This is a genomic window from Syntrophomonas curvata (assembly GCF_052976825.1).
The window spans coordinates 461,371-519,041 of record NZ_CM129641.1 but is presented as its reverse complement, the minus strand read 5'-3'; the positions used below and the strand labels follow the sequence as shown (position 1 = coordinate 519,041).

49 protein-coding genes and 1 riboswitch (2 of these 50 only partly in view) are annotated in these 57,671 nt (G+C 49.0%); of the genes, 14 read left to right on the top strand and 35 right to left on the bottom strand.

Features of this window, described 5'->3' with window-relative positions:
* Positions 1-530, top strand: partial view of a sigma-54 interaction domain-containing protein gene (locus ACU70B_RS02385; RefSeq protein WP_447185688.1) — the 3' end only. Its footprint begins 538 nt before the window's first position; 530 of the gene's 1,068 nt are visible here — the last part of the coding sequence; its start codon lies beyond the left edge, outside the window; the stop codon is at positions 528-530.
* An 86-nt stretch (positions 531-616) separates the two neighbouring features.
* Here the strand turns inward: ACU70B_RS02385 and ACU70B_RS02380 are convergent, their stop codons facing one another.
* The 11 genes from ACU70B_RS02380 to ACU70B_RS02330 form a co-directional block, all read right to left on the bottom strand.
* Positions 617-1,687, bottom strand: a complete 1,071-nt coding sequence (locus ACU70B_RS02380; protein WP_447184763.1) for a TRAP transporter substrate-binding protein — start codon at positions 1,685-1,687, stop codon at positions 617-619.
* Between the two features lie 456 nt (positions 1,688-2,143).
* A complete protein-coding gene (locus tag ACU70B_RS02375) occupies positions 2,144-3,439 on the bottom strand; it encodes an MFS transporter (RefSeq protein ID WP_447184762.1) in 1,296 nt (431 codons plus the stop codon).
* 72 nt (positions 3,440-3,511) lie between these two features.
* Entirely contained in the window at positions 3,512-4,405 is an 894-nt protein-coding gene (locus ACU70B_RS02370; RefSeq protein ID WP_447185687.1) for a DMT family transporter, read from the bottom strand.
* A 191-nt stretch (positions 4,406-4,596) separates the two neighbouring features.
* Positions 4,597-6,255 carry a carbon starvation CstA family protein gene (locus ACU70B_RS02365; protein ID WP_447184761.1) on the bottom strand — a complete coding sequence of 553 codons (1,659 nt, stop codon included), beginning with the start codon at positions 6,253-6,255 and terminating at the stop codon, positions 4,597-4,599.
* 113 nt (positions 6,256-6,368) lie between these two features.
* A complete protein-coding gene (locus ACU70B_RS02360; protein WP_447184760.1) occupies positions 6,369-6,713 on the bottom strand; it encodes a cupin domain-containing protein in 345 nt (114 codons plus the stop codon).
* Between the two features lie 51 nt (positions 6,714-6,764).
* Positions 6,765-9,047 (bottom strand): xanthine dehydrogenase family protein molybdopterin-binding subunit, encoded by a 2,283-nt coding sequence (locus ACU70B_RS02355; RefSeq protein WP_447184759.1) that lies wholly within the window; start codon positions 9,045-9,047, stop codon positions 6,765-6,767.
* 13 nt (positions 9,048-9,060) lie between these two features.
* Positions 9,061-9,528, bottom strand: a complete 468-nt coding sequence (locus ACU70B_RS02350) for a (2Fe-2S)-binding protein (protein ID WP_447184758.1) — start codon at positions 9,526-9,528, stop codon at positions 9,061-9,063.
* Positions 9,525-10,391, bottom strand: coding sequence for an FAD binding domain-containing protein (locus ACU70B_RS02345; protein ID WP_447184757.1), 867 nt, complete (start codon positions 10,389-10,391; stop codon positions 9,525-9,527). The genes ACU70B_RS02350 and ACU70B_RS02345 overlap by 4 nt, the downstream gene beginning before the upstream one ends.
* An 88-nt stretch (positions 10,392-10,479) precedes the next feature.
* Positions 10,480-11,691 (bottom strand): dihydroorotate dehydrogenase, encoded by a 1,212-nt coding sequence (locus ACU70B_RS02340; RefSeq protein ID WP_447184756.1) that lies wholly within the window; start codon positions 11,689-11,691, stop codon positions 10,480-10,482.
* Between the two features lie 502 nt (positions 11,692-12,193).
* The gene (locus tag ACU70B_RS02335; RefSeq protein ID WP_447184755.1) at positions 12,194-12,574 is read right to left on the bottom strand and encodes a DUF4363 family protein; all 381 of its coding nucleotides are present in this window, start codon (positions 12,572-12,574) and stop codon (positions 12,194-12,196) included.
* Positions 12,575-12,730: 156 nt separating this feature from the next.
* Positions 12,731-13,420, bottom strand: a complete 690-nt coding sequence (locus ACU70B_RS02330; RefSeq protein WP_447184754.1) for a DUF421 domain-containing protein — start codon at positions 13,418-13,420, stop codon at positions 12,731-12,733.
* Positions 13,421-13,636: 216 nt separating this feature from the next.
* Here ACU70B_RS02330 and ACU70B_RS02325 point away from each other — a divergent pair, with 216 nt between their 5' ends.
* Positions 13,637-13,987 (top strand): DUF2512 family protein, encoded by a 351-nt coding sequence (locus ACU70B_RS02325; protein WP_447184753.1) that lies wholly within the window; start codon positions 13,637-13,639, stop codon positions 13,985-13,987.
* Between the two features lie 71 nt (positions 13,988-14,058).
* Here the strand turns inward: ACU70B_RS02325 and ACU70B_RS02320 are convergent, their stop codons facing one another.
* From ACU70B_RS02320 to ACU70B_RS02295, 6 genes are all read right to left on the bottom strand, one after another.
* Complete coding sequence (locus ACU70B_RS02320; protein ID WP_447184752.1) at positions 14,059-15,006, bottom strand: 3-hydroxyacyl-CoA dehydrogenase family protein; 948 nt, start codon at positions 15,004-15,006, stop codon at positions 14,059-14,061.
* Positions 15,007-15,062: 56 nt separating this feature from the next.
* Positions 15,063-16,085, bottom strand: coding sequence for a ketopantoate reductase family protein (locus ACU70B_RS02315; RefSeq protein ID WP_447184751.1), 1,023 nt, complete (start codon positions 16,083-16,085; stop codon positions 15,063-15,065).
* 46 nt (positions 16,086-16,131) lie between these two features.
* The gene (locus tag ACU70B_RS02310) at positions 16,132-17,751 is read right to left on the bottom strand and encodes a class I adenylate-forming enzyme family protein (protein WP_447184750.1); all 1,620 of its coding nucleotides are present in this window, start codon (positions 17,749-17,751) and stop codon (positions 16,132-16,134) included.
* A 41-nt stretch (positions 17,752-17,792) separates the two neighbouring features.
* Complete coding sequence (locus ACU70B_RS02305) at positions 17,793-18,596, bottom strand: N-acyl homoserine lactonase family protein (protein WP_447184749.1); 804 nt, start codon at positions 18,594-18,596, stop codon at positions 17,793-17,795.
* 128 nt (positions 18,597-18,724) lie between these two features.
* A complete protein-coding gene (locus ACU70B_RS02300) occupies positions 18,725-20,164 on the bottom strand; it encodes a 4-hydroxyphenylacetate 3-hydroxylase family protein (protein ID WP_447184748.1) in 1,440 nt (479 codons plus the stop codon).
* A 461-nt stretch (positions 20,165-20,625) separates the two neighbouring features.
* Positions 20,626-21,270: an adenylate kinase gene (locus ACU70B_RS02295; RefSeq protein WP_447184747.1), complete on the bottom strand. Its 645-nt coding sequence runs from the start codon at positions 21,268-21,270 to the stop codon at positions 20,626-20,628.
* 401 nt (positions 21,271-21,671) lie between these two features.
* Between ACU70B_RS02295 and ACU70B_RS02290 the strand changes: the two genes are divergently transcribed.
* Positions 21,672-23,624 (top strand): sigma-54-dependent Fis family transcriptional regulator, encoded by a 1,953-nt coding sequence (locus tag ACU70B_RS02290; RefSeq protein WP_447184746.1) that lies wholly within the window; start codon positions 21,672-21,674, stop codon positions 23,622-23,624.
* A gap of 190 nt (positions 23,625-23,814) precedes the next feature.
* Here the strand turns inward: ACU70B_RS02290 and ACU70B_RS02285 are convergent, their stop codons facing one another.
* The 3 genes from ACU70B_RS02285 to ACU70B_RS02275 are packed head-to-tail and all read right to left on the bottom strand — an operon-like array spanning position 23,815 to position 27,860.
* On the bottom strand, positions 23,815-25,728 hold the full coding sequence (locus ACU70B_RS02285) for an acyl-CoA dehydrogenase family protein (RefSeq protein WP_447184745.1): 1,914 nt from the start codon (positions 25,726-25,728) through the stop codon (positions 23,815-23,817).
* The gene (locus ACU70B_RS02280) at positions 25,701-27,041 is read right to left on the bottom strand and encodes an acetyl-CoA hydrolase/transferase family protein (protein WP_447184744.1); all 1,341 of its coding nucleotides are present in this window, start codon (positions 27,039-27,041) and stop codon (positions 25,701-25,703) included. Before ACU70B_RS02280 ends, ACU70B_RS02285 begins: the two co-directional genes overlap by 28 nt.
* A gap of 39 nt (positions 27,042-27,080) precedes the next feature.
* Positions 27,081-27,860, bottom strand: coding sequence for an enoyl-CoA hydratase/isomerase family protein (locus ACU70B_RS02275; protein ID WP_447184743.1), 780 nt, complete (start codon positions 27,858-27,860; stop codon positions 27,081-27,083).
* A 634-nt stretch (positions 27,861-28,494) separates the two neighbouring features.
* Here ACU70B_RS02275 and ACU70B_RS02270 point away from each other — a divergent pair.
* A complete protein-coding gene (locus tag ACU70B_RS02270; RefSeq protein ID WP_447184742.1) occupies positions 28,495-29,025 on the top strand; it encodes a hypothetical protein in 531 nt (176 codons plus the stop codon).
* Between the two features lie 283 nt (positions 29,026-29,308).
* On the opposite strand, the gene ACU70B_RS02265 is transcribed toward ACU70B_RS02270, so the two are convergent.
* Entirely contained in the window at positions 29,309-30,625 is a 1,317-nt protein-coding gene (locus tag ACU70B_RS02265) for a GntP family permease (RefSeq protein WP_447184741.1), read from the bottom strand.
* A 659-nt stretch (positions 30,626-31,284) separates the two neighbouring features.
* Positions 31,285-31,383: riboswitch (TPP riboswitch) on the top strand.
* 97 nt (positions 31,384-31,480) lie between these two features.
* Here ACU70B_RS02265 and thiD point away from each other — a divergent pair.
* The 8 genes from thiD (at position 31,481) to ACU70B_RS02225 (ending at position 37,944) form a co-directional block, all read left to right on the top strand.
* A complete protein-coding gene (thiD, locus tag ACU70B_RS02260) occupies positions 31,481-32,290 on the top strand; it encodes a bifunctional hydroxymethylpyrimidine kinase/phosphomethylpyrimidine kinase (protein WP_447184740.1) in 810 nt (269 codons plus the stop codon).
* Between the two features lie 73 nt (positions 32,291-32,363).
* A complete protein-coding gene (gene thiM, locus ACU70B_RS02255; RefSeq protein WP_447184739.1) occupies positions 32,364-33,167 on the top strand; it encodes a hydroxyethylthiazole kinase in 804 nt (267 codons plus the stop codon).
* Positions 33,158-33,781: a thiamine phosphate synthase gene (gene thiE, locus ACU70B_RS02250; RefSeq protein ID WP_447184738.1), complete on the top strand. Its 624-nt coding sequence runs from the start codon at positions 33,158-33,160 to the stop codon at positions 33,779-33,781. Before thiM ends, thiE begins: the two co-directional genes overlap by 10 nt.
* A complete protein-coding gene (locus ACU70B_RS02245) occupies positions 33,781-34,413 on the top strand; it encodes an MtnX-like HAD-IB family phosphatase (RefSeq protein ID WP_447184737.1) in 633 nt (210 codons plus the stop codon). Before thiE ends, ACU70B_RS02245 begins: the two co-directional genes overlap by 1 nt.
* 130 nt (positions 34,414-34,543) lie before the next feature.
* Positions 34,544-35,098 (top strand): helix-turn-helix transcriptional regulator, encoded by a 555-nt coding sequence (locus ACU70B_RS02240; RefSeq protein WP_447184736.1) that lies wholly within the window; start codon positions 34,544-34,546, stop codon positions 35,096-35,098.
* Between the two features lie 15 nt (positions 35,099-35,113).
* Positions 35,114-35,920, top strand: coding sequence for an MBL fold metallo-hydrolase (locus ACU70B_RS02235; protein ID WP_447184735.1), 807 nt, complete (start codon positions 35,114-35,116; stop codon positions 35,918-35,920).
* A gap of 17 nt (positions 35,921-35,937) precedes the next feature.
* On the top strand, positions 35,938-36,792 hold the full coding sequence (locus tag ACU70B_RS02230; protein ID WP_447184734.1) for an AAA family ATPase: 855 nt from the start codon (positions 35,938-35,940) through the stop codon (positions 36,790-36,792).
* Positions 36,793-36,813: 21 nt separating this feature from the next.
* Positions 36,814-37,944 (top strand): VWA domain-containing protein, encoded by a 1,131-nt coding sequence (locus tag ACU70B_RS02225; protein ID WP_447184733.1) that lies wholly within the window; start codon positions 36,814-36,816, stop codon positions 37,942-37,944.
* Between the two features lie 66 nt (positions 37,945-38,010).
* Here the strand turns inward: ACU70B_RS02225 and ACU70B_RS02220 are convergent, their stop codons facing one another.
* The 9 genes from ACU70B_RS02220 to ACU70B_RS02180 all read right to left on the bottom strand — a co-directional run bounded on the left by ACU70B_RS02220 (position 38,011) and on the right by ACU70B_RS02180 (position 50,522).
* A complete protein-coding gene (locus ACU70B_RS02220; RefSeq protein WP_447184732.1) occupies positions 38,011-40,200 on the bottom strand; it encodes a YcdB/YcdC domain-containing protein in 2,190 nt (729 codons plus the stop codon).
* A 147-nt stretch (positions 40,201-40,347) separates the two neighbouring features.
* Positions 40,348-42,675 (bottom strand): ABC transporter permease, encoded by a 2,328-nt coding sequence (locus ACU70B_RS02215; protein WP_447184731.1) that lies wholly within the window; start codon positions 42,673-42,675, stop codon positions 40,348-40,350.
* Positions 42,672-43,355 (bottom strand): ABC transporter ATP-binding protein, encoded by a 684-nt coding sequence (locus ACU70B_RS02210; protein ID WP_447185686.1) that lies wholly within the window; start codon positions 43,353-43,355, stop codon positions 42,672-42,674. Before ACU70B_RS02210 ends, ACU70B_RS02215 begins: the two co-directional genes overlap by 4 nt.
* 69 nt (positions 43,356-43,424) lie before the next feature.
* Positions 43,425-44,669, bottom strand: coding sequence for a sensor histidine kinase (locus ACU70B_RS02205; RefSeq protein WP_447184730.1), 1,245 nt, complete (start codon positions 44,667-44,669; stop codon positions 43,425-43,427).
* Positions 44,670-44,679: 10 nt separating this feature from the next.
* On the bottom strand, positions 44,680-45,366 hold the full coding sequence (locus ACU70B_RS02200) for a response regulator transcription factor (RefSeq protein ID WP_447184729.1): 687 nt from the start codon (positions 45,364-45,366) through the stop codon (positions 44,680-44,682).
* 187 nt (positions 45,367-45,553) lie between these two features.
* Positions 45,554-46,735 carry an efflux RND transporter periplasmic adaptor subunit gene (locus tag ACU70B_RS02195; RefSeq protein ID WP_447184728.1) on the bottom strand — a complete coding sequence of 394 codons (1,182 nt, stop codon included), beginning with the start codon at positions 46,733-46,735 and terminating at the stop codon, positions 45,554-45,556.
* Positions 46,736-46,749: 14 nt separating this feature from the next.
* Complete coding sequence (locus ACU70B_RS02190) at positions 46,750-49,125, bottom strand: ABC transporter permease (protein ID WP_447184727.1); 2,376 nt, start codon at positions 49,123-49,125, stop codon at positions 46,750-46,752.
* Positions 49,125-49,835, bottom strand: a complete 711-nt coding sequence (locus tag ACU70B_RS02185) for an ABC transporter ATP-binding protein (protein WP_447184726.1) — start codon at positions 49,833-49,835, stop codon at positions 49,125-49,127. The genes ACU70B_RS02190 and ACU70B_RS02185 overlap by 1 nt, the downstream gene beginning before the upstream one ends.
* Before the next feature lie 75 nt (positions 49,836-49,910).
* On the bottom strand, positions 49,911-50,522 hold the full coding sequence (locus ACU70B_RS02180; RefSeq protein WP_447184725.1) for a TetR/AcrR family transcriptional regulator: 612 nt from the start codon (positions 50,520-50,522) through the stop codon (positions 49,911-49,913).
* Between the two features lie 227 nt (positions 50,523-50,749).
* On the opposite strand from ACU70B_RS02180, the gene ACU70B_RS02175 reads away from it, so the two are divergent.
* Positions 50,750-51,703: a glycoside hydrolase family 73 protein gene (locus tag ACU70B_RS02175; protein ID WP_447184724.1), complete on the top strand. Its 954-nt coding sequence runs from the start codon at positions 50,750-50,752 to the stop codon at positions 51,701-51,703.
* A gap of 209 nt (positions 51,704-51,912) precedes the next feature.
* Here the strand turns inward: ACU70B_RS02175 and ACU70B_RS02170 are convergent, their stop codons facing one another.
* The 4 genes from ACU70B_RS02170 to ACU70B_RS02155 all read right to left on the bottom strand — a co-directional run bounded on the left by ACU70B_RS02170 (position 51,913) and on the right by ACU70B_RS02155 (position 55,230).
* Positions 51,913-52,701, bottom strand: a complete 789-nt coding sequence (locus ACU70B_RS02170) for a crotonase/enoyl-CoA hydratase family protein (RefSeq protein WP_447184723.1) — start codon at positions 52,699-52,701, stop codon at positions 51,913-51,915.
* A 96-nt stretch (positions 52,702-52,797) separates the two neighbouring features.
* The gene (locus ACU70B_RS02165) at positions 52,798-53,538 is read right to left on the bottom strand and encodes an ABC transporter permease (RefSeq protein WP_447184722.1); all 741 of its coding nucleotides are present in this window, start codon (positions 53,536-53,538) and stop codon (positions 52,798-52,800) included.
* A gap of 4 nt (positions 53,539-53,542) precedes the next feature.
* Positions 53,543-54,283, bottom strand: a complete 741-nt coding sequence (locus ACU70B_RS02160) for an ABC transporter ATP-binding protein (protein ID WP_447184721.1) — start codon at positions 54,281-54,283, stop codon at positions 53,543-53,545.
* Positions 54,284-54,291: 8 nt separating this feature from the next.
* On the bottom strand, positions 54,292-55,230 hold the full coding sequence (locus tag ACU70B_RS02155; RefSeq protein WP_447184720.1) for an ABC transporter substrate-binding protein: 939 nt from the start codon (positions 55,228-55,230) through the stop codon (positions 54,292-54,294).
* Positions 55,231-55,425: 195 nt separating this feature from the next.
* Here ACU70B_RS02155 and trhA point away from each other — a divergent pair, with 195 nt between their 5' ends.
* Positions 55,426-56,100, top strand: coding sequence for a PAQR family membrane homeostasis protein TrhA (gene trhA, locus ACU70B_RS02150; protein ID WP_447184719.1), 675 nt, complete (start codon positions 55,426-55,428; stop codon positions 56,098-56,100).
* A 105-nt stretch (positions 56,101-56,205) separates the two neighbouring features.
* Here the strand turns inward: trhA and ACU70B_RS02145 are convergent, their stop codons facing one another.
* A protein-coding gene (locus tag ACU70B_RS02145; RefSeq protein ID WP_447184718.1) for a class I adenylate-forming enzyme family protein crosses the window boundary here: on the bottom strand, positions 56,206-57,671 show its 3' portion. Its footprint extends 133 nt past the window's final position; only the last 1,466 of its 1,599 coding nucleotides appear in the window; the start codon falls outside the window, past its right edge; the stop codon is at positions 56,206-56,208.

The window sequence follows — 57,671 nt, the reverse complement described above, 5'->3', positions numbered from 1 at the left end:
ATTTCCGCGAAGATTTATATTACCGCTTAAACGTTATTTCGATCACTATCCCGCCGCTGCGGGATAGAAAAGAAGACATTCCTTTACTGGTGAAGTACGGCCTGGAAAAATGGGATACAAGCCATAAAAATACTCTCGCTATTTTGGAACCGGGCATAATGGATTATTTGCAGAGTTACTCCTGGCCCGGCAACGTTAGAGAGCTGCAAAATATAATAGAAAGGCTGGTGTCCATATCCGCTCACCGCTCAATAAGCTTTCGGGATTTGCCATCGGAAATACTCTCCCCTCTAGGCAACCCTAATCCCATAGTTACTCACCGTCCTCAATCATTAGCTAATTCCCGATTCGGTTATAAACAAAAAAGAAAACAGGATCTGGCAGCAACAGAATACCGTAAAATAGTAAATCTGTTATATGCCAATAACGGTAACGTCTCTCAGGTAGCCAGGGAAATGGGGCTTTCCCGCATGACCCTGTATCGCAAGATGAAGCTCTATAATATTACCCGAGACGACGAAGACCGATGATGCTCCGGTAAAACGGATGACGCTTTTTAAGGAAATCCCCTGCGCATCATATAGCTGCCGCAGGGGATTTCAAAAGGTAAAAGGAGTTACCTGCTGGCATTCTCAACTTCGGTCGTAAGTTTATCAAGCAACACCTTGCCCTGGTCGTCCATCATCCCGATAAGCGCATTTTGGGTCGGTTCCTTAATTTTGGCGGCAAAGGCGTCTTTTTGCTCCTGGGTCAACACGATAATTTTCATACCCGACTTTTCGAATGCTGGTATTATGGCCTCCCGCTCTTCTTTAGCAATGGCTTGCCGCAGCCAATCACGGCACTCGTCTGCTGATTGTTTGAGCGCAGCCTGGTATTCCTGGGGGAGATCGTCCCACCAGTCTTTATTGATGCCAAATACCAGGGGCAGCCACCCATGGTCGGATATAGCCATGCACTTTTGGACTTCCTGGAATTTCATATCATAGATGGACATCATCGGGTTCTCTTGACCATCTACCACCTTTTGCTGAAGAGAGTTGTAAGTCTCGGAATAGTTTATGGGAATGGCACTGGCACCCAGAGCTTTGAACTGAGCAATCAAAACCGGATTTTCCATAACCCTCATCTTTTTGCCCTGAAAATCCTCCGGCTTAGTGATTTCAAAGTTGCCGGTCAGTTGTTTAAACCCGCTTTCCCACATAGTCAAGACATGTATGCCGGTCGATTCATAGGCTTTGAAATATTCCTCGCCAACTTTGCCGTCCATCACCTTATAGGTTATCTCCCGGCTGGGAAACAGGTAAGGCATATCGGTTATCGAAGCCGGCGGAAAAAAACTTACATAGTTGGAGTTGGGCACCAGAGCTGCCTGCTGGGTGTTCATCTGCACTGCTTCAACCTGGGCCCGGGCATTGCCCAGCTGTGAAGCCGGATACAGCTCCACCGTAAGATTGCCATTGGTAGCCTTCTCGACTTTCTCTTTAAACATTACGCACGCCTGATGCTTAACCGATTCTACGGCTTCAACCGTGCCCAGTTTCATGGTATATTTCTGGGCGGGAGCGGCTTGATCGGGCTCTTTGTTTGCACTTTTTTCTTTATTGCCGCAGCCGGTAGCCAACAGGCTTGATGATATTACGAGAATCATTACTATCAGCAGTAAACGTTTCTTTGTCTTCATCATTCTTTTTATCCCTCTTTCGTCCTTTAGATAGTCTTTTTTAAATAGTGTGTAATAAGGGATTTCTCCAGGCCTGGCTTGCAGATCAGGTTTACTGGGATCGGAAACCAGCTATGCAGGGCTTAATTGGCCCCAAGGCTTCATCCCCCTCCTGTTAAGCAATCATTTCCGGCCCCTTCAGGATCAGAATACTTTCTGCCCTGCTAATTAGCAATTACCGTGCCAGCAGGAGCCGAAACCGGATTTTGCCGCTAAATCGGGCAACAGGCCCTATACCCTGGCCTTCAGGGATTGTGAGTTTTGTCACAATCTGTAATGTTACGTAACCCGTTTGGGTGTCATCTCCTGTAACAGAAAAGCCTGGATTCATCTAAAAAGGGCTGTCCCGAAGTCCGGTGGGACTTCGGGACAGCCCTTTTCTGTTACGGTTTAAATAGGTAATGGGGGAAAATCAAAACCTTATTGAGAAGCTATATCTTTTTGGGTTAAATAGATTGCCCAGGCTATCACCAGTGTCGCCAGGCACATGGCAAAAGCAGATTTAAAGCCTGAGGCAGCAATAATATTATCGGTAACAGGAGCTCGGGCGATGATGCCTGCCATTACCTGCTGGTAAATAGCTCCGCCGCTGAAGGCGCAAAAATTCAGAACCCCTAAGGCTGTACCCGTCATCCTTAAATCAACATTCTCCTGCAGGTTACCCGACATCAAGGCAAAGGTTCCGCCAAAGACACCATACAAAAGCAGCAGAACCCGGATAAAGCTTAGCGGCATGGAGTCAATCCAAAAAACCAGCGGGATCCAGGTCAGGATATAGCCGAAAATCCCGACCATCGCCACCTTTTTTTTGGACTTTACCACCCGGTCAGCCATAATTCCTACCATAAGACATCCGCATATCATGCCCATAGGAATCATCATCAGCAGTTGGCCGGCCTGGGCATTGGTCAGATGATAGACATGCATCAGGAAAGGCCCGCCCCACAGCCCCTGAAAACCCATTATGGTTCCATACAGCACAAAAAACATTACCGCTATGGTCCAAAAATTATACTTGCCCAGCAGTATTTTAAGGCTTTCCCCTATGCCTAAGGGAGCCGTACTGACAACCGGCATATTCTCGATATCGGCAATACTGGCGCCGCCGATCTCGTAAGGCTTGTTGCGGACAATCAGGCAGAGCAGAACGGCTATAACCATGGAAGCAAGTCCTACTGTGGTCATGGCGCCTCTCCAGCCTATGGCTGCCATAAGAGCTATCATAGGAGCGGCGGAAGCCAATGAGCCAATATTGCCGATAGCCGTGAGTATCCCGCAGTAGGTGGCGAATTCATTCCTTTTAAACCAGTCGGACAAAATTCGTGTAGCCGAAACGAACACAAACCCGGACCCCAGCCCCACCAAAAACCTCGCAGCCAGGACGGTGCGGTAACTATTCGCCTGGCCGAAAAAAATGGCTCCCAGGCCGGCCAGCATTACAAACGCCGATAGGGTCTTGCGTGCTCCCCAGCGGTCAGCCAGGATGCCGGCCGGCAACTGGCCTAAGGCATAGGCGTAAAAGTACATTGAGCCGATAAATCCCACCGCCGTAGGGGTTATGTTGAAGGCGGCAACCAGTTCCGGAGCCATGGCTGCGGTGGAGGTGCGGTGGAAATAAATTATGAAATAAGCTACTGCAATAACCGCGTATATGTAATAGCGATATGACAGGGTTTTTCTGATGGCAGCCTGAGAGGCTTTTTGAACATGTTCCATGGCCACCCTTCTTTCCGATTTACTGCCGCAATAATCCCATACTGCTGCAATAAATTCATATATTTGGCATCCTCAGGCATCGAGCTGCCGCACTTTGCTTAAGGACAGAGATGATACCAGTATACCGACTATGATCAGCAATCCGCCGATTATATGATAGGCATAGACTGATTCCCCCAGATACAGGCTGCTGATTATTAAAGAATAAAGGGGGATTAGGTTATAAAAAGTGGCAGCTCCGGAAGCTCCAAAATCCCTTATTCCCTGATACCACCAAACAAAGGCCAGGACTGAAGCAAAAATCCCCAAAAATACAAGCAACCCTACCGCTGACCAGGGCAGGCTGGAAACATGATAAACATGCACCTCCCAGGCGCTCACCAGCCACAAAAGAGGAAGTCCCATTAAGGTGGTAAAGGCAATCGTCTCCAATGGGCTCAATACCTGCATGGCTTTTTTGCCTAACACTGAAAATAGAGCCCAGATAAAGGTGTTCAGGAAAATGATCATGTCCCCGATATTGAATTTAGCCAGTGAGCCTGGGTTGCCGGCACTAATAATTATAAAGACCCCGATAATGGACAAAATAGCCCCCGCGCATTGGGGGCCGGTAACCTTTTCTTTCAGGATCAAAGCGGCCAGCAGCATGGTGGCAATCGGGTTAAAGGAATTAACGATGGTCCCATTAGCAACCGTGGTGTATTTAAGCCCGACATAAAGAATCCCGTTAAAGGCAACTACGCTGGTAAGACTGATCAAAACCAGATTTAAAATGAAGGGCAAATCCGTCCGGGGCAATTTTTTTCGGCCGATAATGATCCAGAGGCCGAAAATTATTCCCGCCACGGTAAAACGTCCGCCGGCGATAGTGAACGGCGGCAAGACGCCAACCAGCACTTTTCCGAAGACAAAGTTAAGCGCCCACAAAAAGGGTACAATCAGCATCAGTATAAAGGATCGTTTCATTTCCAATCATAGCCCCCTAAAGCCTAGAGCGAACCGGCCTTCCGGGGGCCAGACCCTCCGTTTGGTCGCCGCGTAGATAAAATTAGCTTCATCAGCTCTTCCAATTATGCAAATAACTCCGGTTTTAATCAAACACAAAAAGGCCACCCTGTGACCTTTTTGTGCCTTTTAATTAAGCTATAGCCCTCAAATCATTGCCCTACTGCAGCATTGCTCGGCGGCATGGGAGCCCCGCTCTTGAGTTGATTAATCTTATTGTAGATCTGAATTGTCCCCAGTACAAACAATACCGTGATAAAAATAGACATGCCCGCAGGAACAAATTGCGCCTTGGCAAAGAAGCTGTACACGAAGAATGCCAGCGCTGCCGCAGAGCTGATCCACATGAAGGCTCCGGGTATAATTATCCAGCGATAAAAATGGCCGTCGAACGCTTGCCCGCTTTCCAGTTTCCTGATGACCATAATCCCATAAGGGAATATGGCAAAGGTCAGTGAAACCAAGGCAAATCCGGCCCAAAGCTGGCTGAAGGGAGTATAAAATGCCAGCAGGGTGCCGACTAAGACCACAAAAAAGGTGGAAACGATAGGCTTCTTAAGCTGCAGAGAATCCAAAACGGGAATGTGGTTGGCCAGTTCTTCAACCGAGTAACGGGCTCCCCTGGCATAGGCATCCATGGTGGTAATAACGAAGCCGGTAAGGGTCAAGGCCCCGATTGTCATGCCGATGCTCTTGGGAATCCCCATGTATTGACTGGCAACATTGGAAAAAGCGGTGGAGAAAGCCCCTCCGGCATTAGTCACGACACTCGAAATAAAGCCGTCGTAGCCGAATTGACTGGCAATCAGGCCGATGGTGGCAATACACAGTACGGTTTCCCCCTTGGTGCCGAAGCTCACTACCCCGAAAGCGTGCTTTTCGTTGCTGAGCTGGCGGGAGGCTATACCGGCAGACATCATGCTGTGAGTGGCATTTATAGCACCGCAGGTGATCGTTCCCATAATTGCCGGCCACAAAAATCCCCGGGCTGATTCCCAGCCGACAAAGGCCGGAAATATAAACTTGGGCATACCAATCAAAAGAGCTATGGTTATCAATCCGATACCGCCGACTAAAACCCCCGAATTCAAGAAGTCGCGGGGGGCCAAAATCATCCAGACCGGCAGATAGGCGGCTATGAATGTGTAGCAAATCAAGATGATGACCCAGGTATTATAGGAAAGAGAAATGGGATGCTTGATCCCCAGATAGATGAAGAAAACCCAGACTATCAAAGAAACGATGGTTCCTTTAGCCACTGAAATACCTTTGTAAGCCCTCAGATAACCGAAACAGATGGCGATAACAGTCAGCATTATGGTTGGAATGGCTGCCATCGGTACGGTTTCCATAGTCTTGGCCATGGTAGTCATGAAAATAGCATAGGTAATAGTGCCTAAAAACCACAGGGCCAAAGTAGTCACCACGCCAGTTCCCTCACCGATTATGCTTCTGGTTATTTCACCCATGGTAGCTCCGTTTTGGCGAACAGAAGCCATCATATGGATATATTCGGTAGGTGTGCCTAAGAAGGTGACGCCCAGCAGGAGCCAGACTATAGCCGGGATCCAGCCCCAATACAGACCGACAATGGCCGAAAGAATAGGTGACAAACCCGCAATAGCCATAAAATATTGTCCGGCAACTATGACCGAATGGTTTGAGGCATAGTCCCTGCTGTTGCCGGCCAGACTTGCAGGTGTGGGCCGGTTGGGATCCGGCGGCAGCAAGCGTTCAATCGGTTCTTTGGTCATAAAATGAGATGCCAACAGTACTCCATATCCTCCGACAAGCCATATTAGTGCATTCATTATTCTTCCCCCTTCAATTTATTGAGGATTTAAGAACCTATACCCCCGGGTGTGTTCCCTATTTCCCCCACCCAGGGGTATATTGGGCCTTGCAAGTTAAGAAAGTGTTGCTGCTATTTCTCGAACGTCCTGATTTCCAGGGTCATGCACCCTTCCGGAATGTTATAGGGGCCATGATACATTCCCGGTGGACGGCAGGCATACATGCCTTTGATATAGGTTTCCTTCTTTTTCAAGTCCATCAGGCTGCCCTCGAGTATATATACTTCTTCCCAGAAATCATGAACCAAGGTTTCGGTCGTTACCATACCGGGAGGAAATTTAAGCAGCCTGGTATATGAACCCGTCTGAGGGTCATGGCTGAGTATTTTCTCGATGATGCCTTCCTGCCCTCCCTCTACCTGCCGCCAGGCAATGTTCAGATCGTGGTCGAAAAATTCCAGTTCCGGTTTTGGCATTAGATCCCCTCCTATTAAAATCAGTGTGCTATGAATAATGCATACTAATGTTTATTTCTTGTTTTTAAGAGCGGCTAAAATCTTTTCCGGGGTAATAGGCAGTTCATTAAAGCGCACCCCGGTAGCATGGTAAATGGCATTGGCAACGGCCGGCGCTACCGGATTCAAAGCTGGTTCCCCGATGCCTTTGGCTCCAAAGGGACCGTTGGGTTCATCGGTTTCCACCCAAATACTGTTGATGCGGGGGACGTCATTGGAACCGGGAATACGGTAGTCTAAAAAACCGTCGTTTAAGATTTTCCCGTCCCGGGTTAACATATCTTCCATCAGTGCCCAGCCAATCCCCATGGCTACACCGCCTTCAACCTGGCCGGCCAGGAGTTTGGGATGAATCACCCTGCCTACGTCATGAGCAGCCCAATAATTGACCACGTCCACATGTCCGGTCGAGGTATCTACTTCCACTTCGGCAATATGAGTGCCGAAAACATATGCCGGGGATACATTTCCGTATTTTTTATCATCAGGCAGCTGGGTGTCAGGGACAAAATAGCCCGTGCCGATAATAGCAGAGCCGCCATGCCTAAACACATATTTCTTGGCTACCTCGGCGAAAGTCAGTCTTAAATGGGGCCGATGAGTCACATAAATTTCACTTTCCCGGGCCGTTAAATGATCTGCATCGACCTCAAGCATTTGCGCTGCGGTTTCCAATAATATTTTTTTCGCGGCAGCAGCCCCGGCCTTAACCCCCCTGCCTCCTACGGTTGTTCCTCTGGTGGCCCAGGAACCCAGGCCAAAGGGAGAAATCTGGGTGTCAATTTCCGCTACCCTGACATCACTCAGTTTGGCTCCCAGCTCTTCCGCCGCTATTTGGGCAAATGCCGTGTCCTGCCCCTGTCCCATGTCGCATTCCCCATGGTACAGGACAATCTTGCCGTCTTCGGAGATGCGCACTAGGGAGCTGGAGCCGTCGAAAGGCGGGAAAAAGCCGCGGTTGCCGGAAACATGATTACAGCATGCCAGTCCTACGCCCCTGAGCCTGCCGGGCTTGACCTCTTCAGAAACCCGGTTGTTAAAGGCTTCCACTGCTTTGTCAACCGATTCAACCAGTCCGCAGGAGCCTATTCTCCAACCGTGCGGGTTGGTATAATTACTGGTCACCGCATTTACTTTTCTTATTTCTTCCGGTTTCAGGCCTAACTTCTCGGCCGCCATATCCAGCATGCACTCCAGGGCGAAAATAGACTGCGAATTGCCGAAACCGCGAAAACAGCCGGTCGGTACGGTATTGGTGTAGACCACATAAGCATCGGCCTTGACATTTTGGAAAGTATATAAAGAATCTATGCGATAGGCGGCCGTTGACACTATCGCCGGGCCATATACTGTTCTGGCGCCGTTGCCGCCAATCAAATACATGTACTTGGCCGTACATTTTCCATCCTTTTTGAAACCCATTTTCATTCGATACTTGATCGGTACCCTGGGGTTACCGGCGACAAAATCTTCGTGCCGGGTATTGACTACTTTCACCGGGCGTTTGGTTTTCATGGCCAGAAGGGCGCAGGCCAAATGGGCGACGGTCTCAAATTTGGCCCCAAAAGCCCCGCCCATAAACGGTTTGATAACGCGAATATCTTCCGAGGATATTCCCAGGGCTTTAGCGTAAGTCAAGCGGGTTTTGTTGGTAATTTGAGTCGGCAGCCACATGGTCAGCTTGTTATCTTTTTCCGGCCGGACTACGGCCGCCATAGTTTCCATATAAGCCTGGTAAACCTGGCTGGTAGAAAAGATTTCCTCCAGAATCAGATCCGCCTCGGCAAAGCCGGCTTCAATATCCCCCTGTTCAATGTGATATTCGGCGGCGATATTCCGTCCCCAACCCTCATTAACCAAGGGTGCGCCGTCTTTCATGGCATCTTCCAGTTCAAACACACCCGGCAGAATCTCATAAGTAACATCGATTAAATCCAGCGCCGCCTCTGCGGTTTCCTCGTCAACGGCCGCGACTGCCGCCACTTCTTCCCCGGCAAAGCGTACTTTGTCCCTGGCAAAGATATACCAATCCTCATTGGTAGCCATAGGGCCGAATTTTACCTGCGGGGTATCCTTAAAGCTGACAATTGCCTTGACTCCTTCCAGGGCCTCGGCCTTGCTGGTGTCAATATTTACAATCCGGGCATGGGCGTGAGGGCTGCGCAGAATTTTGCCATACAGCATTCCGGGCAGTTTCATGTCAGTAACATAAACTGCTCTCCCGGTAGCCTTTTCCCAAGCGCCATACGGAGTTACCGACTTGCCTATATAACTGAAATCATTATTGAGCGCCAAATTACCCACCTCCTTACTCTTTTCCCGCCGCCGCCATGACCGCGTCGACAATCTGCTGATAGCCGGTACAGCGGCAAAGATTGCCTGAAATAGCATCTCTTATTTCGGCTTCGGTGGGATGGGGGCTTATCTTCAGCAGGGCCTTGGTTACCATAATCATACCGGGACTGCAATAGCCGCATTGAATGGCGCCGTTATTGATGAAGCTTTCCTGGATGGGATCCAGTTTGCCTTCGGAATCCTCCAGTCCTTCGATCGTTTGGATCGATTTCCCATCGGCCTGGACGGCTAATATCAGGCAGGAACTTACCGGCATACCATCCATAATGACGGTACAGGCACCGCATTCTCCTTCACCGCAGCCCTTCTTGGTTCCCGTTATCAACAAATTATCTCTGAGCACATCGACCAATTTGGTAAGCGGGTCAACCAGCACCTCATATTTGTCACCATTTACGGTTAAATTAATCTGTTGCTTCACTGCTCTTCACCATCCTTCCACAAGGATATCAGGGCTTTTTGAACCATGGTCTGAACCAATTCCCGGCGATAAACGGCAGTAGCCCGTATATCATCAATTGGTTTGCACTCCTCCGCCGCCTTCAGCGCCGCTTTTCCTATAATCTCGTCAGTCATGATATGTCCGTTCAACAGGGCTTCAGTCTCATCTGCCCGCATCGGCACCGGTGCAACCGCTCCCAATCCTATCCTAACTTCCCGGCATTGGTCTCCATCCAGTTTAAGGACACAGCCCATACTGGCCAGAGCAATGTCCATGGAACGCCGCAGGCTCTCTTTCAGGTAAATGCTCTTAGACCCTTGCGGCAGCTTGGGTATTTCTATCTCTTTCAGGATTTCCCCCGGCAGCAGCGCAGTTTGACCAGGCCCCTTAAAGAAGAGATGCGCCGGTATCCTTCTTTCCTCCTGCTTGCTCCTGGCAACCATTGTCGCGCCTAAAACCAGCAGTGGGGCGGCGGTCTCGGCGGAAGGAGCGGCGGTAACCAAATTGCCGCCAATGGTTGCCAGAGTCCGTATCTGCCAGGAGCCTAAAAAATGCGCCGCCTGCGCCAGCAAGGGGAATTCCTTCCTGACCAGCGGTGAATATTCGATTGCATTAATATTTGACAGAGCACCGATTTTGACGGTACCGGCATCGGTCTCCTCAATATAGTTCAATTCCGGGACCCTGGTTAAATCGATTATGGCCGATACCTTGATCCGTTTATGCTCAAGTTTAACCACTAAGTCAGTACCTCCAGCCCATAAAGTGGCTTCCGGGAATTCGGTCAAATAATCCAGCGCTGCGTTCAGATTGGTCGGCTTTAAATAAATTTGATCCTGCAATCTCGTCACCTCGAATTTCTATAATTGGGGAGAATGCCTGTGGCCTTCCGTACCCAGTCGGCAAACAACATGTCCTTCTATTTCAGGATTAATTGAAGTCCCCCAGGAAAACAGGTTTGGGCCCTTCCATACGGATAGCGTCATCCGGACATAACGCAGCACATAAGCCGCAGCCATCGCACTTGCCGGGGTCAATTTCAGCCGTTCCTTCGTCATCCAGGCTGATGGCATCGTAGAAGCACCACTGCGGGCACATTTTACAGCCGGTGCATTTCTCCGGGTTTACCTTGGAAATGGCTTTGGTTTCTCTATCAACCATATCCCAGCTAATAATCTGAGGCAGGGTAATCCCCCTAAATTCAGCGATACTGCCATAGCCTTTTCTTTCCATATAAGACTCCAGTCCCTTTATAAAATCTCCTATCTTTCTATAACCGCGGGTGCCATACATTAAAGCGGTACAGGTCTGGACCGTACTGGCTCCGCACATGATGGCCTTAACCACGTCTTCCCACTGCCAGAATCCACTGGTTGCGGAAATAGGAATATCTACTTCCCGGGCTATTTTGGCTACCCATTTGAGCATAATCGGACGCATCCATGGCCCGCCGGTACCGGCAAAAGAGCCGTGCAGCAAAGGCCGGCCTGTCTCTATGTCAATATCCAGGGCGGGAAAACGGTTGACCGCGGTTACTCCACTGGCACCGCCTGCCTTCATCTTCTTGGCCATTTCCAGTGGGCTGATAGCTTCTGGAGTCAGTTTTACAAATACGGGTATGTCAATGGCATCGGTTACTGTCTTGAGCACTTCGACCGCAGCTTCAGGATCGCTTCCCAGCTCCTGTCCGCTCTTATAGCCCAGGTCGCGGGGATGGGGGCAGCCCATATTGAGTTCCATCATATCCACACCGGTAGCTGCCATCTTCTTAGCCAGGTCTTCCCATATCTCTAAGCTGCTGCCGGAAATACTGCCCACCAATATAGTGTCGTGCTTATGGCAGTATTCGGCGGATGCAGCCAGTTCTTCCGCCCATTCGTCAGGGGTATAGGTGGCTAAGAATTCACAGGAATAGTTGGAAAAATCGTGGGGCCAACCTTTTTTATGCAATATGGTAAAACGAGGCGATACATAATGCTGTAGCTTTGACTCGTAGGTAACTGTCTTGGCAATTATCCCCCCGGCGCCGGCATCCACGCATTTCTTCATATATAAGGCGTCTTTTGATGGTGTAGCCGAGGCTACTACAATGGGGTTCTTGAATTTTTTCCCGCATACTTCCACGCTCAAATCCGGTTTCATGATATCTTTCTCCTTTCATTATTTAATCTATTGCTGCATCTTGAGCCTCAGGGGAAAACTTATAATATATTGGTACGCAAATCCCATGCCAACGACGGCAGGAAATGCCCAACGCCCTATTAGCCGGAAACCAAGCGACTGTAATCAGCTTTGCCAACCCTCTCCTTTTTGTCACAATCTGTCATGTTACGTAACCTCTTTAGGTATCACCATCTGTAACACAAACTCACAAGGTATTAAGCTTGAACTGCCAGTATCCGTCAATATGCGTAACAGAAGAAGGCTTGAGGCCAGAAGGAGGATTTAAAACCCAGGCGGAATGCTGTCGTAATGCGGCAGTCCGATTAAAAAAGATTGGAGGCCGGATTCGGAAAGATAGTAGGGGAAACCGCGACCTTTTCCTGACCGGAATATCAATCCGGTAATTGTTTGCAGGCAAAAAAATACCCCTGGTTCATGAGCCATTGGGGCAGCGGGTATTAAGGATTGTGTCTTATGCCGGCTAAAAAATATTCTCCAGATTTACCGCTTCCTTTCTCGGAATATGTTCAATCATAAGTTTTAATTCAGAAAGCTGCCCCAGAGAGAGGGCCTTATCCCGGCTGATTACATATTCTTTGACCCGGGCCAGTGAAAATTCGATATTGTCCATCTCCTGATGGTCCAGAAAGGCTGGCCACCATCTGGCTTTTTCTTCCCACATTTGCTCCAGTTGTTTACTCTGTTGAGCCGCCGCTTCCCAATCCTGCTGGGCTATGGTCAAACTTATCACGCTAATCTGCCGGCTCAGGTCATTGGTGGTTTCCTGCAGTGAATGATTAAACCAGACTGCCATGCCGATAACCATGCCCAGGATTGCGGCTAATGTTATTAATAATCTCATGATTATGCTCCCTTTAATAGGAAAATAGACGCAGACAATACTGACTCCTATGGCTAACGCAGAATTTTCAATACGACTTACACTCAACTACCCACCCCTTCCGCTTTGATAGTTAGCTGCATGCGCCCCAGGGGCTGTGCCCCCGAGTCATAGGATCTAATTGCCACCTTGAGCGGAAGATTTCAGCTGAAAGTAAAGCTGTCCGTGGGCGTTAAGACTCGCAAAGAAAACATCTTTGATGTTATTGACTTCGAATCTTTCCAGTTCCTGTCGCAGCCAATTGGTATCATGGCCGACTCTGGTCAAGTTCTCGTTGATGACGCGACCGTCGATTATTAAGGTGGTGGGCAAATCCTCGTATTCAGGACTGATATTCAAGTCCTGGGGTATAACCGGTCTTTTCTCCGATTTGAGGATTACACTAAGCTGACCGCTGGTTTCCAAAATGGCATATTCAACATCACTGATGTCAGGTACATCCTTCAGGCGCAGTTGCTCCAGCAAGTCGTTAAGATTGTAGCGCAACCTCCTCAATTCTTCCTCAACTATGCGGGAATTTGCAATCACAATACTGGGTTTACCGCAAATTACCCCCCGGGCCTTTTCACTGTACAGGGATATCAAAGACAAGAGAACCTGGGCGGCTACCAGAATAAATATCGGTATCAATCCGCTTGCCAGGGGAATTCCGGTGTTCTGCATAGGTATGGCTGCCAGCTCGGAGATCATGATAATGACTACCAGTTCATAAGGCTGCAGTTGTCCTATCTGCCTTTTTCCCATAACCCTCAGCAGGAGGACGGTAGCGGTATATAAAATTAGTGTCCGAATAATTACCAAAAGCATGTAATCATCCCTTTGAGCCTGCGGGTATTAGTTTTATTGATTAGCGCGGTGGAAATGAATTCGCTTTTAATATTATTGCCCTCTGCTGATGCTTTATGTAAACCGTGGAAAAAACGGTTTCAGGCTCTGCTTCAGGGTACGCCGTTATATTGGCTGAATAAAAAACCGCCCCCTGGGCAAATAATAAAAAACAATTCTATTTGGAGGTGAAAGGATTTGAAAACATGGATGAGCTTGCTGTTAAAGTACGCTATGATCTTTGTAGCCGGTTTTTTAACCCTATCGTTGATTAATGGTAACAGTGTCCTGGAAGTACTGGCAATAGCTCTGGTAGTGGCAGCCTTAAGTTATGGGGTGGGAGACTTGCTGATTCTGCCTGCATCCAATAATTTAGTTGCAGCTGTAGGTGATGGATTAATGGCTGCTATTATAGCCTATATAATTGCCTGGTTATGGCCGGCAGTTACAGTCAGCTTCCTGTCTGTCGTCATATTTGCCATACTGGTAGCGGTGGCAGAGTATTTCCTTCATATTTATCTCATGGCATCACATGAAGTTGCCCCTTAGGCATCTCGTATTATACGGAAGGCCCTTGGGTCATGGTAATTATCCTGCCAAAGGGCCTTCGCGGTATTTTTTTAAGAGTCGAGTTCTTTTATGGCCTTTAGCATTTTAATTATCTTGCTGTTTCTCTTCTTGTTAATTTGAGCCATATCCTCACCCGAATAATCTTTTAAGCCCTTACCGGATTTTATTCCCAAGCGTCCCCGGGCCACCAAATCATTGGCTATGGGGTTTCCGCCCTCGGCAGTACTGCATAGTTGCGGCACCAGGAAGGCGGTAACTGCCTGAACTACATCCCAGCCTATATGGTCGGAGAGTTCCAAAGGCCCTTCGAAGGGATAACGGGGGCCGAAAGTACTGACAATGGCAGCATCTATATCCTCGGGAGTTGTCCAGCCCTGACCTACCATATACCCCGCTTCGCGAACTATAGCCACCGACATACGGTTAATAATAAATCCGGGAACATATTGTTTGATGACTGCCGGTTTTTTACCCATCTGAACAAGCAATGCCTTAACCTTTTCCAGGGTATCGACGGAGGTGCTGGGGCCAAGCACCACTTCGACCAGCGGCATGATATGGGGGGGGTTAAACCAGTGGGCAATTATCAAGCGCTGCGGATTTGAAACCTGAGCAATATCGAATATGTTAAGCGCCGAGGTGTTGCTGGTGAGAATGCAGTCCGGGGGGCAGAGCTTATCCAGGGCGTTATAAAGCTCCCGTTTGACCCCTGCATCTTCAATAATAGTCTCCACTATCAGATTAGCCTGCAATGCCGCTTTTTCATAACTGGTATCATAGGTTATCAGCTTCTCAGCCCTTTGGGCGTCAGCCGCAGTAGCCTCCCCCATTTCAATCAAACTGGCTATATTGTTGGCAATCATCTCCCGGGCGCGCCCCAACTGTTCGCTACTCTGGTCCGCCAGGGTGGTGGCAAAACCGTTGACGGCAAATACCTGGGCGATGGAATGTCCCATGGTACCGGCACCTATAACCAGTATGTTCCAATCTTCAAACATTAATTATCCCCCTTTCTACAAGAAGGGTGCCCATGCGGGCACCCGTTAATAAATGCTTACTCGGCAGGAAGCTCGGGCAGTTTCATCCGGTCGACATTGGCGGGCTCAATTTTATATCTGCCTTCCCACATCCCTCTAATGATCTCTACTGCCTGGGCATTAACCGGGGTGTATACTCCATGTTTTTCACCCCATTTGCAGATAATACCGTTATAGGTGTCGATTTCCGGTTCCCGGCCTGCTTCAATGTCATAGAGCATCCCGGTTCTTATGCCCCGGTGCGGCGTTATTAACTTGTGAAATATAGGCGTCTTGGTTTCATACTCTTTTTCACTGTTGCAATCAAGAATTCTGATATCGAAACCCTGGATAGGTTCCGGAATTACATCGGCAGCTCTGGCTACCGCCAAGGATTCCCTCCAGATGTGGGCGGCACACTTAAGGGCTTTGGGGCTGTCCAGTACATCGCCATAGGTGCCGGCTACTACTCCGGACATGGTACTGAAAGAACTGTTTATGGTCAGCTTGGTCCACCTGATGCCAATCAAGTTGCTCTGTTTTTCAGGTATCCCTGCTGACTGTAATATCGTATTGATCTGATCCAGACGTTCAGTCATCCGGCCGTCCAATTCACCCAGGTCATAGGTCATATTTTCCGGTTTGGAGGTAAGCTTGGATACTCCCGGCTCTACCCAGGTTGCTCCCCATCCTACGATACCCCCTATTACTCTGTCTTTTCCAATGACTTCAGCTACGGCATCTTCAGGAATGCCATTCTGCATGCAGACTACTGCTCCATCCGGTTTGAGGTATTTGGCTACATACTTTAGAGCTGATTCATTCTGGGTTGTTTTAGTAAGGTAGAACATGATATCATATGGTTCAGTCATTGCCTCGGGGGTCAAAGCCTTAACCGGTTGTACCATTTCCATCAGACCGATTATTTTGGCCCCCTTTTCGTTCATAGCTTTTACATGGGCAGCATTAACATCTATCAGGTCCACATCATATCCGGCTTGGCTTAAACGGGCACCTACTATGGTTCCCAGAGATCCGGCTCCCATTATCGCTAATTTCATAGTTCTGCCTCCTTTTTACCCTAAATCTTTTTTAGCTTTCCTTTAGCTAGGCATTTCGGGCCTTGGCCTGCTCCATCTTCTTGAGTTCCTGCTTGAGTATCTTTCCGGTCGGGTTGCGGGGTATATTATTAGTTACTTCCACATATTCAGGCTGTTTATACTTGGCTAGTTTGTCCTTAAGGAAGTCCTTAATTTCATCTTCGGTCAGGTTTTCTCCCGGTCTGGGTACCACAAAGGCTTTGACTCTTTCCCCCAGATGCCGGTCGGGAATGCCTATTACCGCTACTTCGCCAACCTTGGGATTGGCTTCGATGGCTATTTCAATTTCTCTGGGATATATATTCTCTCCGCCGCGGTTGATCATATCTTTCTTGCGGTCAACGATGTAGATGTAGCCATCCTCGTCCATATAGCCGACATCACCGGTATGCAGCCAGCCGTTCTTTACCGTTTCGGCCGTTGCCTCAGGCTTGTTCAGGTATCCTATCATATTGAACTCGCCATAGGTGCATATTTCTCCCCTTTCCCCCCGGGGCAGGATGTTGTTGCCGTCATCCATAATTTCCAGAGGCTGTCCCGGTACTGCCATGCCGATAGAGCCGGGCTTTTTAGTCCCCAACGGCGGATTCAGGGTTGAAAGTCCGATTACTTCGGTGAGGCCGTAGCCCTCCAGAATATTTACATCAAATCTGTCTTTAAATCCCTTGATAAGCTCAACCGGCAGGGGGGCTGCGCCGCAAACCGCATATTTGAGCTTGAGCTTGGAGCGGTCAATAGTATCGGGATCAGCCGAGTTATAAATATAGGAATACATAGCTGGAACCCCCATGGCAATGGTTACCCCATACTGGAGCACCGAAGGCCAGAAATCGGCCGGCGAAAATTGTTTTCTTATGCAAACAGTGGCACTGGCATACATAATCGTATAAGACCAAACACAAATGGGATTGGTGTGGAACATGGGCATAACAATCATCATGACGTCATTGCCTTCGAAAATGCCCGTATGCATGATGGATTTAACTACCGCCAACTGAGCCCGGTTGGAACTCAAAATGCCTTTGGGGTTTCCGGTAGTCCCGGAGGAATAGAGAAGCAGGAACGGGTCATCGGGATTTTGCGGAACCAATGCCTCATCGGCCGGATAGCTGGCTAATATTTCTTCCAACGTAGTCCGGGCAATATTCTCATTGTGTTCAGAATCAGTCTTGACTTCCACAACTATAGGTTTATGACTGGCCAGGGCATAACCGGCAGCAAAGTCCTTCATAAAATTACTGCCGACAAAGACTGCCTTGGGTTGCGAGTCATCCAGGACATATGCAATTTCCGGGCCCTTTAAGGCATAGTTTATTGCTCCGGCAACAGCTCCAAGCTTTTGGGCGCCAAACATGGAGTAATAAATTTCCGGTGCATTAAGGATCATGACCGAGACTACGTCACCTTTTTTTACCCCCTGGGCTTTGAGATAGTTTGCCACCTTATTGGCGCGCTCGTTGGTTTGAGCATAAGTTATAGTCTGATCATAGTAATAAATATGGGGTGCGTCAGGATGCAGCCTGACCCGGTCAACTATCATCTCCGCCACGCTGTTAAAATCATGCTTTTTACCCTTAAGGAACGGCAAGTCATCCAGAGCAACCGTAGGATATATATTATGGGCCATATTAATTCATCCTCCTCGTATTTATTCTTTCCGTTCCAGAATTATTTTTCCGGAAAGACCTTTCCAATCAGACTGGGATCATGACCGGGTAGAATATGGCTGCGACGACCGGCTATAGATAATACCCGCCAGATACTGTTGTACCAGTCACTTAAGTCGGTGTGGATGCCGGGCGGGTAAAAAGCATGTCCTGTTTGTGGGGTGCAGGGTACTTTATTGCCCGCAGCGTCAGTAAATTCAGTCATTTCAGGATAAATATTTACCCGGGAGTACGCCAGGTCTCCTGACAGCACATAGATTCCATCACTGGTATTGACAACCGTCGCTTGCTGCCCTTTGGTATGTCCAGGCACGCAGATAACCTTTACCCCATCCGCTACCTCATAGCCATCATCGGCCAGTACCAAATCATAGCCTTCCAGTTGGGTCAGCAATTCGGTCAAATATACCCCCCTCTGAATAGGCAGCGGGGCTTTGGCATATTCCCATTCCGTTTTTTGCAGTATGAACTGGGCAGTGGGGAAAAGCCCGATATTAGCGGCGTGGTCAAAGTGCATATGGGTTATTATGACGATATCGATATCTTCCGGTTTGAGGCCGATACCGGCCAGAGCCTTTATCATGCCCTGAGCCCCGCCATCAACAATGGGAAAGCCATGAAAATTCCCATCGGGGCCAGGCTCACATACGCCGGTATCAACCAGAATCTTCTTCGTTCCTCCATCCAGATAATAGGCAAGCACAGGAGCTACTATCGGGGTAGTCATGTCAACCATCTGGGTGACAACGCCTTTAACGGCACCGATTTTTGCTGCTACCAGCGGATAAATCCTGTATTCGGTCATTGATCTCAACCCCTATCATTTTAATACCGTGCTCTCAAGCAGTTGCATCATTGAATCTGGTTTATCATAAGAACCGGAGTCAGGGTCAGTTATACTAAGTGGGATTCAAATACCTTTCGCATGGCTGTTTATTTGTCCTCGTCTTTTATACCGGCCAGATACTTGGCCATGTTTTTCTTGGATTCAACGTCATAGGTGCTCATAATGGCAATATCCTCCATTATCGGAGACCCGCCTCCATGAACCCCGGCCACCTGTAATATGGTGGCAAGCTCTGAATTCAGGACGTCACAGGCCAGATGTGCGGCACGATAGTGGTTTTCAGGCGAGACACCCTCTCTGCGGGTTACGTATTTTTTCACAAATTCACCCACCACCGGGCTGTTATACTCGCTGGATAACGGCAAAGTTGCCGGCAACCCGCCAGCGACATCGCAAAGCAGATTATACTCGTGGTAAATATTATGACCGGCATGTCTTCTGCCTACGTTAGCAAAAATAACGTTTGGTATTTGAGTACCAGAAGCGGCCTTGGAAGACTTTACGCTGGCAGCAATCCCCGCAGCATATACAAGTTCGGCCACACTTATGAATTCCGCCATCTTTTCCTTAACGTGAGGCATCTTTTCTATCCCCAGGTAATCTGCCATCAGGGCGGTAGTTCCCATCAGCACATCACTTACTCCTGGTTTACATCCGCAGTAACTGTGCCTGTGATAAAGGGCAAAGAATAATGCCAGGCCTCCCCCGATATCCGTTTCACCATTCAGGAAAATCCTTTCATTGGGTACAAACACATTGTCAAATACAGTGAAACTCTCTATATCGCCAAATTCAGCGATAGGGGCTTCGGTTTCCGGTTCGCGGCGGCTAAAATAGCCTTCTCTGCCAATCATATAAACACCCTCGGTATCAGCAGGAATGGCAAAGGCTATGGCATAATCGGTTTCGTCTTTGGCGAGATACCGGGTAGGGATAGCTATTATTTCGTCGGCATAAGGAGCCATGGTGTTGTGCAGTTTTGCTCCCCTGACCACAACTCCGTCTTCTCTTCTTTCCACCACATGCAGATACTGGTCAGGATCCGGCTGCTCGCCTGGTCTGAATCTCCGGTCCCCTTTGGCATCGGTTTGAGCGCAAGCCGCTACCAAATCATTTTCCTGGAAATATTCCAGGTACTTGAGCCATCTTTCATGGTAGGCGGTTCCATGGCGCAAATCACAGTTTTTGGTGGATACGGAAAGAGCGTTCATGGCATCAATGCCCATGCATCTCTGTATGCAACCACCGGTAAGATTGCACAATTTCCTCGTCATTTCCTGTTTCTTGAGCAAATCTTCAGGAGACTGGTGAATGTGGGTAAAACGGTTGATAGTCTTGCCTGTAATGTGAGAAGTTGCGGTGACTAGATCCTGAAATTCCGGGTCCTCGGTTTTTTCAAAGGTTAATTGAACTGCCCTGCTCCTTTGAACTACCAGGGGATCATCCCTGCCTACCAGCTTTCCGTGTATATAGAGGTTTTTTCTCATACCTGCCAGTTTTTCAAGGTATTGCTTTGATGTCCTCATAATTCTCCTCCTAAATATCTTTGCCGTTTTATCTAATGCAACACTGGTTCGGTTTTAAGCCGCTGTTAAAAGCCACCTCCCCCGCAGTTATTTGCCTGATCGCTGTTTATTGTTACCTGCGCCTGCAACCAAACGAAAGGATATTTCAGCCATACGCAAATACTATGCCATACTACCGGTGAAAAGGGAGATAATAGGCGGAGAAGCCTTTATAAAGGCATTTCTATAATCACATTTGTATTTTTGGCTAAATTTACTCCCCAAGGAACGCATAAGGTTTCAGAATCCAGAAATAACCCCGGTCTGAGCCATTTAAGAAGTAAAAGCTTATTCCGTTCCCTATCCCCAGAGTGTTACCCCAGGGTAACACTCTGGGGATTTATTAATCCTGAGTATTATCCGTAATCGTATATTGCCGGGGAATTGCAGCCGCTTTTTTGGAACTTCCCCATCCGGAGCATTCAGCTTTCCAGGCCCTGGCAGATATCTGCAAATACCCTGTTCAGTTCCTGACTTCCGTCAATGGTTTTTAGCAGTCCCTGTTCCCGGTAGTATGTCACCAGCGGTTCGGTTTGCCGCGCGTATACCTGTAGACGGTTGGATACAGTGGCCTCGGTGTCATCACTGCGCTGGTATAACTCACCCTGGCAACGGTCGCACTCGCCTGCTTGGGCCGGAGGGTTAAAGGCAATATGGTAGGTGGCGCCGCATTGACGGCATATGCGCCGGCCAGTCATCCGGCCAAACAATGCTTCATTGGGGACGTCGATGTTTACCACCGCATCCAATTTACGCCCCAGATTAGCCATGATCCCCCCCAGGGCTTCTGCCTGGAGAATGGTGCGCGGGAACCCATCCAGTAAAAATCCCTCTGCACAGTCATCAGCCCCCAGCCGCTCGGCTACGATGCCTATGGTTACCTCGTCAGTTACCAGCTGCCCCGCATCCATGAAGGCCTTGGCTTTGAGTCCCATCTCTGTCCCTTGCTTGATGGCCTTCCGAAACATGTCTCCGGTTGAGACGTGAGGAATGCTGAAACGTCTTGCCAGCATGCCGGCCTGGGTACCTTTGCCGGCCCCGGGCGGGCCCATCAGAATAATGTTCATATACTTCATCTCCTCGGTTGTTTTTACATATATCCCCGTCGGCTCCTCAAGATGAGGGACGGGGATAAGCTTCACCAGACCTAAGTCTGCCCAGTCACTTTTCCAACACGCAAATTATGTACCAGGTAAAAACCCACGGTCATCAATAACATCGCCAATCAGAGCCAAATGCCCTGTTCCACCCACCTTTCCCCTGCTTTTCACTTATCCTTCCGCCGCGCCCGCTTCGCATTTCCCAACCCTGTATCCCGGCAAAACAGGATAATATCAATAATTAAAGAAATAGGGCGGAAACATTCGTTAAGTCGTCAAATTGTTACCTATCACAGTTACAAAGCGGGTCATTTTTCTGTTTTCATATGTTATACTAACAGTGCAATATGGCCCAAGGAGATGATAAGATGCAGGATTCCGATCTGCGCAAAAAGTGGCTGCAGCTCCATAGACGACGTTCTTTCCGGGAAGATTTGCGGCCCGAGATTAAATACTCCTGGGAGCGAAGCTATGCAGCCGGCGTATCTCCTTTTCTGCGCCAGAATCCTTATATATGCACCCAGGAGGAATTAACCCGGGCTCAGGAGGCTTCTCACTATCTCCTGCAGGTCAGTGAGCCGGTTATGAACGACCTCTATGAATTTGTAGCAGGAACTGGTTTTGTTGTGGCTCTGGGCGACTCCCACGCCCGCGTACTAAAGGTCATCGGCGATGAGGAAGCACTGGACTGGGCTAAATCCGCCCGATTTGTTGAAGGCTCTATTTGGGAGGAAAATCTGGTAGGAACTAATGCCGGTGCTTTATGTTGCGACTTGGGCAAACCAGTGTCCGTTTTTGGCTATGAACACTTTTGCCTTTTTTCTCATGTCTCAGCTTCTTCCTGCGCCCCGATAATCGACCAGGATAGAATCAGGGGGGTTCTAATCATGGTTGCGCCTCACAACAAGGTAAGCAACCATACTCTGGGGATGGTGGTCGCTTCAGCCAAGCATATTATGTCAACAATGGCTTTGGAAAGAGTAAATCAGTATCACAAAGCGGTTATGGAGTCGATGTCCGAAGGAGTACTGGCACTGGATTCGAACGGCAATGTTACCTTTATGAATGATAGCTGCGCGCGTATTCTGCAGCTGCCCCATCATTCTTTTGTCGGCTTTAACGTTACCCAGATTCTGGGGGTCAGCGCAGATAACAACTACTTTGTCAGCAAAGTTACCCAGGGACGCACTATAACTGACGAGAATTTCAAACTGGTAACTCTGGATAATAACGGCATAAGCTGCAACGTGACCTGCAATCCCCTGAACAATCCCTGTAAGGCATCCGGCTCAGGTACCGTTGTCATAGTCAGGGAAAGCCAGCGTATCAACCACCTGGTCAGGAAATGGGTGGGCGGGGGCGCCAAGATTACTTTTGATAATATTATTGGTAGTGATCCCAAATTTCTGCAGGTCGTAAAAACAGCCCGGGCGGCGGCCTCGTCTTCCTCCAACATTCTGTTGCTGGGTGAAAGCGGCACCGGAAAAGATGTAATCGCCCAAGCCATGCATAACGCCAGTTCCAGGAGAAACCACCCCTATGTGGCCATTAATTGCGCTGCCTTGCCCCGCGACCTTATTGCCAGCGAGCTCTTCGGGTATGATGAGGGAGCCTTTACCGGAGCTCGAAAGGGCGGTAATATTGGGAAGTTTGAGCTGGCCGACCAAGGCACCATTTTCCTGGATGAAATTGGCGATATGCCACTGGACTTGCAGGCATCGTTGCTCCGGGTACTGGAAGAAAAGACGGTCATTCGTCTGGGGGGAACCAGGCTTATTCCGGTCAATGTGCGAATCATCGCTGCCACCAATAAGGATCTGGAAACAGAACTAAAACGCAATCGCTTCCGCCAGGATCTATATTATCGTCTCGGGGTAATTAAGATCACCATTCCGCCTTTGCGGGAAAGACCGGATGACATCCTCCTGCTGGCGAAACACTTTTTGGAGAGAATCTGCACTCGCTTTGCCAAACCAACTATGACTCTGGCACCGGAAGTGATAGAAGCTTTTCTGCATTACGATTGGCCGGGTAATATAAGAGAGATTCAAAACGTAATTGAAGGTGCGGTGCAATTGGCACCGGGCAATATAATTACTTACGATTTAATATCCGAGTATCTGAACAGTGACCTGGCCGACAATACCGGCTACCGGGGGCAGCCCCGGATCAGGGTTAATTCAGCCGTGCCCGATAAGGAAAAACAGCTTATTATGGAGTACCTGTCCAAATATAAGTACAATAAGAGCGAAGTGGCCAAAGCCATGGGCATCTCACGTAAAACCCTGTATAGGCGCCTTAACGATTACGGTATTCAGTAGCACGGCGGATAACAAGAAAACAAGGCAGGTGTGAACATGGGGCTAATAAGGATTTGCCCTTTACCAAGCAATTGAGCAGAGGAGCAGTGCCAAGGCTTAAATCAGCCTTGGCACTGCCATGGAAGAGGAATGATACTATCTAAAATACCAGGGCGGTGAGTCGCCCCGCGTAGCGGGTTTTCTAACCGACCTAGTACTGGAATGCTTCCGGCGGCACATCGATAACAGTATTATCCCCATCTGCTACCAGCTCCTCAACCAACCATACATTAGGGACAACATTACGCAGGAAGTAGCGGGCAGAAGCCACCTTGCCACGGTAGAAATTATAATCGTAGTGCTCTTCAGCCAGTTCCTTCATCTGCTTGTCCGCAACCAGAGCCTGATCCAGCAGATAGTACGCCCCCACCAGTTGCCCGGTAGCAGTTAGAATCCGGCGTGAAAAGGTGGGAATCAAACCAAACTGCTTATCGGCCATGTAACCGGCCATCAGCTTCTGGATTGCCAGATAAGACTGCAGGGCCCTACCAAGATTGATAAATTCTTTTTCAAACCCTACTGTCGTATCTTTATTTTTTTTAATGAAATAATCTATTTCCTTAAGCAATCCGGCAAAAACGGCGCCTTTACCCATTACCCACTTTCGTCCCAAAAGATCCATGGACTGGATATAATTGGTTCCTTCCCAGATGGAATAGATTTTAACGTCGCGAGCCGCCTGAGCTACCGGATATTCTTCACAATAGCCATAACCGCCATAGGCTTGGATTGATTCACCGATTAAGGACCAGGCTTCGTCACTGGTATAAGCCTTGGCTACCGGGGTCAGGCATTGAGCCATACCGCCAGCCCACTTCCTCCGGTCAGGGTTGGGATCATGATGCTCCACATCAATATAGTATGCGGTCTTTAGCAATATGGCCCGACAGGCTTCGGTAGTGGCTTTATTGAGGAGCAGCATCCTTTTTACATCTTCATGGTTGATTATTTGAGTGCGGCCTGCCCCGGGATTAGTCATCAGCCGCCCCTGAACCCGCTCGCCGGTATAAGCCGCTGCATTCCAGTAGGCATTGGCAGTTACGGAAAGCGCCAGCATCCCGGTATTAACCCGTTCTTCGTTCATCATCTGGAACATTTGAGCCATTCCCTGGCCTTCCTTGTTTTCCGCATCATAACTCCCCAGCAGCCAGCCGCGGCAGCTATTGTTATCACCAAAAGCGAGCGCTGCCGTAGCCGAGCCCTTGAGTCCCATTTTATGCTCGACCCCGGTTGTTTCCACGTCATTAGGTTCAAGGGTTCCGTCCTCATTGACCCAGTACTTGGGAACTACAAACAGGGAAATACCTTTAACTCCCGGTTTTGCCCCGTCGATCCGGGCCAGGAACAGATGAACAAAGTTGTCGGCATGGTCGCCATCACCACCGGTGATGAATATTTTGCTGCCTTTTATTCTGTATATACCGGGATCATCGGTAGGATAAGCTTTGGCAAGGATGTCCCCCACATCTGAACCGGCCGTAGGTTCGGTCAGGCACATGGTTCCGGCCCAACTGCCGTCCATCAGCGGGGGAAGAAATATTTTTTTAACCTGCTCGCTGCCATAAGATTGAATAAGTCCTGCAGCGCCGTTGGTCAAGCCAATATAAGCCATAAACGCCGGATTGGCAGCCGACATTATTTCCATGAGGGGCAAATACACGGTATAGGGGATAGTTCCTTCCGCTGCCTCATCTATATTGGCAGCCCCCCAGCCATTTTCCTGAATGTATCTGTATAATTTCTTAAATGATGCCGGCAGGTACACCTTGCCATTGTCGAAGTAAACCGGAGACTTCTCCCCGTCGTCGTTAGTCGGAGCAATCAAATCGGAAGACATCTTGTAAACCTGATCCACCATCATGTCGAGGTCCTGTTTGGAGTAATAGCCGTTATATTTGTCATAGGAAAATATTTCTTCGGTAGGGAGCCATTCTTTTAAGGCAAACTTTATATCTCTGGTATTATAGGAGAAATTTGCAGCCATTTTAATTCCTTCCTTCAAAAAATTCTTCAGGCCCAACTTCGCGGTTACACTTATCAGTTTATCCTGTTGCTTCTGCTCCATATATTCATCTTCCGGGCTTCCCCAATCAGTTGCTCCCTGAAATCCGGGTGCGCAATATTTATAAGTGCCTCCGCCCGTTCCCAGGTAGATTTGCCCTTCAGCATAACCATACCGTACTCAGTTGCTACGTAGTAGTTCAAAGACCGGGGGAGGGTAACAACGGTTCCGGGACTAAGGGCAGGCCTGATCCGGGAGTGTATATTACCCTGGGGATCCTGGTAGGTGGACGATATACAGATAAATCCCTTGCCTCCCCGGGATTTGAACGAGCCTACGATAAAATCCATCTGTCCCCCGGTCCCGGAAATCTGTTTGAACCCTGATGCTTCAGATGCAACCTGGGCATAAAGGTCAACCTCCAGAGCATTGTTTATGGCCATCACATTATCATTCTGGGCTATTATATAAGGATCATTGGTGTAGTCTACGGGATAGATGGCGCATACAGGATTGTCATCCAGAAAATCGTAAAGCCGTTTTGAGCCCATGGCAAAAGTATAGACCATCTTGCCTTTGTCCAGTGTTTTATGGATGCCGGTTATACGCCCGGCTTCGTACATATCAACATAGGAATCCGCCAGCATTTCGGTGTGGACCCCCAGGTTCTTCAGGTCGGATCTGGCAATCATGGCTCCGATAGCGTTGGGCATACCTCCAATTCCAAGCTGCAGGCAAGCGCCATCAGGTATTTCCTTCATTATCAGGCCGGCAATCTTTCCATCCACCTCAGTCGTGGGTACCTCAGGCAATTCGATCAAAGGCCGGTGGTCCCCTTCGACTATATAATCAATTTCGGATAGGTGTATGCATTCTCCATTGCCGCCCAGGCATCTGGGTATCGAACTATTCACCTCGGCAATGACGGTACGGGCTGTCTTGATAACAGACGGCGTAAGTGAACTGGAGGTACCCAGGTTAAAGAAGCCATGTTTGTCCATCGGAGTCACTTTTATCATGGCTACATCTACCGGAACATAACGGTCAACTATTGCCGGGCCTTCATGGTAGGTTCCCGGGATGTAATTACAGAGATTCTTGGCCTGTAGTTTCCTTTCCGCCCCGGTAAAATGCCAGTCACTGTATATGAAATGCTTCCTTTCCGGGTCAGCCACTGCTATTTTAGGGGGAAAGGGACAAGCAGTAGCCCTTACCATTACGTTTTCCAGTTCTTCCACCCTGCAGGCCAGAGCTGCGTCAAGGTACATGGAACTCATCATAAATTCGCCATAATGAACCAAATCCCCCGACTTTACCACTTTAACTGCTTCATCTACTGGAACAAGTTTGCGCTGATATTCTTCTCTGTAGTTCAAAATAACTCCCTCCTACAAGTTTTTCTATTATGTCCGAAGCTACTTGCCCTGGTAGACAGGCCGACGCTTTTCCATGAAAGCTCTCATGCCTTCTTTTTGATCTTCGGTCGCAAATAACATTGAGCAGGATTTTTGTTCATATTCCAGCCCCGAGCCTAAATCGACGTTGCCGCTATAATTTATACTTTTTTTAGCCATCTTTAACGCTATAGGAGGTTTGGCGGCCAGTTCAGCCGCCATTTTTTTAGCTTCATCCATCAACGAGCCGGCTGGTACTACTTTGGTAATTAAGCCCATGCTCAGGGCTGTTTCGGCATCTATCGGTTCACCGGTTAAAATAAGCTGCTTGGCCCAGCCTTCCCCGACCAACCTGGTCATACGCTGGGTTCCCCCGGTACCCGGGATTATTCCTAAATTAACCTCCGGCAGCCCGATCCTGGTTCCGATAGAAGCAATGCGGATATCACAGGCCAGAGCCAGCTCACAGCCGCCGCCTAAAGCCAATTTAGCTATTGCTGCTATCACAGGTATGTCAAGATTAGCCATCTTGTTTACCGCCTTGTTACATAATGCGGTAAATTCCATGGCCTCTATAGGGTCAGCGTTTTGAGCAAACCCGATATCCGCTCCGGCACAAAATACCCCGGCCCCACCTGTCAGAATCAATGCTCTGATCCCAGCATCAACTGCTACCTCATTCATCAGCTCATTGAGCTCCCTCATTATGCGCTCATCTATTGCGTTATAGACCTCAGGTCGGTTCAAGGTCACAATAGCAACATTATCTTCTTTCTCGTAAATGAGGTTTTGCCATTCCAAAAAATCACCTCCCGTCCATTCCGGGCTTCAATAAACACAAGTGCTCTTATCCAACTTTTCTCTGCATTTAAGGATCCCGTCGGGGGTTATATGCAGTTATCATGCCAGACTATCGGCACCATGAAACAGCTGCCTCGACGGGGGCGTAAGTATTAACCGCAACCCCCTTCGCTGCTTGCATTTAAGGATCTTCTACCCGCTGCAGAATCGGCTGTCCAGACATCATGGCAAAGGCGCATCATTGAGTAAGTGGTTACACTTTGTCCCAGGCCGCTACCCAAATCGCCTAAAACCTGGATACAAGATGAATACTTCATCCTATTTGGTTTAATGCGTAAATGCACTCGGCCGCCCCCTCATACCCTCTTCCTCGGATGATGGGGCCAATAAATATTTTTTATCCGCCTATAAGTTAATAATAATAGTGAAGTTATTCACATTTACTCCTAAAAGATATATAATGAATTCATAAAGTGAACTCATTCACAAACAGTCAGAAAGGGCAAAAATTTTTTAAAAAAGATTGTGAATAGTATCACATAAATATTTCCCTGAAGGAGGGTCGCTTTCCAAATAAACTACCGGCTGTAATTTTTAGTCTGCTTTAAAACGGACGATTTAAGGGGGTCATAAAATGCTAGCTAATAAAATACAAGTGAGACCAACCGTATCTGTCACCTGCCCGCGTTGCACCGAAGAGGTTTATTCGTTGGGAGCGGAGCTAAAGGATTATCTGGGCCAGTCTTATCTGGATCTGGGCGGACGGGTGCGTGAAGCCCAGAAAAACATGCTAAAAAAACTGGCAACCCGATATTTTGAAAACAAGAAAGAGATCACTAATCTAATCAATGCTGACCTTAATCGGGATCTGGCCTATTTTTATGAAAATGGAGGACCTATTATTGAACCTCCTGTGACCGAGCAAAATATCAAGGATATAGAGCCTTTCTTTTATAAGGCTATGGCCAACTTTTTCAGCCAGTTGGACGCCATGGCATATATCGTGGGGAAAGGCGAAATGAGCGTTACTGAACTGGAAAGAGAAACCTATCAGTATATCACCGGCCTTTTTAATATCATGGGTCGGCTGTACCAGAATCCGGAAGTTAGAAAGGCGTTTAACGAATTGATTAGGATCGAAATGAATCATAGTATTCAGCATTGATGTTGTTTTATCCAGATTAACCTCCGGGGGGGTGTGGCTGCAGCACACCTCCCTCCCCCCTCCGCCCTGACTACCGTCAGGAAATGCAGATAAGTAGAAAGCGCCATAATGACCCGGTTTTATGCGCTTCTACTTACCTTAAGCATAGGCTTTCTCTAATTATTTCCCGCGTTATACCTGGTTATTCCAATGTATTCCGCTTCCATAATCATTTACCGGCAAAGCTGCCCACCCTTTTTCATAGGTGCTGCTGCCTCGGGGCACGGCCTTAAGGCCGCCAGGGCTAGTACATTAAAACAGCCATGATAATGGATACTATCAAAGCAATTGTACTTCCCACCAAACCTACCCAGAAGATGTGCTTGTAACACTGTTTATGGGTTAAGCCGGTAATAGCCATCAAAGCGAAAACTACTCCGCTGTGGGGCATGCAGGATAACCCCCCGGAAGCGATAGCGCTTATCCGGTGAATTACCTCGGGGGCGATTCCGGTAGCCAGCCAGGCTCCGCTGAATGCAGGCATTACAATTCCCAGCGCCCCCGATGAGGAACCGGTTACAGCGGCCAGAAAACCAGTTATGGCTGACATCTCTACCAGGGCCCCGCCAGGCAGGCTGCCAATAAGACCTAAAATAACCTTAAAACCCGGTGCTGAAGCAGCGACAATGCCTACTCCAACCGCGGCAGCAGTAAAAATCGCCGGGGACATGGCATTTGCAGCACCTGCATTTAGCGTGCCCAGCTGATGCGGTATGAACTTATTCAACACTATAGCCGCAACAATAATTGCAGCTAAGAGGGCTGGTATGATTACATCGGATATTTTCATGGCACTGCCAATCAATATAATTGCTATGAGAACTACCATCGGAGCCAAGGCAGCCCCCAGGGAAGGGATTTCACCGGTACTGGCACCGGCATTGCCGTCGGCTGCGGTTCTTACATACTCTTCCCCGTTGTCCAGGGCTATTTTCAACTGCCATTTCATATACAGCAATCCCCATACCGTTACCGTGATTGAAGCAACGATACCTATCAGGGGGGCAGCCGTCAGGGTCGTACCCAATACGGTGGGAATGACATTCTGAATAGAGGGGGAGCCCGGGAACATAGTCATGGTAAAGGTAGCGCAGCCCAGAACCATAGGTGCCAACAGGAGATGCCAGGGTATGTTCAGTTCCCGGAACAACGGTCTGGAAAGGGCCACGATGGTGAAAATAACAATAAATATATTTACCCCGCCAAAGGTCAGCAGGGCGCCAATGATAAATACGGCTATCAGAACAGCATAGGGATTAGAACGGCCCGTCAATTTTAGTACGCTGTTGGCGATTGTAACCGTCGCCTTACTGTCCTCCAGATATTTGCCTAAAATCGCTCCCAGAATAAAAATTATAAAGTACTTGGTGATAAAATTGCCCAGACCGACCATATACGAGTTGGAATCAGAAAAAAGCGCCGGAATCAAGTCCATACCATTGGTCAAAATAATAAGAACAGCAGTAATAGGTCCGATGATCAATATACTGACACCCTTGAAAGCCAAATAGATGAGCAGGGCAATACCTATCAGTATGCCTAAAGAAGCCAACCAATCCACTTTTTACACCTCCGCTTATACTGTCTTACGACGTTTCTGTCCTACAGGCCAATGTGTGCTTTTTTTCACAAATATTGTTCTTACCGTTTTATCGAATAAATATATTTCGGGGAAAGGTCTCTGCTTGGACTGCCGGGTCGGGTTCACCCTGCAACGGCAGGATAATAAGCAAGCAAATTATCCCTTCGCTTATTGGTGAACCTAAATTCAATCGCAACGTGAACTTAGAGTCCCGGATTGTAATAGAAATGGTTTACTTGAACAGGTTTGGGACCGGTTTCAGTTGGATTATGCTCTGTTTACCGCATATTTCACCCCCCTGCGTTTTTCCGGACTCTTTACCGCCAGCCTTTTGCAAATGCCATACCAGGAAGGCGCTTTTTATAAATTTTAATTTTTACAGGCCCCTTTTATTTGTTCGCACTTCGGCATGTGCCCATTATTTCCCCATATCCGGTGCTCTTTGCAAAAAACACCGGCGTATAAAGGCCTGTTCCCTTTTATGCCAATTAGAACCAATGTTTCCTTTTTGTCGCCAACTTGTTGCATTAAGGATACAAACCGGTGCGGTAAGATTATTTAGCCTTGTCTTGATTTTATACCTTGACAGGGGGGGCAGGTTGTAAGATAGTTTAATAGACAACAGAATAACATCAACCACAGATTACTGGGGGAGCGAAAGCTGAGAAAGCCGCTACGGCTTGACCCTTTGAACCTGTCTAGGTAATTCTAACGTAGGAAAGTAACTGTATCGGGATAATTTGAAGATGCATTTGCTTGTGCATCTTTTTTTGTTGCTTTTACTCTTTAGGCAGGGGTTAAAATGCTTACTTCCCGACTGAAGGAGGAACTAAAATGAAAAACGTACTTAGCATCGCCGGTTCTGATTCCTGCGGAGGAGCGGGGATACAGGCCGACCTCAAGACATTCAGCGCCCTTGGCACTTATGGCATGACCGTAATAACTGCTGTCACCGCTCAAAATACCACCGGGGTGTTCCAGGTAAGAGAGCTGGATGGGGACATGGTTCAGGCGCAAATCAACTGCCTTTTTGAGGATATTGCCGTTAGCGCGGTTAAAATCGGCATGGTATCCAGTATTGAGGTTATTGCAGCTATAGCTGACTGCCTCCGGAAACATAAGGCCGGCAATATCGTAGTCGACCCGGTCATGGTTTCCAAAAGCGGATGCCACCTGCTGCGGCCGGAATCAAAAAATGCCCTGATACAGAACCTGTTCCCCCTGGCAACGGTAGTCACCCCCAACCTGTTTGAAGCCGAAGTTATAACCGGAGATAAGATTGACGGCATAGCGGCCATGGAAAAAGCAGCGCTAAAAATCCACGAGCTGGGGGCCGGTAATGTCATAGTGAAAGGCGGACATTTAACCGGTGATGCTATCGACGTGGTTTTTGACGGCAAGAAGCTTGATCATCTAAAGGGAAAGCGTATTTTTACCCCCAATACCCACGGAACCGGCTGTACCTTTTCTTCGGCCATCGCCGCCTATCTGGCTAAGGGGTACGGCGCAGCCGAAGCAATAAGGAAAGCCAAAGAGTACATCCATATAGCCATAGCCAACTCCCTGCCGCTGGGTCATGGCGCCGGGCCGACCCACCATTTTTATGAACTATACCGCAAGGCGGGTGTGGTAGCGGTTAGATGATTCGGTGCATGTGGTCAATGCTTGCAAAAGCAGACACGGAGAACGCAAAAAGCTAAGGAAAGGAGACAATGGTATGCTGGAGAAAATGAATGCCTGTTTACGTGCGGTAAAGGAGAAGACTCCTCTGGTGCAGGCCATTACCAATTATGTAACCATAAACGACTGTGCCAATATTCTTCTCTGTTTTGGCGCATCCCCGGCCATGTGCGAGGCCCGAATCGAGGCGGAGGAGTTTGTAGGCCTGGCTTCGTCCCTCTATATAAACCTGGGTACCCTTACTAAAGAACAGGAAGATGCCGCACTGCTGGCAGCCCGGCGGGCAGCTGAGCTTAAAAAGCCGGTTATACTGGATCCGGTAGCCTGCGGAGCTATCAGCCATAAGACCAGCTTCATTGAAGAACTCTTTAATTGCGGACCGGTCACCGTTATCAAGGGGAATATGGGGGAAATCAAGTCTCTGGCCGGATACCAGGGTAAAGTGAGAGGAGTAGATTCAATCGATGACGGCGATGACGCTATAGAAGCCTGCCAGAGCCTGGCGGAAAAATATAGCACCGTTGTTGCCGCTACGGGAGCAACGGATATCATAAGTGATGGGAGAAGAACCTGGCTGGTACAAAACGGTACCCCTCTGCTGACCATGATTACCGGAGCCGGCTGTATGGTGGGGGCTCTGGTAGCGGCTGCGGTTGGAGCCGATGATGATGCTCTGGCCGCCGCCGCCGCTGCCATTATGGCCTTCGGCCTGGCAGGAGAAAGAGCCGCCCAATCCCTTCCGGCAGTACTGCCCGGTACTTTCCGGGCTAAACTGTTTGACTCCGTCTACACCTTAACTGAGGACGATATGCTGAAGGGGGGCAAGCTGCAATGCCTGTAGACTACAGCCTTTACCTGGTCAGTGACCGGAGTATGCTTAAGGGCAGGAATTTGTTCCAGGCCGTGGAAGAAGCTATAAAAGGCGGGGTTACCCTGGTACAGCTGCGGGAAAAGAATATCTCCAGCCTTGATTTTTACAATATTGCTTTGAAGATGAAGGAACTGGTGAATCACTATCATGTACCCCTGATAATAAACGACCGCCTGGACATAGCCCTGGCCGTAGATGCCGACGGACTCCATATCGGACAGGAGGACCTGCCCCTCAAAATTGCCCGTAAGCTGTTGGGGCCGGGGAAAATCCTGGGCTATTCCGTCGCCAATCGAGGACAGGCGCTGTTTGGAGAGCGCAACGGAGCCGATTACCTGGGTGCCGGAACCGTGTTTCCTACCGGCAGTAAAGCGGATACCGGCGAACCCATCGGGACCGGGAATTTGCAAAAAATAAAACAAGCGGTTTCCATCCCGGTTGTTGGCATAGGGGGAATCGGAATATCCAATCTGGAAGAAGTAAAAGCAACCGGAATTGACGGCATATCCCTGATATCAGCCATACTGGGCAGTAATGATGTAGAAGCGGCATCCCGGAAGCTGATTAACCTTTGGAGGAAATAATGAAAAAGGAATTCTTTATAGACTTTGACGGCACCATAACCATAACCGACACCTGCCGGGCCATGGTACAGGCCTATGCCCGTGCAGGCTGGGAAGAACTCAACCGCAGATGGGAAAATAAAGAGATATCCACCGAAGAGTGCGCCAACCGTACCTTCGAGCTTTTTGATGCCACCCCCGGAGAGCTTAAAAAGCTCGTAGAGGGTATCGACATCGATCCCTTTTTCATCGATTTCTGGCAATGGTGCCGGGATAAGGATTATCCGGTCTACATATTAAGTGACGGTTATGATTTCAACATCCGGATCATCCTGAGTAAATATCAGCTAAGCATACCCTTCTACGCCAACCGGCTGGTCTATAACGGCGGTTTTAGCATAGAATGCCCCTATCTCAACCGGACCTGCGGCAACTGCGGAACCTGCAAGACCAGCCTGATGGGGGAATTAAAGGACGCCGACAGCCAGGCGGTCTATATCGGCGACGGCTATTCCGACATCTGCCCGGCCCGGCAGGCCGATATGGTATATGCCAAAGGCACTCTGTACAAGTACTGTATTGACCAGGGCCTCCCGGCCCTGGAATATCACGATTTCGGCGATATTCTGTCCAGCCTGGAGCATGGAAGCTAATTAACCGTCCATTCATTTCCGTTCAGCATTATTTTTCCGGATTCAATAGAACCGAAGCAATTTTATATATTGACATTAATATACCTTAATTGTAATATATGTTTAAACTTACATTCGGAGGAAAATCAGCATGTTAAAGTATATGCTCTTGGGCGCTTTGATGGAGCGCTCACTACACGGCTATCAGCTTAAATCCACGGCATTCCAAAAGATGTTTGCTGATTTCGGGATAAATGACGGCCAGTTATACCCGCTGTTAAAGAAGCTGGAACAGGCTGACCTAATCCGGAAAAACGTTGAACACCAGGAGGGTGCTCCCAGTCGTCACGTTTATTCTATAACTGCAGCAGGCCGGAAAGATTTTCGGCAATGGCTGGAAAGCAGCGAAGGGGAGGAAAGATCTTTTCGCTACGATTTTTTCCGCAAGGATACTTTCTTTGTCCGCTGTAATTACATTCAGTATTTGGATAAAGAGACTGCAACCGCAAAGATAAGACAGCAGATGGATACGGTAGCAAAAACTATAGCCGACCTGCAAAAAGCACGGGCAAGTATGATCAGCAGAAAGGTCAGCCCCCTTAGGATATCTATACTGGAGTATGGCATAAAGAGTCAGGAGACTCGGGCTGAATGGTTAAACGACTTTTTGAAGGAGGTGCAAAAAGCGGATTTTACTCCCGTGTAAAGGAGGCAAAACGAATTGTTGGAGACTAAACAGTGCGATTCAGTTACGTTATTGCGAATGGGGCGCAACATCGGCAAAAAGGTATTGTACTATGTCCATTGCTTTTTAATCGGGGAAACCCTTATAGATACCGGCACCATTTACGCCGCTGGCGAGCTATTATCGGCTCTGAACGGCAAAACCATAAGCACCATAATCAATACCCATCATCACGAGGATCATACCGGCAATAACCTCTTGCTGCAGAATCATTTCAAGGCCAAAATTTACGCCCCCGCAGAAGCTCTGCCTTTCCTGCTCGAGCCCCGCCGGGCCCGTTTGAAATTATATCAGTATCTGGTATGGAACTATCCGGAACCGTCTTCAGGCTATGCCTTGGGCAAGACCCTTGACACCGGCAGGCACACTTTCGATGTACTCCATACGCCCGGTCATTCACCCGATCATATATGTATATATGAACCCCAGGCCAAAATGCTTTTCACCGGAGATATGTTTTGCGGCGAGAAGGTTAAATACCTGCGTCAGGATGAGGACTTCAATCAAATTTTATCGTCTCTTCATAAACTGGAAAATCTCGATATTGAGACCGTTTTCTGCGGGGTTGCCGGGGCTGTTCCCAACGGCGGGCTGGCGTTAAAAAGGAAAATCACTTTCATGGAAGAACTGCGGTCCAGGGTTGGGGTCCTCTACCGCGAGGGTGTTTCCCCGGCCAATATCCGCAGGAATCTATTGGGCCGGGAAGGACCGATGTACTGGCTTTCCAGCGGCCACTTTTCCAAACAGAATCTGGTCAATAGCATACTGGGTCTGCCTCACTAAAACCAGGGGGGAATTCAATGGAAGAAATTAAAATAATCAAGGAAGGAATGCATCGCGCCGGCTATATTTGCGATGATGGGGCGGCTACGGTATTATTCCTGGCAGAGCAGTTGCGTAAGCCGATACTGGCAGAGGGCCCGGCTGGAGTCGGAAAAACCTCGATCGCCTGTGCTTTTGCCGCCATGAAAGGACTGCCTCTGATCAGGCTGCAGTGTTATGAAGGCATTGACGAGACCAGAGCGCTATACGAATGGAACTATAAGAAGCAGCTCCTGCATATCCAGGCGACAGCCAATCAGAACTTTACTGTAAGCGAAGTTGAGAAGGAGATATTTTCCGAAGAATTTTTGTTAAGGCGGCCTTTATTGCAGGCAATTACCGGTGCAGAAAGAAGCTGCCTGCTGATCGATGAAATCGATAAAGTAGATTTTGAATTTGAAGCCATGCTGCTGGAACTGCTTTCCGAATTCCAGGTAACCCTCCCCGAGTTCGGTACGATCAAGGCCTGCCATATACCTTTCGTATTTATAACCTCCAACGCCACCCGCGAATTATCGGAGGCCTTAAAGCGCCGCTGCCTCTACCTTTATCTGGACTTTCCCCGGGCGGAAATTGAAAAGATGATCCTGGAGTTACGGGTTCCCCGTCTAAGCCAAAGCCTATCCCTCCAGTTGGTGGAAGCCCTGCAGCAAATCCGCCGGATGAATCTGCGCAAACAGCCCAGCATAGCGGAAAGCATAGACTGGGCCTGCTCCTTGCTGGCTATGGGGCGGGAAGACATCAGCCCCGATTTCATGGCAGAGACCCTGAACGTCATACTCAAGTACCAGGAGGATATAAATAAAGTTAGAACCAAGCTCACCAAAGCTTAAAACTAACTCGGAGGCATAGGTATGAATGCAATTTCCGGTCAGATTCAGCGTTTTATTGAAGATCTGCGGGGGGCAGGCATATCGGTTAGCCCCGTAGCGGCGGAAGACTGCTATCGCTCCCTGGCCTTGACCGACTGGTCAACCGAGACGGTATTCTACACCGCCCTGCTGTGCACATTGCTCAAGGAATCAGCCTTTATCCCTGTTTTTCAAGCAATTTATAACAAAAATTTTCATTTCCATAAATTAGTCCCATCGCCACCGGAGAAAGAATTAAAGCACGCTGATGCTATTGCTATGGACGTTATCGGCTCCGGTCAGGCCAGCGGCAGGCAAAAGGAGATGCAGCAAAGCAGCGGCCAGCCAAGCTGCCCCCACCCAGCGGATGCAGACCACCGTCATAAAGATTGGTTCGCCTTGGATTTCTATACCGCGACCTATTCGGCCTCAGCCGAGGACATTCGGAAAATGGAGCAGCTCATTCCCCTGCTGGGCAAACGGATGGCAGCCAAAATAATTATGAAGAAGCGCCATCACCGGATAGGGCGTCTTGATTTCCGTCGGACTATACGTTCCAGCATGAGCACCGGCGGGGTTCCGATAGATATCCGGGTTAAAAAGAAAGCCCCTGAAAAACCGGTAATATTCGCACTCTGTGATGTCTCACGGTCATGCTTGCATTTCAGCTATTTTTCCTTAAGCCTGGTTTACCTGCTGGAAAAATTCTACCGCCAGGTAAGAAGCTTTGCTTTTATAGACGAAACCGATGAGATAACTTCACTTATTAAAAAGGAATCTTATGCGCATTTAAGGTCAAAAGTATTGACCGAAGCCAATGTCTGCGGAAATAGCGGCTATACCAACTACGGGCGATCCCTGGCCTCATTTAGAGAACGCTACGGTAAAGAGCTCTCCTCCAGGGCTTATGTATTGATTTTTGGTGATGCCCGAACCAACTGGTTTGCCACCAACCCTGATATTCTAAAAGATATCCAGAGGAGAGTGAAACGAATCTACTGGTTTGATCCCGAACCTAAAGATGACTGGGGTAGCGGTGACAGCGAGATTTTAGTTTACCAGAAATATTGCACCCGGGTTTTTGAATGCTGCAACCTGAATCAACTGGCCCAGGCCATATCCGATATAGTTTAGCCCGGGAGCGGCAGCGGAACGATCCGTACAAGTCCGCTCTTAAAAGGTGGGTACGGGCCCTTATGTTTAATACCCGGAAGGAGCCAGAGCCAGTATGCGGCTGGCGGTTATCGCCATTTCGGCCCGGGACACCATATCCTGCGGGCGCAAATTGTTCTGTGCATCCGGAGTTAGAATACCTAATCCATGAGCCAGGCCCACATAATTACGTCGGTCAGGGCTAATTTTACCTGCGTCTTGAACCGGGGTGCCGATAGGGTTTTTTATTCGGGCAATATTGTCGTAGCCCAGGCCTTTTATTGCCCAGACCGCCAGTTCTTCGCGGTTTATATGGCCATCGGGGTCAAACTCCGCCTGATGGGAGATAATTCCTCGGCTTGCTGCCAGGGCAAAGGCATCATAGTCAGGGTCTTCGGCCTTTATGTCCAACGGCACCTGCTTGGTGCGGGCATAAGCGTAAAAGGCCCGGGGATTGGTCGCCGCAAGTACTGTTTTCAATGCTTCCCGCCGGGTTACGGTGTCATCGGGATTAACGGTATCCGTAAGCAGGCCGTTTTCATCTAACATGGATAAAGCCGGTGCTGCCCAGTGGCCGGCTGAAGATGCTTTTGCGGTATTGGCCGCCGGGTCTGTTTTTCCCCCGTATATCATAGCGCCGCTAAGGGCATCTGCCCGGGAAGGAGAAATCAGGTAGGCCAGCCGGGTTTCTCCGGTTTCTTTATAACGCTTGTCGAGTGCAGCCATGCGTACCAATTCGACATTTAACTGCTGCGCCAGGATTGATTGGGCTCTGTTTTGATCCAGCAGTTGGTTTAAGGCATTACATTGAACTGGTCCCCATCTAATGTGGTAGCCCAGCACATCACCATTTTGCCGGCTGATGGTGACGGTTATGCTGTCCCTGTCAAAAGGTATGCCGTTTAGCAGCCGGATAAAGGTGAAAGTGTGTTTTCCCGGCTCAGAATCGTTGCCGGTTGTTTGCTTAAGCGTCAGCAGGCTTTCTTTTTCCGGGCTGTATTTTTTTATAGCCTGCCAGGCGATTTGCAGCCCCTGCTCCGGGCTAACGGGATTGCTGATGTCAGAGTTGTTTTCGCTTTTATAAAATCCGGAAACTTCACCGGAATAGGCGTCTATCTCTACTCTAAACCCGGACTGGGTTCCGTCCTCATCATTTACGGGACTATAGAACCAGTGTTCATCCCTGTATCCGGGGCCACTGCCTCCTCCTCCCCCACTCCTTGTAACTTCGCCCTCAAACCCTGCTGTGCGTAAAAACTCAACCGCAGTTTCCAGAGCCTGGCGGGGGTCGGTTTTTTCAGTCAATTCAGGCTCATTAATGGCGGGACTGTTCGGCAGCGGTGCAAATTCGCTGTTATAAATCTTGATTTGCTCCCGATTGAGTTCCTGCCCCCGGTAATCCAAAAACTTGCCGCTAAGGGCATCAATATACACGGCCTCTGTGTTCAGTTCATAGACCGGAATAAGCTGCCTGGCGATATGACTGTCTTTAGCTGCGGCGTATTTATAAGCAGGATAAATTCCGGCCTGGTTAAACAAGACGGCAACGGCTTCGTCCCGGGAGATATTGATTTTTCCCGGGGAAAACTGATTGTCCTTGCAACTGTTGTTATAATGGGTAATCAGCCCGGTATAGGCATCCACCCCGATCATAACCTGCTCCCAGTTTACCGCCACCCCGTCAGCCATTCGAGTCCAGGAAAAACTGTAATAAGCAGTCAGGCTGGCGTTGGGATTAAATGAAGGCATAACCCCCTGATTGAGCTTGAGGGAACCTGTCATCCCGGGGACCATTGACGACAGGAAGCTTTGCGCTTTCTGCCGTGCCTGCTCCCGGGTCAACTTGACCTGTTTCCCCCGGTAATAATCAGGCAGCGGGTTATAATTCATGGTCAGCACTCTGCCGGTTGCCCCATCAACCGAGCCGCTCAGCACCTGGTGACCGGAGCCGGGTCTAGCCCCAATTTCCGGTGAACCCAAATCCCAGGCCGGGCGGCCATCAAAGGAGCATCCTTCCTGCTCGGCTTCCAGCTTCACTCCCCGGGTTAACTCCGGGAAGGCCCTGGTAAAAGATAGCACCGCCTCTTCCCCGCTAATGAGATTATGCTCCCCGGCGGTTGAGCTATCCTGGCTGTTAATCGGAACCCCGACAGGACTAATATTTATCGCTAAAGCTGGTCCTGGGGCCATTAGAGCAATAATCATCAGACAGACCAGCGCAGCTTTTATTTTCCCCATAATATTTTCCCCCTCCCATGGCAACTATTAGTTATATCATACTATAAAAGGTTCCATTGCCGGAGATTAACTGGTTATATCCATATGGTCGAGCCAGGGAGCCGGAAATTATAATGGGAACCTGCATTTTGAGCAGTATTACCACGTCTACAGGGAATTTACCACATTTACAATGTCAATTTTATTAATCTTCTTTACTGGTCCGATGACAGATAAAAGCGCGGTTAAAACAGTAATGGCAGCAATCGCTGCAAGGGCAGCATACGGAACCTCCCACGGCAAACCCCAGCGGGAGGTTATCATCCCCTGAAAGATAACCCGGTGCAGGGGCAGACCCAGAACACATCCCGCTATACACCCGCAGATGGAATAGGCAGCAGCTTCGGCAATCACCATGCGGTGAAGCTGTTTGCCTGCCATCCCTACCGCCCGCATTACGCCATACTGGTTCATCCGTCCGGTAACGCTCATGTTTATGCTGTTTATGATGTTAAATACCGTGATGGAGGCAATAATAAACAGAAATCCATAAACAAAGATGGCAAAGGAGTAAAATGCCGTCCTGGCTTCATCATTGCTTTGCCGTCGGTCGGAGAACCTCATCTGCGATGTGGCCAGGCTGCGCATCCGGTCAACCGTATCATCACCCGCGCCCTCGGCGAGTTGTATATCGATAACGGTATATCCCCGTGCTCCAGTCAAGTCCCGAAACAGGTTTTCCGAACAAATAACGGTTTGGGTTCCGGGGGCGGAATCAAAGGGGCTGGTAGCCAGCATCCCTGCAATTTTAACCGTTTTATCGCCTGAAGGGAGTTTTAAGGTAATGGAATCGCCGATCTGCCATGGAGAATCTTCCGCATAAACCAGCAGGACATCCCCTTTTCCCTTTATCACCTTATCAATGCTTCCCCGGGTCAATTCTTCCCCGGCCCAGTTAAATTGATTCTGCTCATAGGAGATGAGGTTTAGCTTGCCCTCGCCTCCGCTGCTTGCTGCGGGGATGTCGTGGGCAAACATCCGTCCGTAGACGCGCTTTACATCATGATTGTTTTTAATCTGTTCCGGCAATTTCGGATCCAGGGAGCAACTGTTATCTCCGCTGACAATAGAAATATCTGGTACGTAGGGTCTGAGAGGCTTTACCGCTTGATGCATAAAGTTAATCATGACGCTGAAGGATAGAAACAGGACAATACTGATAGCAAAGGAACCCATCATTAACAGAATGTTCTTCTTGCTGGCAAAAGCATGCTGAATCCCCATCGCAGTATCAACCCTTATATGCTTGGTTCTCGCCGCTGCTTTATACTGCGTCATGCTGTTTTGATCTACATTTCCCGTTACTGCACTTAGAGGAGACACCTTGGCCGCCTTTCGGCAGGGGGAAAGGGAGGCCAGGACCACTGTAAAAAAGCCTACCGCAATGCCTGCCAGCAAACTCGGCCAGCTAATGCCCAATAAGGGCATATCTCTGAAAAAAGCGGGATTTACGTACTTTAAGAACGCTGTCGAAACCCAAACGATGATTATTCCCATCACCAAACCAATGGGAATTCCTTTTAAACTGAACTGAATTCCCTCCAGCATAACATATTTCCCGACCTGTGCCTTGGATGCCCCCAGGCATCGCAACAACCCGAAGAACTGAACACGTTCAAGAACGCTCATGTTGAAGCTGCTGGCGATCATCAGGGCTCCGGCTGCCAGCACCAGAAGAAACAGGACGGCTGCCGTCATATAAAGCTTCATCATATAACTATCGCGGCTCTGCCCCACCAAGGCCAGAAGCACAGTGTTTTCATGCACCTGTTGGTCCGAGAGATTGTAATTGGCCTTGATTTCATCTATGGCCTGGCGCATATTGACGCCGTTTTTGAATTGAACATAGTAGCGGCTCACATCGGCAGTGGCGGTAACTGCTTTTAGTCCTTCACTTGGTAAAATCATGCCGTGAGCATCCTGTACCTTAAGGCTTGCAAAGTCGCCATAAACGCCGACAATGGTATATTTCCCTTCCATTCCACCGGGAAGGGTTACAGTAATCCTATCGCACAGAGAAATGCCAAACTGTTCTACGGCTTGCCTGTCGAGCAAGGCCTCATCCGGCTTCTCCGGGTAGCGTCCGTTTATGACGGCAAGACCCATCTCACGCGAAATCGCTTCTTCGCTGCACAATACTTCAAGTTGCTTGCCATTGAGCTTGCCATAGCCAATATGATGCACCCAGCCGGAGACCGCTGTATCAGCACGGCTGCCAATCAGATCTGCGGTTTCGTTATCGATGTCCTTAAATAAGACATGATATTTCCCATAGTCTTTGATCGCACTTATGGTTCGGGTTCGGACTTCCATATCCGCCATACCGAAGATTGCCGTCACCAGGCACACCGCAATGGCAATACACAGGATCGTGATACGGTTCTTTTTCTTATGCGCCCGGGCGTACTCTCCGACTAAATCCAGATAGGTTTTCATTCCGCCCGCCCCCCCAGATCGGTCAAAACGCCGTCGGAAACCTGCAGCACCCGGTCGGCAGCTGAAACAATGTTCCTGTTGTGGGTAATCATCAAAATAGTCTGCCGATACCTTAAGGAAGCGGCTTTCAGCAACGAGATGACTTCACTGCTGTTTTTGCTGTCCAGATTTCCGGTCGGTTCGTCGGCCAGGATGAGCATAGGATGGGTAATCAGCGCCCGGCCAATGGCAACACGCTGCTGCTGTCCGCCGGAGAGCTGCCGGGGTAAGTGGTTTCTCCTGTCCAGCAAGCCCAATACATTTAAAATCTCCTCTGCATATATTGCATCCGGCTTTTTATAATCCAGAAGCAGCGGGAAAACTATATTCTGCTCCACGTTAAGCTCCGGAATCAGATTATAGGCCTGAAAGATAAAACCGATGTTGCGGCGGCGAAAAATGGTCCGCTCTTCTTCTTTCATTGCGAACAGATCCTTGCCGTCAATGAAGACCTTGCCTGATGTCGGAGTATCCAGGGCCCCGATTGCGTTAAGCAGCGTGCTTTTTCCGGAGCCGGATTCTCCCACCACGGCCACAAACTCCCCTCTGGAGACCGAAAAGGACGCATTTTTCAGTGCCTCCACCTTGGTATCTCCGCTGCCGTAAGTTTTACACAAGTCTTTTACTTCTAATAAACCCATCATTATGCCACCTTTTAACCTGCTGCTATTAGAGTCTCATACGCAGCTTACTTTAAGGTGTATTTCAGCTTACAAATTTGTAAGCTTTAGAAAATCGAGGGCAAAAAGGCTGCCCTGGCCCAGGCTGCTGTCCGCGGTAATCGTGCCGTTATGTGCTTCTACAATTGATCTGGTCAAAGACAACCCCAGGCCAATGCCTCGTGTATCCTGCGAAAAACGGCTCCGGTAAAAACGTTTAAAAACATGATGCAAATCCTTTGGATGAATGCCCGGGCCATCGTCTTTGACTATTATTTTCGTGATGACCTGGGTTTCTGCCCACCTTATTTCCACCTGCCCGCCCGCCCTCATATGATCCAGGGCGTTTTTAACAAGATTTCCTATAGCTTCCGCCATCCAATCCCCATCGCAATAAAGCACGGCATCAGCAGGACCCTTGCAGGTAATGGATTTTTGCTCCCGTACCGCGCGGGTTTCAAAAGCAGATACGATTTTCTCAATCAAGGCCGGAAGATTTTCGTTCTTTTTATTGAACGCAATTGTTCCCGCATCAAGTTTTGTAATCTTCAAAAGGTTTTGAATTAGAATTTCCATGTGCTCCAAGGCACTTTCAGTCTTAACTGTGAATTTTTTTACGGTTTCCTCGTTCGCACTCTCCTCCTGTACGATTTCGTTATACATTTTTAAAGCGGCCAGGGGGGTTTTTAATTGATGGGAAATATCTGAAATAGTATTTTTCAGGAAGTCTTTGTTACGTTTCTCTGCTTCTATATGTGCGTTCAGCGAGGTAGCCATTGTACTGACGGAAGCAAACAATCTCGACAGGCTGCCCTCTTTCTCGCTGTCAATCCGTACAGCCGGGCGGCCGCCCATAAAGGCATCGATGGAATTGCTGGCTTTTTCGATCACCTGTTGTTGGCGCTTGAAATAGAAGAAAAAGGCCGCGAAGAGTAGCAGTCCCAATAGAAGGGCAAATAGTGTGAGAATCAGCCGGTATCTGTGTAAAAGCGCGTTTGCATCCGGCAGCAAACGGTTATCGGCGTCCAATCTATATCCCAGGGTCTGTAAAAGCCTCTTTCCAGAGGAAATTTCCCGCTCCGATTTTTCGGCTGCGAACGCCATGGAGACATCAGCCGGTGTTGCTCCGTGCTCTAACATATACCCCGCCACTTCATAATCATGGGTAAGAATCTGCTCTTTAAAATCCTGCACGATCTTTTGTGAAAAAACAACACCGAAGAGAAGAGACAGGATTACAACAGCTAAAACCTGCCCGAAAAAGAGGCGAATGTCCTTATTAATCAATAGACCCATGGCTTACTCCTTATCTGATCACATTCCACTTGTAGCCTAATCCGCGGACAGTGAGAAGCATTTGGGGATGGTTGGGGTCATCTTCGATTTTATTACGCAGCCTGCGGATGTAAACCGAGAGGGTATTATCGTCTATAAAGTTGCCATGATTGTCCCAGAGCGCATCAAGTATCGTTTGCCTGGTTAATACCATATCGGAGTTTTTCATTAAAAGTCCTAGCAGCCTGAATTCTGCAGCAGTTAATTCTAAAACCTGCTCGTTTTTAAAGGCACGATTATTTAGAAGCTCAATCCTGATGCCGTTGGAGTTGAACTCGGATGCTTCTCCCTGAAAAGAGTTGGCCCGCCGCAGCAACGCCTTTAGGCGTGAAATAAGTTCATTTAACTTGAAAGGCTTGGTAATATAATCGTCTCCGCCCATGTCAAGCCCCATAACGATATTTACCTCTTCATCGGAAGCTGTAAGGAATATGATTGGAACAGTTGAGGTAAGCCGTACTTTTTTACAGATTTCAAAACCGGTACCGTCCGGCAACGTTAAATCTAAAACCAGCAGGTCATATTTCTGGTCTTCATAAAGGGATAAGGCTTCTTGCACAGTTCTTGCGATATCGACGTGAAACCGGTTTTTTTGGAAAGAATACTCTAAGCCATCAATTAGATTTAAATCATCCTCAACTAATAATATGTTTTCCATCTCTATTTTCCCCTTTTCCTTTTACCGAAATATCCTGTCTGTAAATACGGACAGGATATTAAGAAAAAATATCTGCTTGCCGGTACATTTTATATTTTCCAATATTAATAACATCCAGCCGATTTATCTGACTGAATCAGAGCTTGCCCTTTACCAAAAAGGGAAAACCAGGAGGTTTTAAAGGCAGCTAATCATTCTTTTGTTCACCTGTAACCGCCTTGACCCGGCTGCCGGGTTCAAGCTCCCGGCTTCCGTCCCGTAACGCAATTTCACCGGCCTTGATGCCCTGCAAGACCTCCACCCATTGCTGGTTCTTTTCCCCTACCTGAATTAAGCGTTCCTTGACCCGGCCTGCAGTCACCACCAGTACCCGGTACTGTCCATCTTCCGTAAGCCGCACCGACTCCCGGGGAAGGAGGATAACCCCCTCTTTGCGAAGGGTTTCGATGGCAACCCTAACTTCATACCCGGGCTGCAGGTTACTGCTGCGGTCAAGGTTAATTATCACCGGGACCCGGCGCTGGCTTACTCCCAGGGCGGAGGTCCTTTCGTAAGCCCGGGGATAAACTTTGCCGACCCGGCCGGTGAGAACCTCGTCACCCAGAACCGGAGCAGTTATCCCGGTGGTCTGTCCGGTCTTTACCCGACGGATTTCATCGCTTAAAAGCTCGGTTTTTACTTCCAAGCGGCTGTCTGAGCCTATTTGCGCCAGCGGTATGCCCGCGGCTACCACCTGCCCCGCTTTAACCGGCAGATCCAGGATGATTCCGGTAGCCGGGCTGGACACCTGCAGTTCCCCCGCTTTTTCTTCCAGGCTGTTTAGCTTCTGGCCGAGGCTGGCCGCCTGATTGTTCAAACCGTCTGCACTGGCTTCCTTCTGGGCCAGGCTTTTTTCCAGTATTGCTGTCTGCAGTTCGGCCCGGTCATATTCAGCCTGGGCCAGAGCTCCAGATTTCAGCAAAGCCTCCTTCCTTTTTAAGTCGTTTTGAGCCTGTTCAAGCTCCAAACGAAGGGAGTCAACGCTCAGCATAGCCGTCTGCAGCTCGGCTTCGGTTCCGGCCAATTGGGAGCGCACCGAGGCCGTTTCCGCGGTTAATTCCGGACTGGACAAGCGCATCAGGGTCTCCCCCGCTTCAACCGTATCACCGGCATCAACCAGGAGTTCCGCCACTCGTGCAGCCTGGACAGCCTGCACCTCGTAGTCGTCCACCGCCTGGACATATCCGGCCTCCTCCACCGCCAAGGTAAATGTTCCCCGGACAGCCTTGACCACTTCCACCTGCTGCCCGCCGCTGTTCTTCACAACTGCCGCCATAATAATCCCGACTGCTATAAGTCCAAAAATAATCCCGGCTTTTTTGCTTTTCATCTCCGTCCTCCCTTTTAATCACGGTTTTTCAATACTTCTACCATGTCCAGATTGCTTACTTTACGGATGGACAACTGCTGTCCCATCCAGACAAAAAGCAGAGCCATCCCGGCGGCAATAAAATAGGTGCGGGGATAAATAATAGCCGGAAGGCTGAACAAATCCGTGCTGGCCTTCGCCATATATGCCGCTCCCATAGCCTTGCCCGCAGGCAGTCCCAGTACAATGCCCAGTATTGCCTGAACCCAGGTTTCCTTGCGCAGCAGACCGGTCACCTCCCGCCGAGAGTAACCCAGAACCCTTAATGAGGCCAGTTCCCGCTGGCGCTCGTTAAAAGTCATAACGGCGGTATTGTAGACAATAGCCAGCCCCAGCAATCCGGCAAATAAAAGCATCATCCCGATAGTAGACCTGGTACTGCCCAAAAGTTCTGCAAAGCTCCCCTGTTCCTGAGCTAAACTGGTCACCGAGCTTATCCGGCTCATTTCCTGCAAACGCTCTTCCACAGTTTTTATCCGGGCCGCATCCAATTTCATCATAACTGCGGTTGCTGCCTCCTGCTCACCCAGGAGACGGTTGGCCGTACTATAGGAAACATAGGAACCGGTACTGGTCATGGGATCGTTTTTTCCCACGATGGTTAGTACCGAGGTGCGGGACGGTCCGATTCCCAGTGTGGTTTCGACGGTAACCTCGTCTCCCACCTGCAGTCCTAGTTTATCGGCCATCCGCTTGCTGATAAGGATACCCTCCTCGGGAATCTGACGTTCCCGCCCGAATTTATCGTGAACCCGTTTCAGCTGGCCGGAGGGTACCATTCCCACCAACACTTCATCCTGAGTCTCCCCCCCGGCATGAAATCTTACCGGCAGTTCCAGCATCGGTTCCAGCCGCTGAACCTCATCCCAGCGGTTCCAGTCGCTAAACTCCGAATATTTAGTTGGTTCGCTAAAACGGACCAGATAATCGTAACGGTTAACTTGTTTGAAGTTCTGGTTCATAAGAAATTCAACCGCATCGTTCATGAATAACGCAAACACCAGTAAAACCACCGAACTTATAATCCCTGCAACCGTAACCGCAAAACGCCCCCGGTTACGGAATATGGAACGCAGGCTCATCTTCCAGCTGCTGTTTAACCGCTGCCACAACCAGGGCCAATCCTCCAGGAGAGTACGCCGCCCCCCTGTCGGGGGCTGGGTTCGCATAGCTTCCGCCGGGTTGATGCTGATTACTGACCGGGAAGCCAATAGCCCCGAAGCTATACCGACCAGAGAGGTGATGAGGAAGCTGTTGATTATTACTGCCAGGTCAATTCCGTTAGTAGTAGTAGGCAGGTTAAAATACTGTACAAAAACCTTGGTAATGACCGCAGCCAATCCCAGCCCCAGTCCGGTACCCATGACTGCCGCCGCCAGGCTGACGGCCAGACCGTAGCACGTATAGTGCCACATGATTTGGCGGTTATTGTAGCCCAGGGCCTTCATCACTCCGATAGGCAACCGCTGGGAACGAATCAAGCGGGTGAGAATAACGAACTGGATTCCGGCTGCAATCAGAAAGAACATAAAGGGCAAAGATCGGGCGACCAGTTTTACCCCATCGAGTTTCGCCTGCAGCAGAGCATGGCTCGATTGATCCTTGCGGGGGTAGCCGCCAATGTTGCCATAGGGTTCAAGAATTGCTTCAATCTGTCCTTTTATGTTTTTTTCATCTGTTCCCGGGGCCAGATCGACCAGCAGTTGGTTAATCTGGCCCGGCATCCCCAGAATTTGCTGCGCATGAGTTTGGGGAATCATTATTATCCCGAATCGCTCCGGTTCAGGTATAACTGCGCCGGCGTCTTTCATAGGATAAACAAACTCCGGGCTGGTTGCACTGCCGGTTACCGCCAGAGTAACTTTCTTGCCGTCGGCAATTATCTTAATATCCTGGCCGGGAGTAAGGCTGTTGGCTTGGGCGTACTGCGGGTCAACCAGAACTCCGACCTTATCTGAGGTTTTATCATCAAACCAGTGCCCGGACAACAGGTAAGGACGGTTAACTTCTTCCGCAACCGGAAGCGGGCAGCCGGTCAAGCGTCCGGTAGCACGCTGGCTGCCTGCTTTAATAACCGGAACGTCTTTTTGAATGCGCCCGGTAGCTTTAAGTACTCCGGGGAGCGCTTCCACCCTGGCTGCAACTGATTCCGGCGCCTTTACCACCTGAAAGGTATAATCGGCAAAACGGTTGTCCTGGTAAAACTGCTGCTGGGAGTGAGTCAAGTTAAAATAGGTGGTGTTCATGCTTATATAGATGAGAACCCCCAGGGTAACAATTACCACCAAGGCCAGAAACTGCCCCCGGGTGGCCGAAATGGTCCGCATCAGTTTGCGGGTGAGGATGCTCATCACCAGTCAATCCTTTCCGGCGGCAGCGGCTCTTCATTTACGGCAATGCCGGCTATTTGTCCGCTGCGCATACGCACTATCCGATCGGCCATGGCCCCAATGGCGGTATTATGGGTTACAATTATCACCGTACTGGCATGCTTGGCCCGGATATCACATAACAACCGCAAAACCGATTTTCCGGTTTCATAGTCCAATGCTCCGGTCGGTTCATCACACAGGAGCAGCCCCGGGGCTTTTACGATCGCCCGGGCAATAGCCACCCGCTGCTGTTCACCGCCGCTCAATTGGGAAGGGAAATGGCCGCGCCGTTCCCAGAGCTCTACATCCCGCAATACATCCTCAACTGCCAGGGGATTGTCTACCAGTTCAGCCGCCAGGGCCACATTTTCAGCGGCGGTAAGGTCGGGAATAAGGTTGTAGAACTGGAACACGAACCCCACGTCCTGCCTGCGGTAGCGGGTCAGGTCTTTTTCGCCGGCCTTGGTCAGGAGCTGGCTGCCAAAAAGCATCTGCCCGCCGCTAGGCCGGTCTATACCGCCGATCAGGTTTAGCAGGGTGCTCTTCCCGGAACCGCTGGGCCCAAGAATAACCAGCAGCTCCTCCCGGTAAATATCCAGAAAGGTTGCTTTTAAGGCTTCCACCTTAACTTCACCCATAGTATAGGTTTTACTGATATTCTTAAGACTCATTAAAACCTCATGGGACATTGGGTTCATCTCCTCCACTGCATTTCCAAGGTGGGAAGCATTCGGGCATAGCATGCTTCAGCCTGACTATAATGTTTAAGCTTTAAGCCCGTGCTGCAGGAAGTCCAGAAACTGCCTGCTTTGCTCCATAAGCTCCTCCTTATTCAGTTCATCCCCGATGTTTTCCAGCATAATCTCCCCCATATTCATCAAGGAGTATTTTATTAACTGCTTCATGAAATTCGGCTCCAAATCACTGCGCAGTTCGCCCCGCTCAACGGCATCTTTTATCAGGGGGTCAAATACTTCATCATAGTATCGAGGGGAAAGCTCCTCAGCCTTAGCCATCAGTTCCGGGTTTTTCAAAATGCTCATCAAAAACTGGTTAAGTTCCGGGTACTGCAGGGCAAACTCAACCCCGCCCTCCATCTGCAACTGCAGAATTTCAAAAAATCCGGCGGTTTTTATACCGTTTCCCTGTTGCTGCAGCCACTGGTTTATAAAAGCCAGTTTTTCATCGGCGACCCGCTGCACCACACTGGAGAACAGTGTTTCTTTATTGTCAAAATGGTGGTAGAAACTGCCTTTGGAGATACCGGAGCGTTTTATTATCTGATTTAAAGAAGCCGAATCAAAACCCTTTTCCGCAAATTCCTTTAAGGCCTCCTGTACCAGTTCGTTTTTATAACGAAATTCCTTATCTTCCATCGCCATGCACCTGTCCATTATTTTTAGTCCAATCGGTCTAGACCGTCTGGTCCAATATCAGCCTAGCCAAATTCAATCAAAACGTCAACAAATTTTTACCCTTTACCTTCCGGCAGGGTAAAGGTATAGTAGAGAGGTTTAAAACCACAAATTTCAAAAGACTGAAAGCAGGGAAGCTCCAGACCAGTATAATTTATTGAACCGGTTAAGGTTTGGGGAGCAATGATATGAAGAAGAGAAGAAAAAGACGCAAACCAGTCAGAACAAGACGGCTCTTAGTTTTTTTAACTGTACTCGGACTGCTGGTATATTTTGCCGGTCAGCAAATCCAGAATCGTCATATTGACCTGGCCGGATTGAACGTGAACGCTTACATACAGGGAGCGGATGAGGCCAGTAAGGGCAGAGTCCAGGTTAACTGGCAGTATTTAGCTGCGATAGACGGGGTTCGCTACCATAACGATTTTCGGCAGGCCGATCATGATAGTATAGCGGCATTGGCGAATCTGTTTATATCCGCAAACCAGGATGACGAACAGCAATATATACTGCACAGTCTGGACCACGTTATGGATAAGATCTCTCTTGACCAACGGGAAAGACTGACCGTACGCCTCTATTTGCAAGACCTTAAGCGGGTGGCCCGCTATCGCAATAAAATTTATTATATAACCGGTAATTCCGGCTCTCCCGACTTTATCTCCCGGATAACTGCCGGGGCGGTCGACAACTATAATAATTTTGGTATATTCCCATCCATAACCATCGCTCAGGCCATTCTGGAATCCGGCTGGGGGGCTTCCGACCTGAGTGTAAAGGCCAACAATCTATTCGGCATTAAGGCAGACCCCTCCTGGCAGGGAAAAAGCATAAGACTCAACACCACAGAGTACTACAACCAGCAGACAACCGCCAATTTCCGGGTATACCAGGACATAAACCAGTCCATCAAAGACCACGGCCAGTTCCTCTATAATAATCCGCGCTACCGGGAAAATGCAGTGTTCTCTGCTTCCTATTATATAGAACAGGCCCAGGCGTTGGAGAATGCGGGCTACAGCACCAAGCGGGATGCACAGGGAAATGCCGTCTACGCTGAACTGCTGATAGAATTGATCCAGCAATATAATCTGCAGCTGTTGGACAGCAAGGCGCAGGAAAAAGAATCCCTTGCTCACTAGAAGCCAAGATTAACGGAGGCGCGATCGGAAAAGTCATGTCGCTATGCAGCAAAGCCGGGTAAAAACCCGGCTCTAGTGTCTTTGGCAACCGTACGGAACCTTACGGTTCTTTCATCGTTCGTAAAGGGTTAAAATGTAAGCTGTAATTTGTGAAGGGCATAAATCATCCGGTTAATGTTAAACCTGTTTGCATGCTTCCAGTGGAATCCCTATTCTCCGGTAAAATTGGGCTCGCGCCGCTCCAAAAAGGCCTGCAGGCCCTCCTGGGCATCCTTGCTGCCCATCAGCGGTTGGAGTTCCTGAAACATGGAAGTCAGGGCCGCCTTGGGGCCATGCACCCGGGCCCGGCGGGCTGAGGCTAAAGCCCCTTGAACCGCAAGCGGCGCCGCCCCGCATATCTTCTCCGCCATTTCCAGAGCACGGTCAAACTGCTCTCCCGGTTCCACCAGTTCCTGCAGCAGTCCCAGACGATAGGCTTCCGGCCCGCTCAATTCTTCACCGGTCAATATGTAGCGCATGGCATTGCCCCAGCCAATCTCTTCAAACATACGCACGGTTGCACCCCCGACCGGGAATATGGCGCGTTTTACTTCCAGTTGGGCCAGACGCAAATCTTTGGTGCCGATGCGGACATCAGCCGCCAGCATCAGTTCGAAACCGACCGTATAACATATACCTTGGCAAGCTGCAACAATCGGTTTCCGGCAGCGGTTGTCCTCATCCACTCCAAAAGGATCGAGCATACCGTCTTCCAACTCCACCCACTTGCCTCCGGCAAAAACCGGCCCCCATTGGGGAAGATCCAAACCGCCGGTAAAATGGTTTCCCACTGCATAGAGCAGACCGCAGCGGAGGTTCTTGTCGGCGTCGAGTTCTCCGTAAGCACGAGCCAGGTCATAATACATATCGAGGGTCATGGCATTACGTTTCTCGGGACGGTTTAACCCCATAAGCAAGATGTGCCCGCGCGTTTCCACAGTAATATGGCCATTACTCATAAATAATACCCCCCTAAATAATCTTTAGCTTGTCTAATTCATATGCCATTAGGATAATTTTGTCAAGCTTTCACCCAGGGGCATACCCTGAATATTCTAGCGCCAGCAGCTGGTACGGTTCTCGATAATATCAATCGCCGCAAAGAGGAAGAAGCCCATAAAACTCAAAACCACAATGCCGGCATACATATCCAGATAATTGACCCGCATCCAGGAATCCATAATGAAATAACCCATACCATATTCGGTTCCAAACGTCTCGGTAAAAAACAGTATGGATACGGCTGTTCCCAGAGCCAGCCTTATCGAAGTTAAAACATCGGAAAGGGCGGCGGGAATAATTATTTCCGTGAATACTTGCCGCTTGCCGGCCCCCAGGGATTGCAGGGAGCGGAAAATTTCCCGGGGAATCCCTTTTACTGCATCCCGGGAAGTGATGATGATTTGGAAAATGACTATCAGCACTATCATTATCAGCTTGGAGGCCTCACCCAGGCCAAACAGCAACATTATTACCGGCAGCAGGGCGATTTTAGGAATGGGGTAAGTGAAGTATACCAATGGGGACAAGAGCCGGTTGATTTTTTCAGAATAACCCATCAAGAAGCCTACAGGAACTCCTGTTAAGACGGCTATAGCTATTCCTTCCAGAATCCTCGCCAGGCTGTAAAGAACATGAATCTCCATTCGGCTGTGAAATATGGCCGTGATATTAACGGCTACGGCATACGGTGATGGTACGATCGGAAGCCGCAACAGCCAGGATACCATGGCCCAGAGAATAATTACTATAACAAAACTGTAGAGGGCGCCTTGCCACTTCTCCTTTGACAGCATTTTTTCATCCCCGGTTAAGTATTTTTCTGAGTTTTACCGACATATCATGGTACTCTTCTCTGAATCTGAGGTTATCCAGCTGAAAGCAGGGATTATCCAGAACTTCCAGTATCCTGCCCGGAGAAGGTGAGAACACTGCGATTCTACTGCCCAAATAGAGGGCCTCGTCAACACTGTGCGTAATAAAGACGGTAGTAACATTATTCTCTTTCCAGGTCTTCAGGAAAAGCTCCTGTATTTCCTCCCGGCTGATAGCATCCAGAGCCGAAAACGGCTCATCCATCAGCAGCAAATCGGGCTTTAAGATAAAGGCGCGGGCAATGGCAACCCTCTGCTGCTGTCCCCCGCTAAGTTCTTTGGGGTATCTGTGCAAAAGGTTATCGATTCCTAATCGCCGTAAAATGTAACTGCTGTGTTCATCCAAAACCGGACGGCCTTTTTTTATCTTTATTCCCAGCATGGCGTTCTGGTAGACCGTTTTCCAGGGCAGCAGCCCATAATTCTGCAGTATCAGTCCTATCCGCTGAGACCCGGGGTCGATTGGCTGCCCATCTATCAGAACCGTCCCTTTATAATCCTTAAGAATGCCGGATAAAACATACAGGAAGGTTGATTTGCCACAGCCGGATGGGCCAATAAAGGTGTAGATGTCACCCCGGGCAATGCTGATATTAACCTTGTCCAAAGCCAGGGTCTCTTCATTTTTCCCCCGGTATTTAACTGAAAGGTCCTTAATTGCAATCACTTATACCATTACCTCAAAACGGTTTGGTCGACCAAATCCTTATAATCATAACTGCCCTTAATCAGTTTTTTGGCCTGCATCCATTGTACAACATCAGACACTATCTTTTCGTCCGGCAGCTCGGCCCTGCTGTATTGCGGAAGCTGCAGGGAACCTTTTATGTTCGGCGGAAAACCCTGGGCCTCTATGATAAAATCAGCATAATCTGAAACCGGCTCCCGGGCAAGATAAGCCACCCCATCATTGTAGGCTCTAAAAATGGCTTTTACCGCTGCCGGATTCTCCTTCAGGCTCTTGCCGGTAAAGGCTATGGCCCCCGCCTTATTATCCATACCGTCAGTACTATTTAATACTGTAGCTCCGTTTTCTGCCGCCAGACCGGCCAGGGGTTCGGGCAGGATAGCACCGTCAATCTTTCCTCCCTGCAGCATTTCCAGCCGGGTCGGGAGCTGGGGAACAGCGGCTTTGTTGATGTCCGCCGGGGTGAGTTGAGCGCTCTCCAGCATTTTATCGAGGGTGTATTCCATTATGGTATTGGTGGAAAGGCCAATGTCTTTACCTTTAACTTCCCCGAGGGATTTAATCCCGGCCTCTTTGCCTGCCAACAGCTCGATGTTGCCATCATTTTTAGCGATTATCTTAAGGTCAAATCCGCCTTCGTTGGCAAATACCACAGCAACAATATCGGTTATAACCCCATCCAATTCCCCACTCTGCAGGGCGCTGTCCCGGTCTTGGGCACTTTTAAAATGCTCTATTTTAACCTTGACGCCCTCTTGGGCAAAATAGCCGTTTTTCTCCGCGATAATAAAAGGTATCGATTCCACATCGGGCATGACCCCGATTTTTATAGTCTTCTCCGGCACTGAAACATCTTTTTCCGGGCTGCAGCCGACAAAAATCAGAATGCTGATAACGATTAGAAAGCCAACAAGCACTTTTTTCACTTTTACATCCCCATCCCCTCAGAAATTAACTTAAAATCCCGCAGTTTTTCAATTATCTGCAAATAAGTTTAATACATCATTACTTATAAAACTACCTGAAACCAGATATTTTGCAAGTCTGCTGACGAAAAATCCTGGGCGCCGGTTTGCAAAACGGGGTTTTAGCTGTAATATTAATCTTGGCAGGTGTTAGCAATGAGCGTGAACCAAAACAAATATCATACGGTTTGGCAGGCACGGGATCCGGTGTCGGCCATCAGCCATCTGGCGGGCTTTATCCTTGCCGTCATCGGCACAATAATTCTGGTTGTAAAGGGCAACCACACCGGCGGGGGTCAGTATGCTTCAGCATTTGCCGTATTCGGAGCGACCATGATGCTGCTCTACCTGGCCAGTACCTTATACCACTGGCTTAACCTGAGCGATGCCCGGATACTGCTTTTAAGAAAACTGGATCACGCCATGATTTATGTCCTGATTGCAGGAACCTATACCCCCCTCTGCATAATTGCTTTATCCGGACTATTGGGGATAGGTTTACTTGTTGCTATATGGGCTTTGGCTGTCGGGGGGATATTTCTGACCTTTTTCTATTTTGGGGCGCCCCGATGGCTGACCACCGGTATTTATATTGTCATGGGCTGGCTGGTGGCGGCAGCCATCGTTCCCCTGGCCCGGGTTCTGCCCCCGGCCGGGATGATGTGGCTGGTCGCAGGCGGGGTATTCTATACCATAGGAGCTGTCATCTACGGGCGCAGACGTTCGTTGATCAACTTCCCCGGCTTTGGCTTTCACGAGGTTTTTCATGTATTTGTCCTGGCCGGCACTCTCTGTCACTATATTTTAATGCTGGTTCTCACCAGGATATAAATCGGGATAATAAGACCGTTTTCCTTAACGGCCTTTATATACATGTGCCGACCCGGATCAATAGATTATCGGCATCAGCGCACGCAGCAGCAACGGCGGTTCACTCTAGGAACCGCCTGCCTCTAAATCTTCAGCCAGTTCCTGTTTTAAAATCTTCTTGGCTATTTTCCCTGAAGGGGTTAATGGCAATCGGCTTCTGAATATAAATTTTTTCGGTATTTTATATTTGGCCAATTTCTTTTTTAAGTAGTCCTGCAGGTGTGCTTCATCTATTACACAGCCCGACTTGGGTATGATAAAGGCATAGCCGATCTCGCCGTAAATGTCGTCATGGACCGGTACCACTGCCACTGATTCCACCTTGTCATACGCGCTTATGACTGCTTCCACTTCGACCGTGTAGACATTTTCGCCGCCGGTTATAAACATTTCCTTCTTGCGCCCCATCAGAATCAGCAGCCCGTTTTCATCCTCATAGAACATATCTCCGGTATAAAACCAGCCCTCTTCATCGAAAGCCTCATCGTTAGCCTTAGGACATTTGTAATATTCTTTGATGATGGTGCTGCCCCGCAAAGCGCATTCCCCCACTTCCCCGCGCCCTACCGTTTTTCTGTCGTTATCGACCAGTTTCCATTCCAGTTCGGGAATAACTTTGCCCAGGCTTTTACTCATCATGTCCACATCCAGACCATTGGGGGTATAAGTTATTATGCCCGCGCCCTCGGTCATTCCCAGGCAGTTATAGACATTGGCAGTTATGGTGGAATACATTTTTTCCAGGGTATTTCTGGGGGCCATGGAAGCGCCGAAATGGACGCTTCTTATCGAAGATTTGTCATAGCCGTCATAGTCGGGCAGGTTAAGCACCATCGCAAACATGGTGGGAACCAGTCCCCATACGGTTACCTTTTCCGCCTGAATGAGTTCCAATGTGTTCCTGGGGCTGAAAACCCCTTGCAGTACTATGGTTGAAGCCGTAGTTATAGGAGTGGTCCCAGATACGATAATACCTCCCACATGATTGACCGGCATATTGTCCAGCCACACGTCGTCCGGGGCGCTCTTGAATTGACGGGCTTCGATCAGGCTGGAATGAATTATATTGCGATGACTCAAAAGCGCGCCCTTGGGATAGCCGGTAGTTCCGGAAGTATACACCATCACCAGGCCGTCGTCGGTATCCACCTGAGCTTCCCGTTCGGTCAGAGCCGCCTCATAATCGGTGTATTCTTCCTTAAAAATATCCTCCCAAAGAGTGCATTTCGCCGCTTCGATCTTTTCCCCGGTCACATAAACCTGCTTGATTCCGCGGCAATTATCAATAATCTTTTCCAGCCTGCCCAGATAGGGTTTGTCCCCCCCGGCCACAAATACATAATCGGCTTCGGCGTTTTCAATGATGTATTCCAGTTCCGGCGGCATCAATTTGATTCCCAAACCAACTGCTATGGCCCCGATGCGGGATGCCGCCATCAGCAGATAGAAAAACTCCGGCTGGGTTTCGAGCAGATAAGCTATTCGCTCCTGTTTCTGCACACCCTTTTTGAGTAAATGCCGGGCCAGTATTT

Excerpts from the sequence above, each read along its gene's own strand:
- ACU70B_RS02200 (WP_447184729.1), bottom strand. The coding sequence starts at position 45,366 with ATGGAAAACATATTATTAGTTGAGGATGATTTAAATCTAATTGATGGC.
- ACU70B_RS02215 (WP_447184731.1), bottom strand. The coding sequence starts at position 42,675 with ATGAAAACCTATCTGGATTTAGTCGGAGAGTACGCCCGGGCGCATAAG.
- ACU70B_RS02295 (WP_447184747.1), bottom strand. The coding sequence starts at position 21,270 with ATGAACATTATTCTGATGGGCCCGCCCGGGGCCGGCAAAGGTACCCAG.
- ACU70B_RS02205 (WP_447184730.1), bottom strand. The coding sequence starts at position 44,669 with ATGGGTCTATTGATTAATAAGGACATTCGCCTCTTTTTCGGGCAGGTT.
- ACU70B_RS02240 (WP_447184736.1), top strand. The coding sequence starts at position 34,544 with ATGTTAAAGTATATGCTCTTGGGCGCTTTGATGGAGCGCTCACTACAC.
- ACU70B_RS02210 (WP_447185686.1), bottom strand. The coding sequence starts at position 43,355 with ATGGGTTTATTAGAAGTAAAAGACTTGTGTAAAACTTACGGCAGCGGA.
- ACU70B_RS02185 (WP_447184726.1), bottom strand. The coding sequence starts at position 49,835 with ATGTCCCATGAGGTTTTAATGAGTCTTAAGAATATCAGTAAAACCTAT.
- ACU70B_RS02380 (WP_447184763.1), bottom strand. The coding sequence starts at position 1,687 with ATGATGAAGACAAAGAAACGTTTACTGCTGATAGTAATGATTCTCGTA.
- ACU70B_RS02310 (WP_447184750.1), bottom strand. The coding sequence starts at position 17,751 with ATGGCCCATAATATATATCCTACGGTTGCTCTGGATGACTTGCCGTTC.
- ACU70B_RS02165 (WP_447184722.1), bottom strand. The coding sequence starts at position 53,538 with ATGCTGTCAAAGGAGAAGTGGCAAGGCGCCCTCTACAGTTTTGTTATA.
- ACU70B_RS02305 (WP_447184749.1), bottom strand. The coding sequence starts at position 18,596 with ATGACCGAATACAGGATTTATCCGCTGGTAGCAGCAAAAATCGGTGCC.
- ACU70B_RS02245 (WP_447184737.1), top strand. The coding sequence starts at position 33,781 with ATGAAAAAGGAATTCTTTATAGACTTTGACGGCACCATAACCATAACC.
- ACU70B_RS02270 (WP_447184742.1), top strand. The coding sequence starts at position 28,495 with ATGCTAGCTAATAAAATACAAGTGAGACCAACCGTATCTGTCACCTGC.
- ACU70B_RS02330 (WP_447184754.1), bottom strand. The coding sequence starts at position 13,420 with ATGCTTTTGGTAATTATTCGGACACTAATTTTATATACCGCTACCGTC.
- trhA (WP_447184719.1), top strand. The coding sequence starts at position 55,426 with ATGAGCGTGAACCAAAACAAATATCATACGGTTTGGCAGGCACGGGAT.
- thiD (WP_447184740.1), top strand. The coding sequence starts at position 31,481 with ATGAAAAACGTACTTAGCATCGCCGGTTCTGATTCCTGCGGAGGAGCG.
- ACU70B_RS02315 (WP_447184751.1), bottom strand. The coding sequence starts at position 16,085 with ATGAAATTAGCGATAATGGGAGCCGGATCTCTGGGAACCATAGTAGGT.
- ACU70B_RS02370 (WP_447185687.1), bottom strand. The coding sequence starts at position 4,405 with ATGAAACGATCCTTTATACTGATGCTGATTGTACCCTTTTTGTGGGCG.
- ACU70B_RS02300 (WP_447184748.1), bottom strand. The coding sequence starts at position 20,164 with ATGAGGACATCAAAGCAATACCTTGAAAAACTGGCAGGTATGAGAAAA.
- ACU70B_RS02340 (WP_447184756.1), bottom strand. The coding sequence starts at position 11,691 with ATGAAACCGGATTTGAGCGTGGAAGTATGCGGGAAAAAATTCAAGAAC.
- ACU70B_RS02365 (WP_447184761.1), bottom strand. The coding sequence starts at position 6,255 with ATGAATGCACTAATATGGCTTGTCGGAGGATATGGAGTACTGTTGGCA.
- ACU70B_RS02335 (WP_447184755.1), bottom strand. The coding sequence starts at position 12,574 with ATGAGATTATTAATAACATTAGCCGCAATCCTGGGCATGGTTATCGGC.
- ACU70B_RS02230 (WP_447184734.1), top strand. The coding sequence starts at position 35,938 with ATGGAAGAAATTAAAATAATCAAGGAAGGAATGCATCGCGCCGGCTAT.
- ACU70B_RS02285 (WP_447184745.1), bottom strand. The coding sequence starts at position 25,728 with ATGGAGCAGAAGCAACAGGATAAACTGATAAGTGTAACCGCGAAGTTG.
- ACU70B_RS02360 (WP_447184760.1), bottom strand. The coding sequence starts at position 6,713 with ATGCCAAAACCGGAACTGGAATTTTTCGACCACGATCTGAACATTGCC.
- ACU70B_RS02225 (WP_447184733.1), top strand. The coding sequence starts at position 36,814 with ATGAATGCAATTTCCGGTCAGATTCAGCGTTTTATTGAAGATCTGCGG.
- ACU70B_RS02180 (WP_447184725.1), bottom strand. The coding sequence starts at position 50,522 with ATGGAAGATAAGGAATTTCGTTATAAAAACGAACTGGTACAGGAGGCC.
- ACU70B_RS02375 (WP_447184762.1), bottom strand. The coding sequence starts at position 3,439 with ATGGAACATGTTCAAAAAGCCTCTCAGGCTGCCATCAGAAAAACCCTG.
- ACU70B_RS02190 (WP_447184727.1), bottom strand. The coding sequence starts at position 49,125 with ATGAGCATCCTCACCCGCAAACTGATGCGGACCATTTCGGCCACCCGG.
- ACU70B_RS02320 (WP_447184752.1), bottom strand. The coding sequence starts at position 15,006 with ATGTTTGAAGATTGGAACATACTGGTTATAGGTGCCGGTACCATGGGA.
- ACU70B_RS02290 (WP_447184746.1), top strand. The coding sequence starts at position 21,672 with ATGCAGGATTCCGATCTGCGCAAAAAGTGGCTGCAGCTCCATAGACGA.
- ACU70B_RS02175 (WP_447184724.1), top strand. The coding sequence starts at position 50,750 with ATGAAGAAGAGAAGAAAAAGACGCAAACCAGTCAGAACAAGACGGCTC.
- thiE (WP_447184738.1), top strand. The coding sequence starts at position 33,158 with ATGCCTGTAGACTACAGCCTTTACCTGGTCAGTGACCGGAGTATGCTT.
- thiM (WP_447184739.1), top strand. The coding sequence starts at position 32,364 with ATGCTGGAGAAAATGAATGCCTGTTTACGTGCGGTAAAGGAGAAGACT.
- ACU70B_RS02220 (WP_447184732.1), bottom strand. The coding sequence starts at position 40,200 with ATGGGGAAAATAAAAGCTGCGCTGGTCTGTCTGATGATTATTGCTCTA.
- ACU70B_RS02195 (WP_447184728.1), bottom strand. The coding sequence starts at position 46,735 with ATGAAAAGCAAAAAAGCCGGGATTATTTTTGGACTTATAGCAGTCGGG.
- ACU70B_RS02170 (WP_447184723.1), bottom strand. The coding sequence starts at position 52,701 with ATGAGTAATGGCCATATTACTGTGGAAACGCGCGGGCACATCTTGCTT.